Here is a 40873-nt window from a genome sequence, read left to right on the forward strand (position 1 = left end):
GGGGGGTGGTCGGCTGTGCCCCCCCCCCCCCCCCCCCCTCCCCCCCCCTCCCCCCCCCCCCCCCCCCCCCCCCCCCCCCCCCCCCCCCCCCCGCGTCCGGTCAGGCCCCGGGCGTCCACTCCGGGGCCAGGATCGACCAGATCTGCTTGTCGTGGCGGACCCCGTTGTGCGGGTACCACTCGCGCAGGGTGCCGTCCAGGGTCATGCCGACCCGCTCGGCGACGGCCCGGCTGCGGGCGTTGCCGGCGGAGCACCACCACTCGGCGCGGTGCAGGCCGCGGGTGGTGAAGGCGTAGTCGAGCAGCCGCCGGACGCCGGTGGTGATCAGTCCGCCGCCCTCGCCGGCGGGCTCGGTCCAGGCGCCGATCTCGCAGACGCCGCTCTGGGCGTTGAAGCTCACGAACATCACGCCGCCGACCAGCGTGCCGTCCCGCCAGATGCCGTAGATCCGGCCGCTGTCGGCGGCCTGCTGGTCGGCGTAGCGCTGGAGGGTGGCGCGGGCGGAGTCGAGGTCGGTGGAGCGGGTGGCCCAGGGGATCCACGGGTCGGTGTGGGCGCGGGCGCGGTCGATGTGGGCCAGGAACTCGGCCGCCTGCCACGGCTCCAGCGGGCGCAGTTCGGCGTTCTCGGCGAGCGGTACGGCAAACATGGGCTGGCCTTTCACGGGATGCACCGTTCACGGGATGCGCGGTGTGCTGGGAACCATACATAACAAACGTTTGGTATGTACGATGACCCCCATGACACCGGCCCGTGGAGACCATGACGCCCGCCGCCTGGAAGTGTCCGAGGGCGTGTGGCGGGTGCTCTCCAGTCGCGGCTTCGAAGGGCTGACCCTGCGTGCCGTGGCCACCGAACTGGGCGCCTCCACCGGCCTGTTGACGCACTACTTCCCCAACAAACGGGCCCTGCTGAGCCACGCGCTGGACGAGCTCGACCGGCGCTCCGGCTCCCGGCCCCGGCGCACCGCCCCCGCCGACGGCACCCCGCCGCCACCCCCCGGACTGGCCCGGCTGCGGGCCGCGCTGCTAGATGTCCTGCCGCTGGACGGGGCGGCGGTGGCCGGCAACCGGATCTGGGTCGGCTCCTGGGACGTCGCCCTGTCGGACCCCGCGCTCGCGGCCGCGCACGCGGGTCGCTACGCCCGCTCGCGCGAGGCCCTCGCGGTGCACGTCGCGGACGCTCAGCGGCTCGGGGAGCTCCCGGCCGGGGCCGACGCCGCCGCGCTCGCGACCGGCGCGCAGGCCTTCGCGCTCGGCCTGGTGGTGCAGGTGCTGTTCGCCCCGGCGGAGTTCCCGCCCGAGCGGCAGACCGCTCTGCTGGACGCCTACCTGGCCGGGCTCGCCACCGCCGGCTGACTCGCCACCGCCGGCAGGCTCGCCACCACCGGCCGAGCGGCTGGCTGGGTTCGCGACCGAGCGGTTCCCGGCCGGGTCGGTGGGGCGGATCGTCCCCGGGGCGTGATTCGCCCGGAATTTCGGTTGTTCGGGTCTTCTCCCGCATCCGGTCCGTAGTGGCGGTCATCCGGATCGGCCGGTTATCGCAGTGGCCATGACACGGATAGTCACGGGTTAGGTGCGGTGGGTACGGGCAATCGGGCGGCGTGCGGACGGGATTTCCGGGAGCCCGTGGCGGCCGGGCAATGCGGCCGCCGGCCTGGCGGCCTGGGGGAATGGCGAGGTGGTGCCCCCAGCAGGATTCGAACCTGCGACCTACCGCTTAGAAGGCGGGTGCTCTATCCGCTGAGCTATGGGGGCGGGACGGGCTGCGCCCGGGCGGGCGTGACCGTGGCCGGGTCGGGCGACGAGCGCTGGGCGCGCGCGTGTCCGGCCCCGTACCGTGAGGGTGGGGGTGGGGGTCGGTGGGCCCTCGCCCTGTCGGGGACAGGATAAGGGTGCCCAGTTCCTCGGCCGAGTGTGACGACACCGCCGTTGGTGTGTCGGTTCGGTGGAGCGGTCCGATAATCGCAGGTGAACGCCGTGAGTGCAGCGGTCTGGGAGTGTTCCGAGCCGGACGTTGTGCAGTCGTTACGGGGCTGCCGCCCCACCCGTTATGGATTCGGCACGGAGAATGTGTCGTCACCGGTGCGGGTGGGGGGCCGTATTCGGCTTCCTCCGGTCGGATGACGTGCGCGGACGGTCGGCCGGCGCTGTTCCGGGGCGTGTCGGTTGGGGGCGACGAGCAGTCGGTTTGTTGTCATGGCCGCGATGAGATGGGCGCGAAGGGGTGCCGAAAGGCCGAAATTCACCCCTGCGAGTGACGTCGGTTTTCCGAGGCATCGAGTTGTCCACAGGATTTCAGAACTCCCTGGCGGGGATTTCCCGCGAAGCACACTCTCAACGCGCGCCGGTCGATTCTGTACGGTGCATCGGCGAGAACGGAGAGTGCGCTGTGAACGAGATGCAGGTGACGATCGTCGGCATTGTCGCGACGGAGGTGACCTACGGCGAAACGGGCAGCGGGGTGCCGATGGCCAAGTTCCGGCTCGGCTGCACCGAGCGCCTGTATGACCGGCAGCGCGAGTGCTGGGCGGACGGCGAGACGCAGTGGCTGACGGTGACGGCCTGGCGGGGGCTCGCGGTCAACCTGATCGGTTCGCTCGCCAAGGGGGATCCGGTGCTGGTGAGTGGTCGGCTGCGGCTGCGGGAGTGGATCGACGGCGAGGTGAAGCGCACCGGGGCCGAGATCGACGCCCGATCGGTCGGACACGACCTCACCCGTGGTACCTCGGCGTTCCGTTGGGCGGCGGGGGTGCGCGGGCAGCCGCCGGGCGCCGCCGGGCCGGCCGGGGCGCAGGCCGGCGGAGGGGTGGTGCCGGGGTGGATCGCCGACGCGCTGGAGGCGCGGAAGGCCTCGGCGGTGGCCTCGGCGCCGCGCCCGCCGGAGCCCCCGCCGCCGGTGCGGCCGGTGTCGGGTGGGGCGTCGGAGGCGGAGGCGGGGGAGCGGGGGCGGGTGGCCGAGGGGGAGCGGGGAGGTGGCGAGCAGGCTGCGCTGATCTGACGGGTCGATGACCTTAACTGTCGACAAATATGTTGATCGAGACTGTTGTTGCTCCCGCACGCGCAATCTCGCCCGGATAACGAAAAGTCGCGAGGAGATTCTGGCTGATCGTCAGCTTGTGTCGAAACTGAGGGGGTTGATAACGATCCAGATACGGAATCGTCCTGATTTCGCATGGGGGTTTCGGGGCCTGCGGGGCTCAATAGGATTCGTCTGGTTCATACCCGCAGCAGCGCCACAGGGGGCGCGCGCGGCACGGCAAGTCGGCGGGCTGTCCATCGGTGCGGCCCGGCCCGGAGGGATCCCAGATGTTCCAGAGGCAGGCGCGGAGTCTCCCCCGCATAACCACTGTCATGCTCACGACCAGCCTGGTGTTGGGCGGGGGCCTGTTCGCGGCCGGTGCGGCGGCCGCGGCGGACACCCCGGGTGCGGGCGTCAAGGCCGTCCTCCAGAACACGATGTTGGGCGAGAAGATCGACGTCGAGGGCAAGGGGACCGTCGACGGCGGTCTGTTCACCCTCAAGACGTCCAACGGCGAGATCCAGACCTACTGCATCGACTTCGACAACCCGGTCTACCTGGACAGCGCCGCGAAGTACCAGGAGTCGGACTGGAAGTCGAGCTCCCTCGGCGGCAAGAACAAGGTCGAGGCGGCCTCCAAGATCCGCTGGATCCTGGAGAACTCCTACCCGCAGGTCAAGGACCTGACGGCGCTCGGCAAGACCGTCGGCGTCGACGGCCTGACCGCCGAGGACGCCGCCGCGGGCACCCAGGCCGCGATCTGGAAGTTCTCGGACAACAAGAACGCCACCCCGCGCAACGCCAAGGCCAAGAAGCTGCGCGACTACCTGCTCGGCGACGCCAACAAGGGCATCGCCGCCGAGCCCAACCCCTCGTTGACCCTCAACCCGGACTCCGTCTCCGGCAAGTCCGGCAACAAGCTCGGCCCCTTCACCCTCAAGTCCAGCGCGGCCGAGGTGAAGCTCACCGTCACCGGTGACGCCGCCGACAAGGTCAAGGTGGTGGACAAGGACGGCAAGCCGGTCGGCGCCACCCTGACCGGTCCGATCAAGGACACCCAGCTGTTCCTGGACGTGCCGGCCGGCACCCCGGACGGCTCGGTCGCCCTCGCCGCCGCCGCCGACACCGTCGTGCCCAGCGGCCGGGTCTTCCTCAGCGAGGGCTACGACCCGAAGCGGCACAGCCAGAGCATGATCCTGGCCGGTTCCAGCAAGCTCAGCGTCTCCGCCGGCGCCAAGGCCACCTGGAAGCAGGGCGCGGGCGCGCTGGTCGACAGCACCGCCCAGGTCGAGTGCGAGAACAACGGCGTGCGCGTCACCGTCACCAACGGCGGTGACGAGGCCGCCACCGTCACGGTCAAGCCGGGCAAGCAGCTGACCGTCCAGCCGGGCAAGACCGAGAACGTGCTCGTCCCGGTCGCCGAGAAGGCCGCCTACGACATCAACGTCACCGGCCCGAACGGCTTCGCCAAGGAGTTCAAGGGCGTCCTGGACTGCAAGACCGGCGTGACCCCGCCGACCTCCGGCCCGTCGACCCCGGCCGCGACCGGCACCCCGAGCACCGCCCCGAGCACCGCCCCGACCGGCACCCCGAGTGGCACCCCGAGCCAGGCCGGCACCCCGTCGGCCGGTGCCAGCACCGCCGCCGGCGCGCACCCGAGCCCGGCCGCGACCAGCTCCGCCCCGGGCACCGGTGGCCTGGCCCAGACCGGTGCCAGTGACTCGACCCCGATCCTCGCCGCCGTCGCCGGTGGCCTGGTCCTGGCCGGTGGCGCCGCGGTCTTCGTCCTGCGCCGCCGTGGCCGCCACGGTCGCACCGCCGCCTGAACCGCCCCGCAGGCCCGGAGGCGCTGACCTCCTGAGGCCCTGACGGCACCCGGCCCGGCCCCCGCACCCGCTGCGGGGGCCGGGCCTTCGCCGTTCAACCCCGCGCTGCGGATACCCCCGTGGGGCACACCGGGCGTTCGGGGCTCCCGGCCGGGTGCGGCACAATGGAAGGCTGCAAGCCGAATACTCCCGACGACGCCGGAGCGATCTCACGTGGCGGAATACATCTACACGATGCGCAAGGTGCGCAAGGCGCACGGAGACAAGGTCATCCTTGACGACGTGACGCTCAGCTTCCTCCCCGGGGCGAAGATCGGCGTCGTGGGCCCCAACGGCGCGGGCAAGTCCACCGTGCTGAAGATGATGGCCGGCCTGGAGCACCCCTCCAACGGCGACGCCTTCCTCTCGCCCGGTTTCACCGTCGGCATGCTGCTCCAGGAGCCGCCGCTCGACGAGACCAAGACCGTCCTGGAGAACGTCGAGGACGGCGTCAAGGAGATCAAGGGGAAGCTCAACCGCTTCAACGAGATCGCCGAGCTGATGGCGACCGACTACTCGGACGCCCTGCTGGACGAGATGGGCAAGCTCCAGGAGGACCTGGACCACGCCAACGCGTGGGACCTGGAGGCCCAGCTGGAGCAGGCCATGGACGCGCTGGGCTGCCCGCCCGGCGACTGGCCGGTCACCAAGCTCTCCGGTGGCGAGAAGCGCCGCGTGGCGCTCTGCAAGCTGCTGCTGGAGTCCCCCGACCTGCTGCTCCTCGACGAGCCCACCAACCACCTGGACGCCGAGTCGGTGAACTGGCTGGAGCAGCACCTGGCCAAGTACCCCGGCACCGTCGTCGCCGTCACCCACGACCGGTACTTCCTGGACAACGTGGCCGGCTGGATCCTGGAGCTCGACCGCGGCCGCGCCATCGGCTACGAGGGCAACTACTCCACCTACCTGGAGTCCAAGCAGTCCCGCCTCAAGGTCGAGGGCCAGAAGGACGCCAAGCGCGCCAAGCGGCTCCGCGAGGAGCTGGAGTGGGTCCGCTCCAACGCCAAGGGCCGCCAGGCGAAGTCCAAGGCCCGTCTGGCCCGCTACGAGGAGATGGCGGCCGAGGCGGACAAGATGCGGAAGCTGGACTTCGAGGAGATCCAGATCCCGCCGGGCCCGCGTCTGGGCAGCATCGTCATCGAGGTGGAGAACCTCTCCAAGGCCTTCGGCGAGAAGATCCTGATCGACGACCTCAGCTTCACCCTGCCGCGCAACGGCATCGTCGGCATCATCGGTCCCAACGGCGCCGGCAAGACCACGCTGTTCAAGATGCTCCAGGACATGGAGACCCCGGACTCCGGCGTGGTCAAGGTCGGCGAGACCGTCAAGATCAGTTACGTCGACCAGAGCCGTGCCAACATCGACCCGAAGAAGACCCTCTGGGAGGTCGTCTCCGACGGTCTGGACTGGATCAACGTCGGCCAGGTCGAGATGCCGTCCCGCGCCTACGTGTCGGCCTTCGGCTTCAAGGGCCCGGACCAGCAGAAGCCGGCCGGCGTGCTGTCCGGTGGTGAGCGCAACCGCCTGAACCTGGCGCTCACCCTCAAGCAGGGCGGCAACCTGCTGCTCCTCGACGAGCCCACCAACGACCTCGACGTCGAGACGCTCTCCTCGCTGGAGAACGCCCTGCTGGAGTTCCCCGGCTGCGCCGTGGTCATCTCCCACGACCGCTGGTTCCTGGACCGGGTGGCCACCCACATTCTCGCCTACGAGGGCGAGAGCAAGTGGTTCTGGTTCGAGGGCAACTTCGAGTCGTACGAGAAGAACAAGATCGAGCGGCTCGGCGCCGACGCGGCCCGCCCGCACCGGGCCACGTACAAGAAGCTGACCCGCGGCTGACACCCAGCCGTCACGGCGGCCCGGCAGACTGCCCCTCGGGGCGGCCTGCCGGCCGCCGGCCCGCCGCCACCGCACGGCGGCGGGCGACCGGACGTCGAGGAGAACACCTGTGGCCCGCCACATCTACGCCTGCCCGCTGCGCTGGTCCGACATGGACGCGTTCGGCCACGTCAACAACGTGGTCTTCCTGCGCTACCTGGAGGAGGCCCGGATCGACTTCATGTTCACCCAGGCCGCCGAGGCCGGGGCGGGGGAGTTCGCGGGCGGCTCGGTGGTGGCCCGCCACGAGATCGACTACAAGCGCCCGCTGGTGCACCGGCCGGAGCCGGTCACCGTCGAGACCAGGGTGACCCGCATCGGCGGCGCCTCGCTGACCGTGTCCTACGAGATCAAGGACGTCGCCGAGGACGGCACCGAGACGGTGTACGTCCAGGCGTCCACCGTGGTCGTGCCCTACGACCTGGCGGAGGGCCGGCCGCGCCGGATCTCGCCCGTGGAGCGGGAGTTCCTGTCCCGCTTCATGGACGAGGAGCCCGCCGTAGTCGCCGCCTGAGCACCCACCTCCGACGATTCGAGCTGACCCGCGTTGACCATCACCGCCCGCCTCGCCCTCACCGACGCCGGGGAGGCCGCCGACCTCTCCGCGTTCCTGCTGCGCCTGCTGCGCTTCGACAAGGCGGCGGCCGTCCGGTTGCAGGCGGTGGCCCCGGCCGGGGAGGACGGCGTGCTGGCGGTCTTCGGCCGGCTGCCGCTGGGCGGTTCGGGCGCGCTGGCGATCCGCACCGCCCGGCTGACCGGGCCGGCCGAGCCGACCGATCTGACGGTCTCGGCGGGCCAGCTGCTGGACGGCGTGGACGCCGGGACGGGTGCCGTCGAGCTGCCCGCCCCGGTGACCGGACCGGCCTGGGCCGGGCTGCTGCCGCCGCGCACCGGCTGGCGGCCGGTCGGGGCGCCGCCGGCGGCCGAGGTGTACCCGGAACTGATGGCCGGGGTGCGGGAGTTCCGTGAGCGCAGCGAGGCCGTCCCGGCGCACCACCGCGGCCGTGCGGTGCTGGACGCGCTGGCCGACGAGATCTGGTCCCGCCCGGTCTCCGTGCTGCCGGAGCTGCCGCTGCGGGCGGTGCACGCGGCGTACGTGATCGGCTTCCTGAAGCCCGGGGCCCCGCTCACCGTGCACCGGGCGGGCGGCTGGCTGCGGCTGAGCGCCCCGGCCGGTTCGGTGGCGGTCCGGACGGCGGCCGCGCCCGGCGCGGGGCTGGGGCTCAGCGCGCTCCGGTAACCCAGCCGGGGGCTCAGCCCGATCCGGTAACCGGGCCCGGCCCGGGGCTCAGCCCGGGGTGTTGATCATCGAGGCGGCGGCGTAGGTGAGGTATTCCCAGAGCTGCTGCTCGGCCTCGGCCGGCAGGGCCAGGTCGTCCACGGCGGCCCGCATGTTCCTGAGCCAGGCGTCGTGCGCGGCGCGGTCGACCTTGAACGGCACGTGCCGCATCCGCAGCCGGGGGTGGCCGCGCTGCTCGCTGTAGGTGCGCGGGCCGCCCCAGTACTGCATCAGGAACAGGGCCATCCGCTCCTCGGCCGGGCCGAGGTCCTCCTCGGGGTACATCGGCCGGAGCAACTCGTCCTCGGCGACGCCCTGGTAGAACCGGTGGACCAGTCGCCGGAAGGTCGGTTCGCCGCCGACCTGGTCGAAGAAGGTCTCCTCGCTGAACGTTCCTCGCCGGATCTCTTTCACCCGACCATGGTCGCAGACGCCGACGGGGTCGTACACCGGGACCAAAGGCGTACGACCCCGCAGGGCGTGTGTCGGGGCTCAGGCGACCGGGGCGGCGGTCACACGTCCTCCCACTTGAACAGCTTCCAGGCGACGCCGGTCAGCACGGCCGCGAAGAGCAGCAGCCCGCCCATGGTGGGCAGGGCGTCCATGACGCCGCCGCCGCGGGTCAGCACCGACTGGGCGGCCGTCACCAGGTAGCGCAGCGGCATGACCTTGGAGATGGTCTCCAGCCAGCCGGGCGCGCTGTCCAGCGGGATGAACGCGCCGGACAGGAAGGACATCGGCAGCACGATGATCTGCGAGATGCCGTTGGCCGCCTCCTCGGTCTTGGCGACCGAACCGGCCAGCAGGCCGATCGACATGAAGGCGAGCGTCGCGCAGGCCACCAGCGGGATGACCAGCCACCAGTTGCCGGTGAGCTTGAGCCCGAAGAAGTTGGTGGCGACCGTCAGGAAGACGGTGGTCTGGAGGAGCGAGGTCAGCAGCGAGACCAGGATCCTGGAGCTGATGACCGTGCCCGCACTCACCGGGGCCAGCCGCAGCCGGCGCAGCACCTTGCTCTTGCGCCACCCGACCAGGGTCAGCGCGGCACCGAACACCGCGCCGGTGGCGACGGCCCAGCCGAGCAGGCCGGGGGTGAGGAACTGGATCGGCTTGAGCGACTGGTCCTCGACCTGCTGGGTGTCCAGCACGTAGGCCGGCTTCTGGCCGGTGGCGGCCTGGTTGGCGCTCTGGACCACCGAGTTGACGATGCCCTGGAGCGCGCCGGCACGGACCGTGTCGGCGGCGCTGAAGCGCAGCTCGACCTTGCCGTCCGGGCCCTGCTCGATCATCGCGTCGAAGTCGCCCTTGCGGACCTTCTCCAGTGTGGCGGCCGCGTCGTCGGTCCTGGTGATGGTGAGGACCTTGTCCAGGTCGACCCGGCCCTCGCCCTGGATCGAGTCGAACAGCTTCACCGCGCCGACCTGCGCCACCTTGGCGTGCGGGCTGCCGGAGCCCTTGCCCACGGTGCCGAAGAACACCAGGAACACCAGCGGGAAGAGCAGGATGAAGAAGGTCGCGGTGCGGTCGCGCTTCATGCCGAGCAGCATCGCGCGGGACAGGCTCCAGAACGCGCTGACCCGCTCCCGCTCGGCGTTCGCGCCGCCGCTCGACCCGTCGCGCCGGGCGGGGGTCTTCGGCTCGGTGGACGTGCTGGCGGTCATGCGCGGTACTCCCGTCCGGTCAGCTGGAGGAAGACGTCCTCCAGGGTGGCGCCGCGCACTTCGAGGCCGCGCAGCGCGTTCTGCTCGGCCAGGACGCTCAGGACCGGGCCCGGGAGACGGGTGGAGACGGAGAGCGAGACGCTGTCGTCCTCCAGGGCGGCGACGTCGGCGCCGGCCGCGGTGAGCAGGTCACGGGCGCGCTCGACGGACAGCTGGCCGGACGCGACGCTGATCCGGACGGTGTCGTCGATCTCGCGGATCAGCGTCGCCGGGGCGCCGGTGTGCAGGATCTTCCCGTGGTCCATGATCGAGACCCGGTCGCAGAGCACCTCGGCCTCGTCCAGGTAGTGGGTGGTCAGGACGACCGTGCGGCCCTCGCCGTTGATGTCCCGCAGGAGGTCCCAGAGGTTGCGCCGGGCCTGCGGGTCGAGGCCGGTGGTGGGCTCGTCCAGGAAGACGATCTCCGGGTCGTGGGCCAGCGCGCAGGCGATCGACAGGCGCTGCGCCTGACCGCCCGACATCTGGTCGGTCATGACGTCGGCCTTGTCGGTCAGGCCGACCCGCTCCAGCATCGCGTCGGCCCGCTTGGGGCCGACCTCGTAGAACGACGCGAAGGTGCGGATGGTCTCCCGGGCCGTCAGTTTCCGGAAGAAGGCGGAGGCCTGGAACTGCACGCCGATGCGCGGCAGCAGTTTCGGATTGCGCGGCCAGGGCGCCAGCCCCAGCAGCTCGACCCGGCCCTCGTCCGGCTTGCGGACGCCTTCCAGGATCTCCATCGTGGTGGTCTTCCCGGCGCCGTTGGGGCCCAGGATTCCATAGAATTCGCCGGCCTCGACGGTGAGGGACACCCCGTCGACGGCCTGCACGTCCCCGTACCGCTGACGGATTCCGTCGGCGGATATAGCTGCAGTCATGTGGCCTGAGCCTAGGGCTTGCGAAGGTCCCTGTGCACGTCGGTGGCGACGAATTTGTGGATCGTTTGAGGAATCGGGAACAAGCCGGGCCGGGCGGAAGTTGAATTCCGCCCGGCCCGGCCGGAGTTATTGCCGACGGCCTTTCAGGCGCGGTGCACCGTGATCGTCGTCCAGGCTCCGATGTGGATCCGGTCGCCGTCGTTCAGCGGCACGGCGGTGTGCGGGGCGATCGGCTCCGCGCCGCCGTTCACGGTGGTGCCGTTGGTCGAGTCCTGGTCCACCAGGACCCAGCTGCCGTCCGCCTGTTCGGCGAGCATCGCGTGCTGGTGCGAGGCGCCCGGGTCCTCCGGCGGCACCGACAGGTCGATCTCCGGCACGGTGCCGCGGTGCTGGCTGCGCCGCCCGATCCGCAGCTGGCCGCGGCCGGTCAGCGGGATGCGCCGCTCGGGGCAGTACGGCGGGAAGAACAGGCCGGCCGCCTCGGGGCCGCTGCGGGCCATCATCTCGGTGAAGTACTCGCGGTCGGCCGAGACCACCGCGATCCAGTTGGCCCGGAGCGGCTTCGCGGGGGCGGCCGTCGGTTGCGGCTGCTGGGGTTGCTGCGGCTGCTGCTGATGCGGCGGGGCGAGGTGGAACGAGGTGCCGAAGTCGCCGCCGCGGTTGTTCGGTCCGGGGGGCTCGGCGTACACCGGGCCGGAGTCCTCGCGGACGGGGGCCTCGGGGAACGCGCCCTCCGGCGTGGGCCCCTCCTGCCCGTTGGCGGGCAGGGAGGGAGGGTAGCCGTAGGTGTGCGCGGGCGCGGGGGCCTGCTGCGGGTGCTGGGTGTGCTGCGGCTGCGGCTGCTGCGGGAGGGGCGGTTGGCCGTACGGCGGTTGGCCGAACGGCGGCTGTGCGGCCGGCGCGCCGCCGTACGCCGCCGGGATGTTCAGCGGCGGCTGGCGGCGCGAGGGGGTGGAGAGCTCGTAGTCGTACCCGCACTCCTCGCAGAACCGTCCGGTCTGCGGGCTGCGGCAGATCGGGCAGACCGTCAGGCCCTCGGTCAGGTTGGGGTGGCCCTGGGCCGGTGGCGGCGGCATCGCGCCGGGCTGCGGCGGGACGCTCCCCGGCGGCATCGGCGGAGGCGACAGCGGCGCGCCGTAGGGCGTGCCGCGGTGGTCCGGGTGCCTGGACTGCTCGAACGAGTCGGGTGCCTCGGGCGAGGCGGGTGCCCCGGGCACCGGGTGGGAGCCGTACGCCCCCGGATGGGCCCCGTGGGACCCGTGGGCTCCCGGGTGGGCTCCGGGCGGCGTCGGGGCCGGCGGAGTCATCGGGAAGCCGCAGAAGTCGCACCAGTCCTCGGCCTGCGACTCGTGGCCCCTCGGGCAGATCGGCATCAGTTCCCCCTCACATCGAGCCGGCTTGGGGCGGCGTCGCACCGGGTCGTCGGCCCGGTCACGTCTTCAGCGGTCACTTCTTCACACGCACCGTCTTGGTCGACCGGGTCTCAAGGGTCATCGAGTCGGCCTCGCTCACGTTCTTACGGAACCGAACCGTACCCTCCTTCGGGTCCACCACGTCCACCACCTTCTGCAGCAGTTTGTAGGTGCCCTCGTTGCCGGTCGCGTGCGCGATCCGGACGGCGGCGCCCAGCTTGGACGTGGCGGTGTCGACGTCCCCGGCCCGGTGGGCCTCCAGGCCCTCCTGGATGGAGGAGGCCAGCTCGGCCTGCCCGGTGTAGTGGGCGACCTGCGGGCTGATCCGGGTGGAGGAGGCCAGGTCGTCGGTCCACACCGCCTTGACCAGGCCCTGGGAGAGCACCTCGGGGGTGCCGCTGCCGACCTGCGGGGGCAGCACCAGGCTGATCCGGGCGGCGAGCATCTCGTTGCCGATGGAGGCGGCCGGGACCTCGACGCAGACGTGGTAGTCGCGGCTCTCGTCGCCCCAGGAGCCGGTGGGGTAGTCGCCGGCCCGGGGGCCGGCCTCGGCGCGCCGGGCGGTGAGGTCCTCGACCGCGGGGGCGACCTGCTTGACGAACTTGACCGCGGCGTTGGCCGGGGTCCAGATCCGCAGCGCGACGTCGGCGACCTGCTTGCCCATGGCGCCGGCCATCATCGAGCGGAAGTCCTCGGCCAGGCCGGAGGGTTCGGCGACGATGTCGACGGTGCCGAGCAGCGCCGAGGAGATCTTGCGCAGCTCGTCGATCCGCCAGTCGGTGCCGACGCCGCGGCAGTCGGCGGTGAAGTGTCCGGTGACCCGCTCGATGGCGCGTTCCAGGTCGACCGCCGACTCGTGCTCGTTGTTGCCGTCGGTGAGCAGGACGGCGTGCCGGATGGCGATGTCGCGGCGGGTCAGGAAGAGCTTGTCGGCCTTGGCCAGCCAGGTGCCCATCGCGGTGCCGCCGGCGGCGGTGAGGCGGCGCAGGGACTCCTTGGCGTGGCCGCGGGTGGTGGCGGAGGCGGTGGCGAGGGTGCCGTCGCCGGGGTAGATGTCGCGGGCCTCGTGGGTGCCGGCGACCACGGCGAAGGCGGTGCCGTCGCGCAGCGCGTCGATGGCGGCGGCGGTGGCCTCGCGGGCGCCGTTGATCTTGGTCTTGGGGTAGTCCATCGAGCCCGAGCAGTCCACCAGGATCACCACGGCCGCGGCGGTGTCGGCGCTCTGCGGGCCGCCCGCGTCGGCGATGCCGAGCGGGCGGCCGCCGGAGGTGCCGCCGCCGGTCGCGGTGACCGTGACGATGGCGTTGACCTCGCGGGCGCCGTCGGCAAGGTACTCGTTCTGGAAGATCTCCACGTCGAACCTGGGCAGGTTCGGCTTCGCCAGTGTTGCCATGGGCCGGTGGCTCCCGTCGGAAGGGTCGTCGGTACGGATCGGTCGGTGGGGGCCGGCCGCGTCGGGGGCGGGCCGGCGGACCGGGTGACCGCCGGGGTCGGCCCCGGGCGGGCGGCGTCCGGTCAGGCCGTCGGCGGGTGCGGCGGCTGCGGGGGGACGGTGGGTGCGGCGGGAGCGGTGGGCGGTGCGGGGGGCGCCGGCGGGGCGGCGGGGGGCAGCGGGGCGGCGGGGGAGCCGATCACCGGGAGGTCCGGCAGGGTCGGCTCGTAGTCCTCGTCCTCCTCGGCGGCGCGCCTGGCACCCGCCGCGGTGATCAGCGGCAGGTCGAGCGCGGTGGCGGTCCGGGGGTCGTCCTCGTCCTCGCCCTGGTCCTCGGCATCGACATCGGCACCGACGCCGGCAGCGGCGCCCGCGGCCGGCGGGTCGATCGGCAGGACGGCGACGGTGATGTTGTCGTGGCCGCCGGCGGCGATCGCGAACTTCACCAGGGTCTGTGCCGCCGCGAGCGGTTCGGTGCGGGCGTCCGGCCGGACGAAGTACGCCAGGTCGGTGGCGGCCTCGGCGTAGTTCCACAGCCCGTCGGTGCAGATCAGCAGCACCCCGGGGACGTGCGGCGTGAAGTCGAGGGTGTGCGGGACGACCTCCTCGGCGTCGGCGCCGAGCCACCCGGTGATCGCGTGGGCGCGCGGGTCGGCGTACGCCTCGGCCTCGCTCATCAGCCCGGCCTCGACCATCCGGGCCGCCCAGGAGTCGTCCTGGGTGAGCCGGAAGGGCTCGGCGCCGGCGCGGTCGTCCGGGATCCAGTAGGCGCGGGTGTCGCCGACCCAGCCGATGGTGATCCGGCCGCCGGAGGCTATGGCGCTGACGTAGGTGCAGGCGGGCGCGTTGAGGTCGGGCCGGGCGGGCCCGGGGCCGGCCTGGGCGAGGTCGGCGACGGCCCCGGCGGCGTCGGCGATGGCCTGGCGCATGGCGGCGGTGGGTTCGCGGCCCGCCTCCAGGGCGCTCAGCAGCGACTCGGAGGCGGCGTCGACGGCGGTCTCGGAGGCCTCGTCAGGCCGGTCGGAGGAGGAGACGCCGTCGCAGACCACGGCGACCACGACCGGCTCGCCGCCGGGCAGCGAGGTGGCGGCGATGGTGAAGGAGTCCTCGTTGCGGTGGTGGCGCACGCCGCGGTCGCTGACCCCGGCGACGCCCGCGAGGGACTTCTCCATGTGGTCGCGCGGGCGCGGCTGGGCGCCGCCGCACGCCTCGCAGTAGCCGTCCGCGGTGACCTGCGGCAGCCCGCAGTGCGCGCAGACCGGCCCGTGCTGGGGCGGGACGCCCTCGGCCCGGCCGGTGGCCCAGTTCGCGGGCATCGCGCCCGGGGCGGTCCGGCCGTCCCGGCTGGCGCCGCAGGCGCCGCAGTAGGCGTCCTCCGGCTCCAGCGGTTCGGAACAGCTCGGGCACACGGTCTGCTGCGGCATCGGCTACACCCACGTCCTGGGGCGGGCGCGGTTGGCCCGCTCCACCATCTCGATCCTGGTCTCGGCCCGGTCGGCCAACCGGGCGAGTACCCGGTAGGACTGTTCCAGGGCGAAGCGCAGTTCCCGCTCCACCGCAGGTCGTCCCAGCACCGTGGTGCCGCCGCCCTGCTGGGCGCCGGTCGAGCCCGCGGTGACCCAGCCGAGGGCGGCGCCGAGCAGTTCGACGGCCAGTTCCTCGCGGCGGCGGTCGTCCAGGCGCAGCGCGGTCAGCTGGTCGGAGCTGGCGCCGAGGTCGGCGGCGAGCGGGTCGGTGGCGGGCCGTTCGCGCAGCCGGGCGCGGACGGCCGCGATCCGGGCGGCGGTGTACTGGTTGGAGGTGGCCGGGACGGACTCCAGGACGCGGACGGCACCGGGCCGGTCGTCCTCGGCCAGCCGGACCCGGGCGAGCCCGAAGGCGGCGCTGAGGTAGGCCGGGTCGGTGGTCCAGACCAGTCGGTAGAACTCGGCGGCGTCGCCGCCGTCGCCGAGGAGCTCGGCGCAGATGGCGAGGGCCAGCTTGGGGGCGGCCTCGCCGGGGAAGGCGTCGTAGACCGCGTCGAAGGCCTCGGCGGCGGCGCGCAGCCCGGCCTCGTCGGGCGAAGCCGGGCCGTCCGGGCCGTCCGGCCCGTGCACGGCGCCGACCAGGGCGATCGAGCTGCCAGGGCCGTCCGGGCCGTCCGGCCCGTGCACGGCGCCGACCAGGGCGACCAGGCCGCGGTACCAGACGACCCGCCAGTCGTCCGGGTACTCCCGTTCCAGGGCGTCGAGGGCCTCCTCGGCGGCGGCGCGGCGGCCGAGTTCGAGGTGGGCGCGCAGTTCGCGCAGCCGCCGTTCGATGGAGAGGGCGGGCGCGCCGGACAGGGCGGCGAGCGCCTCCTCGGGGTCGGTGGCGAGCAGGGTGGCGAGGAAGCCGGCGTTGGGGTCGCCGGGGTCGACGCGCGGGACGGGCAGCGCGAGGGCGGCGGCGGCCGGGTCGAGGGCGGTCACCAGGAGCTGTCCGGGCTGCTCGGTGGGCATGACCAACTCGGTGTCCACGACGCGTAGTTCGGGGCCGAAGAGGGTGGACAGGGCGGGCCGGGCCCGGCCGTCCTGGAGGGCGAGGATCTCGCGCAGCACGCCGGTGAGCTGGTCGGCCATCTCGTCGGCGGAGGAGAACCTGCGGGCCGGGTCCGGGTCGGTGGCGCGGACCAGGAAGCGGTAGTACGACTCGTAGCGGGCGAAGACCTCGACGTCCTCGGGGCCGGGCAGGGTGTCCCGGTAGGTGGTGCTGTAGCCCTGGAAGTCGAAGGTGAGCACCGCGAGGGTGCGGGCCACGGTGTAGAGGTCGGAGGCGGGGGAGGGGCCGTGGGTGGCGATCTCCGGGGCCTGGTAGCCGACGGTGCCGTAGATCGGGCCGTCGTGGTCGAGGCGGCAGACGGCGCCCATGTCGATGATCTTGAGCGTGTCGCCGCTCTGGATCACGTTGTCGATCTTGAAGTCGCAGTAGATCAGGCCCCGGCTGTGCAGGTACCCGAGCGCGGGCAGTGCCTCCAGCGCGTACGCGATCGCCTGCTCGACGGGCAGCGGCTCGCGCCGGCCGTCCGGGGTGCGGCGGTCGTTGGCGATGTCCTTGAGCGACTTGCCGCCGACGTACTCCATCACGATGTAGCCGTCGGTGGAGCCGGAGCCGACGTCCAGGTGCTCGGCGAAGTTGATGATCCGGACGATGTTCGGGTGGTCCACCTCGGCCAGGAAGCGGCGCTCGGCGACGGCCACGGCGAGCGCGTCCTCGTCCCCGGTGTCCAGCAGGCCCTTCAGGACCACCCACTTGTCGTTGACCCGCCGGTCGATCGCCAGGTAGATCCAGCCGAGGCCGCCGTGCGCCAGGCAGCCCACCACCTCGTACTGCCCGCCGACCAGGTCGCCGCGGCGCAGTTTGGGCGTGAACGAGTACGGCGTGCCGCACTTGGTGCAGAAGCCGTCCGGGCGGCCCGGCCGGCCGTTCTTCTCCCGGCCGACCGGGGTCTCGCACTTGGAGCAGAACCGCTTGCGCTCCGGGACCTCCGGGTTCTCCAGCACCGCCAGCGACGGATCGGCCGTCTCGACGGTCGGCACCGTCACCAGGCCGGCGCCCAGCCGGTTGCGGGTGCCCGCGCTGACGCTGCCGCGGGTGCTGCGCACCGAGACCGAGCGGCTGCTGCCGGTGCGGGTCGAGCGGTGCGAGCGGGAGCGGCCGGACATCGAGCGGGCCGAGCCGGTGCGGGTCGAGCGGATCGAGCCGCTGCGCGCCGAGTCGGTGGAGAGCCGGGAGGACGGGACGTAGGGCTGGGTGACGCCGGTGTCGCCGCCGGGCGGGGTGAGGCCGCACTCGTCGCAGTAGCCGTCGGCGTCGATGGTGCCGGAGCAGTCCCTCGGGCAGGGCGCGCCGGGGCCGGCGGCCGGCGCCCCGGTGGCCTTGGAGGCCCCGGAAGCCCCGGAAGCCTTGGAGGACACCGCGGCCGGGGCGAGCCCGCACTCGTCGCAGTAGCCGTCCGCGTCGATCCTGCCGTTGCCGGAGCACTCCGGCCGTACGCACGTCCCGCCCATCAACCTCAGCCCCCCTGGACCTGTCCGTCGACCGGCGTCTGGCCGGTCGTCTCCTGTGCGGCCTCGGCCTGCGCCGGCCGCAGCGACTGCTGGAAGCGGGCCACCGCGGCGGCCGCCGCCCGCAGGTCGCAGGGCGCGCTCCACAGCAGCCAGCGCGCCTTCTCGTACCGCTCGATCACTTCCGGGTCCTCGGAGACCCGCAGCCGGGCGGCCATCGCCTTGTACGCGTCCAGCCGGCCGCGCAGTTCGGCTCGGACGGCCAGCGGCTGGGTCACCTCGGTGAGCGACTGCCGGGCCCGGGCCAGCTCCTTGGCGGCGGCGTCCTCCAGCGTGTCCAGCAGCGGCGCCAACCGGCCCCACTGGCCGCCCTGGCGCAACTCCAGTGCCGTCACGATCCGTTCGCGCAGCGCCGAGGCAGGCCCGGGCACCGCCGGGACGTCGCTGGAGGCTATCTTCGCCAGCACCTCGCCGCGCGCCCGGCGGGCCTCGGCCAGGGTGGCGTCGGCCCGCTGGAGCAGGTCGCCGACGCCCTGGAGGCGCTCCTCGGCGTCGTCGCGCAGCCGCAGCAGGTTCTCCAGTTCCAGCCGGACGCCGTCCAGCGCCCGCCCGGCCCGGTCGAACCGCTCGGTGTCCACCACCCCGGCGGGGGTGGCGAAGGCGCCGCCCTCCGGCACGGTGCCGCGCTGGGCGGGCACCCGGGCCGGGCGCCACAGCGCCAGCGGGTCCTCGCGCACCTCGGCGCGCAGCCCGGTGAGGTCGGCGTCCAGCCCGGCCAGGTCGTCGGCGAGCGGGTGGCCGCCGGCCCGCACGCCGAGCGAGGCGGCGAGGTTGCCCACCCGGTGGAGTTCGGCCAGCAGCAGGTCGATCCGGGCCGGCAGCGCCGACCAGACCGCGTCGGCGGCGCTGACCACCTCCAGCACGGTGGCGTACCAGGAGTTCATCCGGGTCATCAGCGTGTCCAGGCTGATCCGCTCGACCAGCCGGGCGGGCGCGCCGAGCAGCTGCGGGCCGTCCGGCAGCGCGCCGCCGGGGACGGTCACCGCGTCGCCGGTGAGCAGTTCGCTCAGCTCGGCGAGTTCGGGCGCGCCGGGCTTGGCCTTGCGGGCCCGTACCGCGCGCGCCGAGGCCAGTGCCTCCGCGTAGCGGTCGAACAGCGCCCAGAGCAGCGGCAGGCCCTTCCCGGCGACGGACCAGCGCTCCAGCGTGCGCCCGGCCAGTTCGGCGCCGTCGAGCAGCCGCAGGCCCGGATGGTCCTGGAGGGCGAGCAGCGCCGACTCGACCGCGTCCCGCTCCGCGCCGAGGCGCGCCAGCGCGCGGTCCACCTCCTCCCGGCTCAGTACCGGGCCAGCCGAAGCCGCCAACGCCGTGTCCTTCCTTCCTCGCGTGCGATCCCGACGTACCTGACGTGCGATCCCACGACATCCCCCGTGCCCACCACCGGTCTCCCCGTGGTGATCGTCCCGAACCCTAGCCGGTGGCCGTTCGGGCGGAGCGGGCGGTGGGCGTCAAGACCGCGTCAACGGCCTGCTGACGCCCGTGCGCCGCCCGGTGCGTCAGCGGGCCGGCCAGTACAGGCCGGGGTCCTTGGAGTTCTCGGGCAGGTAGGGCTGGACCCACTGCTCGAACGACTTCTGCCAGCCCTTGTCCTTGTCCGCGTAGTAGTCGGAGATCACCTGGTTGACCCGGGCGGTGAGGTCGGTGCTGTTCTGGCGCATCGCGACACCGATCGTCTCCGGCTGTTCGAAGCCGTCCACCACCTTCACCGTCTGGTCCTGCGCGGCCTGGCCGACCGCCAGTTCGTCGTCGGTCATGGTGGCGTCGACCTTGCCGAGCTGCATGCGGACCAGGCAGTCGAGCTGGTTGGTCACCAGGACGAGCTGCTTGGCGCTCTTCTTCGCGTTCAGCACGTCCTTGGCCACCGAGCCGTCCGCGGCGCAGACCGTCCTGCCGTTGATCGCCTCGTCGAGGTTCCTGGCCGTGGACGACCGGGGCACCAGGACCCGCTGCTTGATGTTGAAGTACGACCGGGAGAAGGCGACCTTCTTCAGGTTGGCGCAGCTGATCGTCATGGTGCGGACGATCAGGTCGACCTGGTTGCCCGTGAGGGCGTCGACCCGGCCGGCGGTCGACACCGGCTTGAGCACCACCTTGGCCGGGTCGCCCATGACGGCCGCGCCGATCGCCCTCGCGAGGTCGATGTCGAAGCCTTCGAGCTCACCGGTGTTCGGGTTGCGGGCGCCCCAGCGGTAGCTGTTCTGGTCCACGCCGATGATCAGGGTGCCCTTGGCCTTGATGGCCTTCACCGCCGGGCCGTCCACGGTGCTCGGCGGCACGGTGCTGGTCAGGTCGCAGGACTCGGCCTGGTCCTGCCCGGCCTGGTCCTGCCCGGTCGACCGGACGGCCTGCGGTGCGCCCGTGGCGGACGCGGGCGCGGCGCCGGACGGCCCGCCCCCGCCGAGCACGGCCGCGCCGGCGGCCAGCAGCGCCAGCACGGCGGCCGACCTGGTGCCTGCGGTTCTCCTGCGCATGTGTCCGTTCCCCCCTCTACCGGTACTCGGCCAGTCGGCGGCCCAGGCCGCGCAGTGCGGCGGCTGCGGCCACCACGCCGAGCAGCGCGGCCGCGAGGGCGGCGAGCCGGAGGTCGCCCTCGGTGCCCTTGGCGGAGCGCTCGAAGTGGTCCTGCTCGGTGGTGGCGGCCTGGTCGAGCGCCTTGTCGGTGGCCTTGAAGGCGCCGTCCGCGGTGTTCGCCTCGGCGGCCGGGTCCGCCGTCACGGTCGCCTGCAACGCGCCCTGGTAGTCGGCCTGCTGGGTCTCCAGGGTGTGCGCCGCGTCGTGCCGGGTGCGCCACGTCCCGTACTGCCGGTCGGCCTCGCCGATCTGCTGCCGGGCGTCCGCGGGGGCCAGGTCGAGGGCCTGGCGCAGCGAGCCGGAGTGCTGCTCCATCGGGACGTTCGCGGGCTCGCCCCCGGCGAGCTGCCGGGTGATCGTCGTCCACTGGTCCGCGTACGCGGTGGTGGAGCCGCGGGCGACGAGGTTCAGGTTCTCCGCCAGCCGGGCGGAAAGCACCTGCACCCGGGCGGTGTTGAGGGCCCGCAGCGGCTGCGCGCCCTGCTTCCAGCTCTGCTGGAGCGCGGCGTTGGTGGTCAGGCCGGTGACGGCCAGCCAGAGCGCCCCGGCCAGGACGGCGGCGGTGGCCCCGAGCAGGCCGGGGTTGAACACCCGGTTGGTGCGGCGGAACAGCGTCAGCTGCACCCAGACCAGCGCGCCGAGGGTGAGCACCCCCAGGCCGTACGCGGCCCACGGGCTGGACTTCGCCTCGGCGTAGTCCTTGTCCAGCTCGTCGTTCTCGATGGCGGTCAGCTCGGCGGCGCGCGGCAGCAGGGTGCCCTGCATCTGCTCGGAGGCGTACCGCAGGTAGGCGCCGCCGAGCGGCAGGCCCAGCCGGTTGTTCGCCCGCGCGGTCTCCACCAGGCCGGCGTAGACGGGGAGTTGCTCGCTCAGCTCGGTGAGCTTCTGGTACGCGGGGGAGCCGATGGTGGTCTGCGCGGCGGCCTTGGTGATCAGGTCGGTGGCCGAGGCCAGATCGCCCTCGTAGTCGCCGCGCACGGTCTTCGTCTCCGTCCCGGCGAGCAGGAAGCCGGTGGCCGCCGTGGTGTCGGCGCGGGCCAGTAGGCGGTGGATGTCGGCCGCGTCCTTGCTCAGCGGCTGGCTGTGCTGGACCACCCGGTCGGCGGCCTCCGCCTTGGTCTCCAACTGCCAGGCGGTCAGCGCGCCGAAGGCCACGGTCAGCACCGCGAGCACCGCCCCGGCCAGTCGCAGCCGGCCCGGCGCCGTCCGGGTGGCGTTCGCCAGCCGGGCCCGCAGGCCGGACAGGCCGCGCGGCGCGGGCCCGGCCGACGGCCGCCGGGCCGGCGCGGCGCCGGGTCCGGACACCGGGACGCCCCGGACGCCCGGCACGGCCGGTGCCGTGCCCGGCGGGCCGCTCGGCCGTGCCGGGACCACGGCGCCCGGTGCGCCGTTACCTACTGGTGTTGCCACCCGCCTCATCCTCCCCAGGGGTCGGGCCCGCTGTCCGGGGCCCGGCCGATGCCAGCAGTATGGCCGTGACTCCCCGTGGCCACACCCGAATTGCGCCGATCTTGAGCTTGCCCCGCGCGTGCCGCGCATGGGTCCCGCACGCCTTCGGGGCCCCCGCCGCCCGGCGGCCGGCGGTGAACCGTCCGACGCGGGATGCACCCTATGCGGTTCCTCGGACAGGCCGGAGCGGCGAGGTCCGGTTGCCGCGTCGGCGCGCGGGGAGCCGAGGACGGACCCCAGGACCGGCGGCGGGGGCGGTCCCGCGGTGACGCCACCGGCCCCGGCTCGGTCGGTGCACCCGGTTTCGGCGGGCACCCTCCGTACGATGGGCGGCATGCGCCTGCTTGGAACGATCACGCCCGACCGCCCGCTGCTCGTCGTCGCCGTGCGCGAGGAAGCCGCCCACCTCGACGACCGGCTGCCCGTCCTGCTCACCGGAATAGGGAAGATCAACGCCACCGCCGCGCTGGCCACCGTCCTCGCCCAGGGCGAGAAGCCGTCCGAGGTGATCAACCTCGGCACGGCCGGCGCGCTGCGCCCCGGCTGGGAGGGCACCCACCACGTCGTCCAGGTCATCCAGCACGACCTCGACACCCCGGCCCTGCTGGCGCTCACCGGCCGCAGTTACGGCGCCCCGCTGGTGGTCGGCAAGGGCGACGGGCCGGTGCTGGCCACCGGCGACCTCTTCGTCTCCGACCCGGCGGCCCGCGACCGGCTCGCCGAGCACGCCGACCTGGTCGACATGGAGGGCTACGCCGTCGCCGCCGTCGCCCACCGCTTCGGGGTGCCGGTGCGCCTGGTCAAGCACGTCAGCGACGAGGCCGGCGAGGGCGCGAGCCACACCTGGCGCGAGTCGGTCGACGCCTGCGCCCGCCACCTCGCCGACTGGATCGTCGCGCAGGGCTGGTGACGGCGCGTCCCGGGGACGCGCGGCGCCGACCGGCGCGGGCGGGTGAGAGGGCGGTCGGCCTCCCTCTCGCCCGCCGCGTTCAGTCGCGGAACCTCGCCCGCCAGGTTCAGCCGCGGACCGTCGCCCGCCGCGTTCAGCCGCGGAACGCCGAGAGGTCCAGCGCCGCCAGCCGCTCCGGATCGGTGAGCACCTCGATCGCCGCGATCGCGCCGTCCACCACGGTGAACGCCATGACCGACAGCGGCCGCCCGCCCTCGCCGATCGCCACCGCGCCCGCGGCGCCGTTGACCAGCGCCGGGCGGGCGAACGGCGACAGCCCGCCCCACAGCACCGGCTGGTCGGCCACGGCGGTCGCGCCCGCCAGCACCACCGGGTGCCCGGCCCGCACCGCGCCGCCGTCCGAGCGCAGCACCACGCCCGGGGCGAGCACAGCCACCAGCGCGCCCAGGTCGCCGGCGCGGGCGGCCGCGAAGAAGCCGTCCACGGCGGCCCGCTGACGGCCCGGGTCCGGGTCGGGCGCCGGCGCCTGGTCCTGAACCCGGCGGCGGGCCCGGTCGGCCAGCTGGCGGGTCGCGGCCGCCGTCCGCTCGATCAGCGGGGCGATCTCGGCGAACGGCACCGCGAACAGGTCGTGCAGCACGAAGGCGACCCGCTCGGCCGGGGCCAGCGACTCCAGCACCACCATCAGTGCCAGGCCCACCGAGTCCCCGAGCAGCACCTCCTGCCCGGGGTCGGCCACCCCCTCGCGCCGCAGCAGCGGGTCCGGGATGCGCGTCGGGCCCGGCTCACCCGCCTCGGCCTCCGGCGGCTCCTCGCGGCGCAGCTCCCGGCCGCGCAGCAGGTTGAGGCAGACCCGCGAGACCACCGTGGTCAGCCAGCCGGGGAGGTTCTGCACGTCGGAGGCGTCGGTGCGGTCGTAGCGCAGCCAGGCCTCGTGGACGGCCTCCTCGGCCTCGCTCACCGAGCCGAGCATCCGGTACGCCACGGCCCGCAGCCGGGGCCGCTGCGCCTCGAACAGTGCGGCCCGCTCGTCCGGAGGTAATTTCTCGTCCACCGTGTCACATTCCTTCGCCGCTGGGGGTCAGAGCAACAGGAGCCACCCAACAACGGCTGCGCCGTGGAGATCAACTCCCCACCCGGGGCGAGTCGGAGACGAGGGCTGGCGAACACCCCCGATCGGCCGCCGTCGTGAGTGTCACCGCCGAGTTCTAGGCTGGCCGCCATGCCGACGACCCCGCTGCTCGACGTGATCCGCGCCAACCCCGCCGCCCTCGACTACCTGGCCTGGCCGGGCGACCTCAGCCTCGACCACTACCCGCACGTCGAGGAGGTGGTGCTCGCCTCCGGCGAGGCCCTGGAGCCGGTGGCCAAGGACGGTGCGGGCGGCACCTTCTTCCTGTGCGGGGAGGGCGGCGAGGAGCGTCCCGTCCTGTACGCCGACTCGGAGGGCGGCGCGGCGGTGCTGGCCGTCGGGCTGCCGGAGCTGGTCCGGCTGCTGCTGGCCGTGCCGTGGTGGCGGGACTGCCCGCGGCTGACGGTGGAGGAGAGCGCGGAGGCCGCGGAGGAGTACCTGGAGGACGAGCCCGGCCTGTACGCGGAGCGGGACGCGGCCGCCGCCGCGCTCGGCCTCGAAGTCCCGGGCGTGGCAGCGGCGTTGGCCCGGCTGCGGGAGGTCGCGGTCGGACTCGGGCCCGCGTACGTCCTGCTCAACGCCGAGGAGGGCGGCGCGTACGAGCCGTTGTTCCGGGCCTGAGCGGGTGGTCGTGCGGGTGGTCGTGCGGGCGGGTGGCATCAGCTATCCGGCCCCGGGCATACATGAAGGGTTGTCCGGCATCGGGTCGTGACGGCGGGAGACCGGCCCCGGATCCGACCGGGGGCGGCACGAGGAAAGAGGCGATCGTGGGCGAACTGGACGGCAGGACGGCACTGGTGACGGGCGGCTCGCGCGGGATCGGGCGGGCGGTGGCACAGCGGCTCGCCGCCGACGGGGCGCTGGTCGCGGTCCACTACGGCGGCAACGAGGCGGCCGCCGCGGAGACCGTGGAGCTGATCGCCAAGGCAGGCGGCCGGGCGTTCGCGGTGCGGGCCCGGTTCGGCGAGAACGGCGCGCTGGACCAGCTGTTCGAGGGCCTCGCCTCCGGGCTGGCGGAGCACGGCGAGCCCGGTGGGGACGGCGGGGCAGGCCTGGACATCCTGGTCAACAACGCGGGCATCCACCTGGCCGGGTCGATCGGGCAGCTCACGGAGGAGGAGTTCGACCGGTTGATGGCGATCAACGTGCGCACGCCGATCTTCGTGATCCAGCGGGCGATTCCGCTGCTGCGGGACGGCGGGCGGATCGTCAACGTGGCCTCGGCGGCCACCCGGATCGGCTCCCCGGTGCAGATCGGCTACACCGTCAGCAAGACGGCGCTGGTGGCCCTCGCCGCACCGCTCGCCAACGAGCTCGGCCGGCGCGGGATCACCGTGAACACCGTCAACCCCGGCGTGATCCTCACCGACATGACGTCCCAGTGGACGGGCGTCCCCGAGGCGATGGCCGGGCTCGAATCGATCACCGCACTCGGCCGGATCGGCCAGCCGGAGGACGTCGCGGACGTGGTGGGCTTCCTGGCGGGCCCGCAGGGCCGCTGGGTGACCGGCCAGACCATCGACGCCTCCGGCGGCACCTTCCTCGGTCCGATCCCGCCCGCGTAATCCCTTGGGGTGTCGAAAGGTCGGCGGGGTGGCAGCCCTCAGCGCCGCCACCCCGTTCGCTTCTCGGCACGGAAGGTGGGGTTCATTGAGCCAAACCCCACCTTGGGGTGATGTGTTGAGGCAGGGTCAGAACGCCGACGGGGGCTGAAGGAGCAGATCGAGGACGGACGCCCAGTGCTCGTCGGGTGCGGTGACGATCACGTAGCCCTCCTGACCGGGGAGGCGGGGGATCAGGGCGCTGCGGCAGCCGTGGCTGTGGTGGATCTCGACGGGGACGGGCTCGCCGTCCAGGCGGATCTCGCCGGCGCTGATGGATTCGGGGTCGAGCGGGCCCAGGTGGTGGCGCGGGTCGATGCGGCCGGAGTTGCCGAGGAAGTTGAAGAGCTGTGATCCGGGGGTGGTCAGGGACTTCACCCGGAAGTCGTCGGGGACGGGCCGGGAGGTCTGGACGATCGCGATGAGCTCGCGTTTCAGGTGGTAGTTCAGATCGACGTGGCAGAGGTAGCCGTCGCTGCCCATCCGCCCGAGGAGGACGAACCACTCGGGCGGCGCGTCGCGCAGGACGGCGATCCGCCCGCCCCACTCCTCGGCGGTCTCGCGGTCGGTGGGGATGTGGAACTTGCGCGGCTCGCTGCTGCGGAACACAGGGATCCCCCAACTGATCGGTGAAAAAAGGTTCTTGGGTCACCAGTAGACCCCGACATGCCCGCGCGCGAGTGAGTTCCCGCCCGGCGCCCGCCCGGGGTGGTCGTCCCATCCATCATGTTCCTCCGATCCCGTTGTCGACCTTCACGTAGGGTGCGATCAAGCGGTCCCCAAGCCGGGCTTCAGAAGCGGATCTTGGAGGCCGTGGCCACATCCGCACACCCGAAGTCCCGGCCCGTCGCCCGAAAGAGCTCGGCCGCGTGGTGACCGAACGGAGCCCAAGCGCCATGTCGGATACAACCTCCGCCGGCCCCGGCCCTCGTGAGGTCCTGGCCCGCTACCAGCGGGCGATGCTCGACAAGTCCGCAGACGACCTGGCCGATCTCTACACGGTCGACGCCGTCCACGAGTTCCCGTTCCTCTCTCCCGGTATGCCGGCGCGCTACGAGGGACGCGAAGCGGTCCGCGCGGGCTACCGGGCGGCCTGGGGCGCCAGCCCGGCGCAACCGCAGGAGATCCGCGAAGTCGCCGTACACGAGAGCACCGACCCCGAGGTGATCACCGTCGAGCAGGTCGTCACCGGGACCGTGACCACGACCGGCCAGGCCTTCAGCATTCCCGGCCTCCTGGTGATCCGGGTCCGCAACGGCCGGATCGTGCACGTCCGCGACTACATGGACGGGCTCGGTGTGGCCCACGCGATGGACCGACTGGCCGCCTTGGTCACCAGCCTCAGCGACCGCCACTGAAACCCAGCGGCCAGGTGGCCAGCACCTTCGTCAGCGACGCCACGTCGTACACCGTGTCCGGGCCCGGTCGGGCGTCGCCGCACTCGGGGGCGACGACGCCGGAGGCCAGGTAGCCGGGCTCGGTGTCGTGGGTGCCGTGGGCGATGACGCCGCCGGGGACGGTGGTGTCGGCGGTCATCAGGTCCAGGCAATCGCGCAACTCGGCGAGCGCGGTCGGGTTCCACGGCACGGTGAGGGTCATGGCTGCTCCTGGTGGACAGTCAGCTGGTCTCCGGGAGCGGCCAACTTCGGCAGTGGACTGCTGCATCCGTGCCGCAGGTGGTACGTGCCTCGGATCGTAGAGGCGCCGTCGGCCGCCAGGCGCCGGCTGATCGGCGTGGCGGGCTGGTCAGCGTGCTGCTGGGGCCGGGTTCAGATCGGCAGGTCCCAGCCCGGCCCGGTCTCGCTGCCGATCCAGACGCGCTGCCCGGAGGGGGAGACGGTGATGCCGAACTCCTCCTGGTGGGGTTCGCCGGCTGCCCGCCAGGTCTCGACGGCCTGTTCGACCCGGTCCCAGAGGGGCAGTGGGCCGCGTTGGATCACGGTCCATCCGCCGCCGTCGGGGTCCGGCGTGGTCCGGGCCTGGGAGCCGGTGGCTACGTCGGAGAGGATCTGGTGGCCGTCCGCGCCCATGCGTTCGGCGGAGGGGGCGGCGAGTTGGGCGATCCAGCTGCCGGTCCAGGTGCCGATGACCGCGGGGTCGATGCGGGTCGGCCGCTCGGCGCCGGGCAGCAGGGCCAGGCTCGGGCGGGGCGGCCGGTCGTGCGGGCGGGCGATCATGAAGCTGGTGTGGCCGGGCAGGAACCGGCCGGTGGCGCTGCCGGGGCCGGTGACGGTGAGCAGGGCGAGGCCGGAGGCGTAGCTCCAGCCGGAGAGCGTGACGAGGATCTTGCCGCCGGGCTTCACCTGGTGCAGCCAGGGCAGGGGGAGGTAGCGGACCGCGCAGGTGGCGATGAGCCGGTCGTAGTCGCCGCCGTCGGGGTCCCCCCGAAGGCCGTCGCCGACGATCAGCCGGGGGGCGTAGCCGGTGGCCTTGAGCGCGGATGCGGCGGCCTCGGCCACCACCGGGTCGTATTCGATGCTGGTGAGGTGGGTGTCCCCGAGGCGGTGCGCGCCGAGGGCGGTCGAATAGCCGGTGCCGGTGCCGACCTCCAGGACACGGTGCCCGGCCCTGGTGTCGAGCTGGTGCCACATGCGCAGGACGAGGGAGGGGAGGGTGGACGAGGAGGTGGGCGAGCCGGGGACCGGGGCGCCGTCGACGTCGCGGGGGCGGGTCCGGCCGTCCAGCTGGGTGATCAACGTCCGGTCGGTGTAGATCCCGGCGAGCCACCCGGGCGAGGTGTCGAGCACCGCCCGGTAGCCGGTCGGTGAACTGCCCGGTACGGCCTCGAAGTAGGCGCCCGCGAAGGCCTCGCGCGGGACGGCCTCGGCGGCCTCGCGCCACGCCGGGTCGGTGAGCGCACCGTCCGAGGCGAGCCGGTCGACGAGGGCTGCGCGCAACTCGGTGGACTGGTTCACGGGTTGGGTCCCTTCTCTAGCTGGTTGGCGATGGCCTGGGCGATGGCGTCCGTCACCTGCTCGGGTTGCCAGGCCCATTGGCCGTTCGGGTTGCACTCCAGGAACTGCCAGGAGCCGTCGGGTGTCACGGCGAAGTCGAATGCGCCGTACACGAGGCGGAAGTCGGCGAGGTAGCCGGCGATGGACCGCGCGACGGGCGGGGGGACCGTGACCGGCGTGCAGGACATCAGGTTCTGCCGGCGCCGCCAGTCGAGGTCCGGGCTGGCGATCCGGAGCCCGAACAGCCGGTCGCCGACGGCCGTCACCCGGGCGTCGAACGCCTTCACCACCGTGGCCTGGAACAGGTGGGGGCAGACGGCGACCGCGTCGGTGATCTCGCGGGGTTCCACCTCCCGCACCCACACCGTCCGGGGCGTTCCGTTCACGGTGTACGACGTGTTCCACAGCGGTTTGTAGACGACCCCGCCGGTGTGCTGGGCAGCAAAGGCGCGCGCCTCCGCCGGGTCGTTCGTGATCAGGGTGTCCGGGAGCGTGAACCCGAGCCGCTGCGCGCTGGCCAGTTGCGCCGGTTTGTACTCCGCGGCCCGATTGTGCCAGGGGTGGTTGACGTAGTGCGCCCCCGGAAGGGAGGCGAGGATGCCCCCGGCACCCCACAGGGACTGCGTGGCGGCGAAGCGCCGGTCCTGGCCGTGCAGTTCGGGCGGTCCCTCGTAAGGGGAGGGACGTCGGACCCAGACCGAGCGCACGTGGGTCAGGTCGAGTTCCCGGCTCGGGGTGCGCAGGGTGCCCCGTCGGCCGCCCGTGCGGTACGCGGCGGTCAGCGAGGCACCCGTGTGCAGGTCGGTGCCGGGGTCGAGGCGAAGCACGCGAACGCGGCGCTGCGCGAGGATGCGCAGGACCACGTCGGTGGTCACGTCGTGAGGGTTGGTCAGCACCAGCACCGACCCGCGTTGGTGGGTCATCAGCCGGCGCTCTGGTCCTGGTCGTAGGACTCGGTGGTGTCCGAGTCGGTGGACCCGCCCGGTCCGGCCCCGTCACCGGGCCTGGTCGTGGTGGGCGTGAGGCCGCTGGTGCTGGTGCCGTGAGCGCCGAACTCGACCGTGCGGCCGCTGCCGTCCACGATCACGGCGATCTGCGTGTCGGGGTCGATGACGGGGGTGCCCGAGGGGACCGTGGTGGTCTCCGGGAAGGGGCGCATCCTGGTCGTGCCCCACGGCGGGGCGAGGGTGTGTGCCATCTGGCGTCTCCGTTTCGGTGTGTCGGTGTGTCCGGTGTGTCCGGTGTGTTGCGGGGCCGCGCCGGGACGGACGGCGGAGATCGGCCTGTTCGACGCCCGATGCTCCTGTAACGCGCTGGCGGGTCGAGGGTGTTGGGGCGGCGCGTCAGCATGGCGTGGCGGCCTTGGCGCGGGTGCGGCAGTGGGTGAGGGCGGGTTTAAGGCGGGGGTCGGGGTTGGGGGTGGTGGTGAGGAGTTCGCCGGCGGTGGTGAGGGTGGTCCAGTAGTGGGTGGGGTCGCCGGTGGTGGGGTGGGGTTGGGTGGCGGTGAGGGAGAGGTAGGCGGTGGTGAGGTTGCCGGTGGTGAACCAGCGGGTGAGGCCGTGTTGGTGGCCGGCGCGGATGCTGCCGTGGGCGTCGATGGCGGTGAGGAAGAGGTCGATGACGGCGAGGTCGCGGTCGTCGGGGGTTTTGGGGATGTCGAAGACGCCGAGGGCTTCGAGGAGTTCGCCGGTGTCGTTCTCTGTGCCGGGGCGGGGGTTGGCGAGGAGGGCGTCGTAGCAGTCGTCGAGGCGGCGTTGGGTTTCGGCGGCGGGGATGCCGAGGGCGGTGCAGACGGCGCGGGCTGATCGCAGGGGCTCGCGGGTGCGGCGGGCGAGGGTGGCGTAGGTGTCGGCGGGGGTGGAGCCGGTGTCGAACAGGTGGCGGGCGGTGAGGGGGAGTCGCATGGTGGGCACCTGTTCAGACGGTGAGGAGGGTGGACGTGGGGGAGGACGTGGGGGCGATCAGGGCCCAGACGAACTTGCCGACGCCGCCGGCGCGGGGGCAGCAGCCCCACTTCTCGGCGAGTTCGTTGATGAGGAGGACGCCGCGTCCGTGTTCGTCCTCGGGCGTGGGGGTGTGGAGGGAGGGGCGGCCGGTGCCGGCGTCGTGGACTTCGAGGCGCAGGCGGTCGGCGGTGAGGGAGAAGCGGATCTCGATGAGGCGGTCGGTGGGGGCGTCGGTGTGCTGGACGGCGTTGGCGAAGAGTTCGCCGAGGAGGAGTTCGGCGACGTCCGAGTAGCGGTCGCCGGTGGGGAGCGCGGCGAGGTAGGCGCGGAGCAACTGCCGGGCGACGGGGGTGGATTCCGTGCGGGAGTCCAGGCGCGCGGCGAACGTGCGGGGGCGGGACGCGGTACGGATTTTGAGCATGGCGGGGCACCTCAGGGGGCGGATGGGGGCGTGCGAAGGGAGTGTGACGTAACGCTATGCACGCAAAAGATCGCTCTCAGGTATCAATCATCGGGGTGTCGGAGTTACGGTGGCGACCAAATCGACGTGTGGGGAACCGCAGCACCTGAGGGGGATGGGGATGGCACATCGGCGACTGGAGAGCGGGCTCACGTCGAGCCCGGCGGTGATGTTCGGCGAAGCGCTCCGTTTCGCACGCGAGCAGGCTGGCTACACGCAGGAAGACTTGGGCAGGCTCCTGCACTGCCACCGGACGGTGATCACTCGGTGGGAGGGCGGCAAGAGGCCGATGGATCGGGGCACCGTGGAGCGAGCTGACGCCGTGCTCGCCATGGGTGGCCTGCTGGTTCGGCTGTGGGAGCGGGTGGACTGGCACGCGGACATCGAGCACCCGGACTGGTTCCAGAAGTACGTGGAGCTGGAAGAGGAGGTCGCAGCGATCCGGGCGATCCAGTACAACCGGATCAACGGTCTGCTTCAGTGTGAGGACTATGCTCGCGCGATCTTGAGCCTCGGGGACGCGCGCAACATCCCGGAGCGGCTAGCCGAGAAGGTTGCAACTCGGCTGGGCAGGCAGGAACGCTTCCTGGCTAGCGATGGGCCGATGCTGCTGGTGGTTCTCCACGAGAGTGCCATTCGCACCGTAATCGGTGGACCGGGCGTGATGAGGAGGCAGATGGAACACCTTCTCTCCGTGAGTGAGCGGTCGAACATCTTCATCGAGGTGGCACCATTCGCTCGCCCGGTGAGGAAGATGCCAGCCACTTCCTTGTTCCTGCTGTTGATGCCGGACGGGAAGGAGTGGGTGTACTCGGAGAGTCTGTATCGCGGACACTTCAGTGATGCGCCGTCAATCGTCACTGAGGCTCGACGCGACTTTGACCTCCTGCGTGGCGATGTACTCTCGGTGGGTGACTCACGTGCGCTGATCGTAGATGCGATGGAGGAGTATCGGCATGAAGAACGTCGAGCTGGGGACAGCTTCTTGGCGCAAGAGCAGCTACAGCGGGGACGATGGGGGCGAGTGCATCGAGGTGGCCCTCGGATCCCTCCCCGGCGCCGTCCCGGTGCGTGACTCCAAGGACCCGCACGGCCCGGCCCTTGTTTTCCCTGCCTCTGCCTGGGAAGCCTTTGTGTCGGCCGTCCGTGAGGGCGACTTTCCGGCGTAAGTCTCCGAGGAGGCGGCTGTGTTGACCTGGCGCAAGAGCAGCTACAGCGGCAACAACGGGGGCAACTGCATCGAGGTGGCCCCCGGGTTCCTTCCCGACGTGATCCCCGTCCGTGACTCCAAGGATCCCGACGGCCCGGCCCTCGTCTTCCCCGCCGCCTCCTGGGACTCCTTCATCGCCGCCGTCCGGGCCGGGGACTTCCCTGCCTGACCGGTCAGTTCCGATCGCCTGGCAACCCCTCTCGAACAACTTCGACCACTCTGCGTGTTCTGTCGATGCGGTGCGTAACTGTGCAGTTACAGTCACCCGCAGTGCACGAGTGGTCCCTGTTCGACCCAACAGAGGCGGTAGCAGTCATGGCACCAGAACCCCGTATCGACGTAGCGCCGACGGCCCTCAGTGAAGGTCAGGCGGAGCCCAGCAAGGCCGAGTTGGCGGAGATCGCCAACTCGCTCACGCCCGGCGTCTGGTTCACCAGCGCGTTGTCGGGCGAGGTCGCCGGTCGCGCCGCCGACGTGACGTGGGAGCTGACCGGCTCGCCCTACGAGGGGCAGACGGCGACCGGGCAGGCGGCGGTCTACTACGCCAACCCGAAGTTCGGCCTCCGCAAGCCGTTCCTCTTCGCGGACGGCTTCAACTACGGCCCGAGCGACCTCCCTGGCCTCTTCGCCTACTTCAACACCGTCGCCGACGGCGGGCCGGGCCTCTTCGACCAACTGCTCAGTGCGGGCTACGACATCGTCCTGGTCGGTTTCACGGAGCGCCACACCCACATCCAGGCCAACGCCGAGGTCGCGATCGCGGCCATCCTCCGGGCCATCGCCGAGCGCAAGGGCGACGAGCGGCTGACCGTCGGTGGGGTGAGCATGGGCGGCATCATCACCCGCTACGCGCTCGCCAAGCTGGAGACGGCGACCGTGGACCACGAGACGGCGACGTACCTCTCCTTCGACTCCCCGCACAACGGCGCCTGGATCCCGCTGATCCTCCAGCAGATGGCCTACTTCTTCGAGGGCTTCACCCCGGCCGGCCCGGACGGCGTCAAGCAGGCCGACCTGATCCGCAGCCCCGCCGCCCAGCAGCTGCTCTGGGCGTGGGTCGAGAACTCGAAGTACGAGGGCCCGGTGGCCACCTCCAGCCGGCTGCGCAAGGAGTTCCTCGCCGATCTCGACCGGGTCGGCAACTTCCCGCAGATCCCGCGCAAGCTCGGTGTCTCCAACGGTCGGCGCGACGGCGTCGGCCTCCCGCTGCCGGCGGGCGAGGTGGCGTTCGACTGGCAGGCCCTGTTCGCCAGTGCCACGGCCCGCTTCCAGCCGAACAAGGGGGAGAAGCAGCCGGTCGGCGGCATGCACCTCGCCCTCACAGTGCGCCGCAGCACCACCACCGAGGTCCCGGCGCTGGACGCCGTCCCCGGCGGCACCCTGGACTCCTTCGGCAAGGTCGCGACCGCCCTCAAGGCGAAGATCTCCGAGGAGTACCGCAGCGGCACCTTCGTCCCGGCCGTCAGCGCGGTGGCGCTGGACTTCGACCCGGTGAAGTGGGACGTCGACCCGGCCGCCGCGATCACCGACGCCGCCCTGGAGAACGCACACCTGGACGCCGTGAAGTTCGACGACGCCAACACCGAGCACAGCCACGTCTCCCGCGTGCTGGTCGACTGGATCGTCGAGCAGCTCGCCCGCTGACGCCTCCCACCTGGTTCGGAGCACCCCCGCGGATGGGCTAAGCTATTCCACATCACCCAGATGCGCGGGTGGCGGAATAGGCAGACGCGCTGGATTCAGGTTCCAGTGCCCGAAAGGGCGTGGGGGTTCAACTCCCCCCTCGCGCACATAGGTCAACCGACCCAATGCGGCCGGTCAACCCGACAGTATGTCGGGTTGACCGGCCGTTTTGCTGTCGATGCATGCGTTCGGCCCCTCGCTTGGTTGCGAGGGGCCGTTGGTGCTTTGGCTGGTCAGGTGGGGTTTGTGGGGTGGGGTGGGTTAGGTGGTGGTGTGGTGAAGCACGCGCGAAATCACCGAACACCCGTGTGACCTCGGACCGGTTGAGCAACTCGACAGTCACGGACATCACCGGGTCGCGACCGGCGACCCATCGTCCGAGAACCGGCCGGCTGCCTCCTGTCGCGGCATTGAGGACAGTCGACGTCGAGGCAGGCCAGTCCGGGGCGCGTCGGCTCCCGCGTGAGCCTGCTCCAGGACGGCGGCCACCGCCCCGGACAGCGCGCTCCGCGCGGCCTGGGGCGTGGTGAAGCGGCTGTGGTTCATCGCACCGTGGCGCAGGATCAGCAGCGTGTCGGCCGCGCCCTCCGGGTCCGGGTGGCCGACGGCGGTGAGGAGTTCCAGCAGCCGCGCGCGGAACCAGTCCATGTGTTCCTGGATGGCCTGGCTGACGGGATGGTGCGGGTCGGGGTAGTCGGCGGCGGCGTTGATGAGCGGGCAGCCACGGAAACCCGGTGCGCAGAACTGCTCCGCGATCCCCGCGAACAGGGCCTCGACCGTCTCCCGCGGGGAGCGCCCGGTCGCCGCGGCGGCTTCGCGGAACGCCCGGTCGTGCTCGCGGACGTAGGCGAGGACCACCTCGTCCTTGGACGGGAAGTGCCGGTAGAAGGTCGCGTTGGCGACCGCCGACTCGCGGATCAGCCGGTCGATGCCCACCCCGCGCACGCCCTGCGCGTAGAAGAGCCGCATCGCCGCGGCCAGGATGCGCTCCCGGGGCGGACTGGAGTCCTTCGTCGTCATGACTTGACGCTAACAGAAGGAACGTTCTACCTTGAGTTGGCAGAGAGAACGCTTCTTCTACTTCACTGGCTGGACCGCCGTGCCCCGGCCGGCCACCACCCCAGACCCCCGAACCCCCCTTCGCCAGGAGAGACCCCGCCATGCCCAGCAACCGCACCCCGGTCATGTTCATCCACGGCCTCTGGCTGCACTCCACGAGCTGGCAGGGCTGGGCCGACCGGTTCCGCGACGCCGGCTACGAACCGATCCTCCCCGAATGGCCCGGCGTCCCCGCCACCGTCGCCCAGGCCCGTAGGAACCCCGACCCCCAGGGCGGAATCGGCCTCGCCGAGATCTCCGCCCACCACGCCCGGATCATCCGCGACCTCGACACCCCGCCCGTCCTCGTCGGCCACTCCGTCGGCGGCTTCATCGCCCAACACCTCCTCGGCCAGAACCTCGCCCAGGCCGCCGTCGCGATCTGCCCCGGCCAGATCAAGGGCGTCAAGGCCGTCGGCCCCGCCCAGGCCAAGTCCGCCTTCGCGTTCCTGCGCAACCCCGGCAACACCAAGCGCGCCGTCTCGCTCGACCCCGCCCAGTTCCGCTACGCGTTCGCCAACGCCGTCTCCCAGCAGGAATCCGACCAGCTCTTCGACGAATGGACCATCCCCAGCCCCGCCCGCCCGCTCTTCCAGCTCGCCCTGAGCAACTTCGCCCCGCACTCCCCCGCCAAGGTCGACACCCGCAACGAGAGCCGCGGACCGCTCCTCCTCCTGTCCGGCAAGCTCGACCACACCGTGCCCGACGTCCTCACCCGCTCCACCCACAAGCAGTACCGCAAGTCCCCCGCCGTCACCGACTACCACCGCTTCGACGACCGCGGCCACTCCCTCACCGTCGACCACGGCTGGACCGAACTCGCCGACCACACCCTCACCTGGCTCGACCGCCACCACATCGGCTGAGCAGGCGGCACCGCCCCCAGGTGCGGCGCCCTGCCCCGCGTGCCACGGGCAACGGCATCAAGGTGATGCCACGCGTCGAACCGCCGGACCGCCTCCCGGGGTCGGTCGAGCGGACCCACGCCTGCCGCCCGCACTCCAAGCCGGCCCACGGCAACATCCCGGCCCCTCCGGCCGTCGCGTAGCCGCTTCCGTTGACCGACGGCGGTGCGCGCCACGCTGCGCACCCGCCGTTTTCCCCCTACGCCCGGCCGCCTTCCCGGCCGGGTCATCTCCTCCCTAAGGAACATCATGCGTAATCGCCGTGTCCGTGTACGTACCGTGGCCCTCGCGGCAGTCGGGGCAGCCCTTCTCGGGGCCACCCTGACCCCCCTCGCGTCGGCCGACTCCGGCCCGGCCAAGGCGAAGCCGACCGTCGTGCTGGAGCACGGAGCGTTCGCGGACGCCTCCGGCTGGAACGGCGTGGCCAAGCGCCTCCAGCACGACGGCTACACCGTCATCGCTCCCGCCAACCCGCTGCGCGGACTGCCCGAGGACTCCGCTTACCTCACCAGCGTCCTCAAGAGCGTCCAGGGACCGGTCGTGCTCGTCGGCCACTCCTACGGGGGCGCCGTCATCACCCAGGCCGCCGCCGGCAACCCCCAGGTCAAGGCACTGGTCTACATCGCCGCGCTGATGCCCGAGAAGGGAGAGGTCCTCGGCGCGCTGACCGCGAGGTCCACTCAGGCGCAGTTGCAGCCCGCGCTCAAGCCCGTCCCGTACGCCAACGCCGACGGCACCGGCGGGACCGATCTGTACATCGATCCCGCCCGGTTCCACGACGTCTTCGCAGCCGACGTCCCCACTTCCGAGACCAACCTCATGGCGGCCGAGCAGCGGCCCGTCACCGCCGCCACCTTCGCCTCCACCGCCAGCGCCGCCGCCTGGCACACGATCCCCTCGTGGGCCATGATCGCCACCCAGGACAAGACCCTGGGCGCGGACGTGGAGCGCTTCGAGGCCAAGCGCGCCGGCTCCCACACCGTGGAGGTCGACAGCTCACACGTCGCGATGATCTCCCACCCCGCGGCCGTCACCCACCTCATCGAGGACGCCGCCCGCTCCACCTCCCACTAGCCTCACACTTCGTGACGGTCCGCCGAATTCACCTCATCCGGCGGGCCGTTCGGCTTGTCGAGGTCATAGCGGGCGGGCGGCCCGGCCGTCGCGCCGAGTGGGCGCTCAGGAGTGGGGCGGCGGTGTAACGGGCGTGGGCCCCGGCCCACGTGTTCTCGGCCACGAGCGCCGGGGCAGCGGGCAGGTCGAGGCAGTCGCCGCAGGCAGAGCTGCGAGGTGTTCCCTTGCTGGTCCCTCTATCCCATGTAGAGGGACCAGCAAGGGAGTAGCGGTGAGCGAGGGGGACATGGCGGACGCGGCCCTGCCCGTGAGGCTGCGTGTCGTGCCGATGCTCTGCGCATCGAGTCGGAGATGTGGTGTCGGCCGGCCTGGCGGGCGTGCGGTCACCGTGGCTGCCGCCGGGCGTGGCTGCGCTGGTCGTGGGTCAGGTGGTCTTGGTGCGCTGGTCGCGCTGGTGGCGCCAGGTGGCCATCTGGCCGTAGATGCGGATGCGGGCGCGGGCGACGGCGCCGATCGGCCGGTGGTCCTGGAGTGCGTGGGCGATGCTGAAGGTGAGTTCCTCGGCGAGCTGGTTGCGGGCGGCGGTGCGGAACTCCTGCCGGGGGATGGTGACGGTGGCGACCTTCACCAGCGGGGCCTGGTCCGTGCCCCATGCGACGGCGATGTCCTCGACGGGCATGGTGTCGGGGTCGGTGCGCAGTTGGACCATGAAGTCGAAGGTGGCGTCAGTCTGGGTGAGGTGCTCCTGGAGGTGGTCGCCGAGGTAGTGGTCCTGGTGCTTCTCGCGCCCCGGGCTGGTGTACGTCGAGGTCGGCACGAGGACGTACTTGACGACCTGGTCGGGGCCGAGCAGCGAGGCGGTGTTGCTCCAGTAGTGGATGTCGGCGGGTGAGGTGGGGGTGATGACCGCCTTGGCCAGGCCGGCGAGGACGTGCGGGTGGCTGGTGAGCATCTTGGCGGCGAACTTGGCCGGTTCGAGGGTGATGACGTCGTGGAACAGCTTGACGGTGCCGAGCGGGATGGCGGGGGTGTTGAGCAGGATGAAGTCCTGGGTGGTGGGCTCGTCGCTCTCGGGGATGCGTTCGCCGGGCACGTCGTGCAGTTTGATGGCGGCGCCGCGCAGGTCCTTGACGTCGTCGGACTGCGGTTTGCCGTTGCCGCTGGAGAAGCGCAGCCACCCCTCGTAGGTGTGCGGCCGGGCGAACACGCCGACGCGCAGGTTGGCCGGCAGGTCGGGCTCGACCGCGAAGGTGATCTTCACGAGCCCGGTGTGCTTGGCGTGGGCGGCCCGGCCTGTGGCGCCGGGCGGGTAGTCCTTCTCCTGCTGCCGGTTCATGGCCTCGATCATCTCGGCCACGAGTGCGTCCTCGTTCGGTTCGGGCGTCTCGAACCTGGTCAGTGCGCTCATGCGGGAGTCCTTCCGGAAGGTGGCGCGGGGGCTGCCTTGGCGCTATCAGGCTGCGGGCCGCCGGAGCACGGGCGCCACGCGAGGGGGCCGCGACGGGGCCAGGTGGCCGACATCAGGCCGCCGCCGACTGGTTCGGGTGCGGATCGCCCGCGCGAGCCGACCCATGCCACGCCACTTGGAGTGTTCATGTGGGTACTCAGTGTCATTGGAATGCTGTGGCGTGGGCCCTCCAGTGATCACGCCCGACTGGAACGGAGGCGGTATGGCAGGGATCAGACGCGGCCCATCGCGCGGCGCTCTCGCCGCGGCGATCGGGCTGGCGGTCATCGGCATGACGGCGGGCTGGGGAGGAGGCGCGGCACTGGCCTCCTCCCCGACACGGGACACGGCGTCCGTCAGGCCCGCCGCCGCCTCGCCCGCGAACGGCGCGGGCGAGAGGTTCGGGGCCCGGGCGCTGACCTGTCCGCCGACGCCTCTGCCCAGATCGCACTGACCAACGTGACGGTGACCGACCTGACGCCCGGCGTCACCGTCTCGGGCTGCGGAACCAACCAGCTCGCGCCCGGCCAGTCCACCACCTGCCAGGCCACGTACGTCACCACCGCCGCCGACGTCGCCGCCCAGAACGTGCCCGACCAGGGCCAGGTCACCGGCACCACCCCCAGTGGCCAGAACATCACCTCCACCAGCAACAAGGTGACCGTGCCCTTCGCCGGGCTGAAGATCGTCAAGGCCGTCCAGGAGACCTCGTTCTCCGCCGCCGGACAGGCCCTGCACTACACCTTCACCGTCACCAACACCGGTGACACGACGATCAGTTCGCTCGCCGTGACGGACTCCGGCCCAGGCACGCCGGCCGTCTCGTGCCCGGTGACCACCCTGGCCCCGGGCGCGTCCACGACCTGCACCGCGACGTACTCCACCGCCGAGTCCGACGTGCAGGCCGGGAAGATCACCGACACCTCTACCGTCACCGGCACCACCCCCGACGGCACCCCGGTGACGGCGACCAGCAACACCGTCACCATCGTCGCCTGCACCCCCTGCGAGGACCAGGACCACGGCGGCTGCGACGGCCACAACCCGGGCGGCCACGGCGGCTGGGGCGACCACCCCAACGGCGGGATCGCCCTCGCCCACGCCGGCACCCAGGTGCGGACCGCCGGCATCGCCGGAGGCTGGCTCCTGGCCGTGGGGGCACTGCTGACCTGGTTCGTCCAGACCCGCAAGCGCCGGAGCAACGGCACCAGGTAAGCCCGGAACACGGCACCGGCCAGGACGACCCACGGCCGAACACCGGATGCCGGATGCCGGATGCCGACGGAACACGCGGCCCGGGAACCCCAGGTTCCCGGGCCGCACCACCACCCGCGACGAACACCGGACCACGCCGCCACAGCCACCCCGCACCACCCCTGTCAGGGCGCAGCGGCTCCCGGAGCGGCCTGCTCCAGCACGTGGGCCACCGCCGCGGACAGTGCGCTACGCACGGCCTGGGGCGCGGTGAAACGGCTGCGGTTCGTCGCGCCGTGGTGCAGGATCATCAGCGTGGCGGCCCCGAGGTGCGTGTCGGGGTGGCCGGCGGTGGCCGGCAGGCTGCGCGACCTCTCAGCTTCAACGCCCAGGGGATCAAGGCCGAATGGAGCAGTTCGGCGGGCAGCTGTGTCTGGCCGAGTCCTAGCGTGAGACTCCAGGAAGCATGCACAGAGATGGAGATCACTATGGGATCGCTGAAGACTGCCACTGGTTTGATGGCTGGCGCCCTCGCTTTCGCGGGACTCTGCGCTCCCACGGCTCAGGCCGCGGCCGCGACCCCGTTCCCGGTCACCATCGATATCTTTCCCCTCGTCACTTATGTGGGGAACGCTGCCGGCGTGGGGTTCACCTACAACTGCTCGGTGTCGGTGGGGAAGCTGCGCATCGTGGCCTCGTTGACGCAGCCGAGCGGCGCAACTGGTTCCAACTTCGCCACCAAGTACACCTGCACCGGTCAGCCGAAGACGGTGGTCATCTCCGTGAACCCGAACGGGGGCACCGGTAGCTGGGTGGTCGGGGCGGGAACCGCCTCAGTCAAGATCCAGGGAGCCGGTTACACCCCCACCACGGTCACCAGCCCTGTTGAGCTCCTCTGACGAGACCGGCTCGATCACGCGTCGTCAGCAGGGGTCTTTCGACCGCACGACCCGGGAACGGCACTGCCGCGGCCAGGGCACCGTGCACGCACAACCCGCGTCAAGCCGTAGTGGCCTCGCAGGTCACGCTGCCGACGGACGTGGATACCACCCCCGTGAGTGTCGTCCCGTACCGCTCGCCACCAGGGTGTCCCAGAGCGGGTCGGGCTGGCCGGGCACCGTCCTGTCCATCGCCCGCCACGCGGCGGCCAGCTCCGCGTAGATCGGTTCGCAGGACGGGGCCAGGGCCGTTTCGGCCGCAGGCTGTGCGCCGGCGGTGATCGACTTCCCGGTCGCGTCGTACCGGCCGGGTGCCGGCGCGGGGCGGTGACGGCCCGCTGGCGGCAGTGCTGTGCTCACCTGCGTTTCAACGAGCCGGCCGGGGCGCGGGTACGCGCCCCCGGCCATACAGGGGACGCGGGTCATGGGGTTTGGGCCGTTGGTGGCACGAGCGGATGCCTGCCGTCCCGGTGCGCCTGCCCCCACGCTCTGCGGCGTGGCCGAGTTCGTGAGTGAGCGACAGCGCGGGCTGGCGGACGCGTCCTCGGGAGCGGGTTGTGCGCGAAAGGTTCCGTGTGCGGGCCGAGGGTTGCTGAATTGAAAGACATCTCCCGCCCGGGGGCCTGGTGCGCGGGTGTGGGGGGGGGGGGGGGGGGGGGGAGAGCAAGAACCCAGACGAAAGAGAAAAGACCGGGACATCGCAGAGCGTTACCAGTTTGGAGCGAGGGGGGAATAATGAGGTTCCAATTTCCCA

39 protein-coding genes and 2 tRNA genes are annotated in these 40873 nt (G+C 72.3%); 19 read left to right on the forward strand and 22 right to left on the reverse strand.

The window, feature by feature from the left end:
- Window positions 1-100: 100 nt before the first annotated feature.
- Complete coding sequence (locus tag AC07BF_RS26515) at window positions 101-649, reverse strand: GNAT family N-acetyltransferase (protein ID WP_478334003.1); 549 nt, start codon at window positions 647-649, stop codon at window positions 101-103.
- 91 nt (window positions 650-740) lie between these two features.
- Between AC07BF_RS26515 and AC07BF_RS26520 the strand changes: the two genes are divergently transcribed.
- Window positions 741-1358, forward strand: coding sequence for a TetR/AcrR family transcriptional regulator (locus AC07BF_RS26520; RefSeq protein WP_363376299.1), 618 nt, complete (start codon window positions 741-743; stop codon window positions 1356-1358).
- Between the two features lie 323 nt (window positions 1359-1681).
- Here the strand turns inward: AC07BF_RS26520 and AC07BF_RS26525 are convergent.
- Window positions 1682-1757: transfer RNA gene (locus AC07BF_RS26525), tRNA-Arg, on the reverse strand.
- A 643-nt stretch (window positions 1758-2400) separates the two neighbouring features.
- Here AC07BF_RS26525 and AC07BF_RS26530 point away from each other — a divergent pair.
- The 5 genes from AC07BF_RS26530 to AC07BF_RS26550 all read left to right on the forward strand — a co-directional run bounded on the left by AC07BF_RS26530 (window position 2401) and on the right by AC07BF_RS26550 (window position 8004).
- The gene (locus AC07BF_RS26530) at window positions 2401-3000 is read left to right on the forward strand and encodes a single-stranded DNA-binding protein (protein WP_478334023.1); all 600 of its coding nucleotides are present in this window, start codon (window positions 2401-2403) and stop codon (window positions 2998-3000) included.
- 353 nt (window positions 3001-3353) lie between these two features.
- Entirely contained in the window at window positions 3354-4847 is a 1494-nt protein-coding gene (locus AC07BF_RS26535) for a Cys-Gln thioester bond-forming surface protein (protein WP_363632518.1), read from the forward strand.
- A gap of 213 nt (window positions 4848-5060) precedes the next feature.
- Entirely contained in the window at window positions 5061-6725 is a 1665-nt protein-coding gene (ettA, locus tag AC07BF_RS26540) for an energy-dependent translational throttle protein EttA (RefSeq protein WP_079135893.1), read from the forward strand.
- Between the two features lie 109 nt (window positions 6726-6834).
- Window positions 6835-7278 carry an acyl-CoA thioesterase gene (locus tag AC07BF_RS26545; protein ID WP_063349408.1) on the forward strand — a complete coding sequence of 148 codons (444 nt, stop codon included), beginning with the start codon at window positions 6835-6837 and terminating at the stop codon, window positions 7276-7278.
- Window positions 7279-7311: 33 nt separating this feature from the next.
- Window positions 7312-8004, forward strand: a complete 693-nt coding sequence (locus tag AC07BF_RS26550; RefSeq protein ID WP_363588613.1) for a DUF8185 domain-containing protein — start codon at window positions 7312-7314, stop codon at window positions 8002-8004.
- Between the two features lie 48 nt (window positions 8005-8052).
- Here AC07BF_RS26550 and AC07BF_RS26555 read toward each other — a convergent pair whose 3' ends face one another.
- From AC07BF_RS26555 to AC07BF_RS26600, 10 genes are all read right to left on the reverse strand, one after another.
- A complete protein-coding gene (locus AC07BF_RS26555) occupies window positions 8053-8457 on the reverse strand; it encodes a globin (RefSeq protein WP_363588615.1) in 405 nt (134 codons plus the stop codon).
- 98 nt (window positions 8458-8555) lie between these two features.
- Window positions 8556-9704 carry an ABC transporter permease gene (locus AC07BF_RS26560; RefSeq protein WP_478334004.1) on the reverse strand — a complete coding sequence of 383 codons (1149 nt, stop codon included), beginning with the start codon at window positions 9702-9704 and terminating at the stop codon, window positions 8556-8558.
- Window positions 9701-10618 (reverse strand): ABC transporter ATP-binding protein, encoded by a 918-nt coding sequence (locus tag AC07BF_RS26565; protein ID WP_478334005.1) that lies wholly within the window; start codon window positions 10616-10618, stop codon window positions 9701-9703. The genes AC07BF_RS26560 and AC07BF_RS26565 overlap by 4 nt, the downstream gene beginning before the upstream one ends.
- 143 nt (window positions 10619-10761) lie before the next feature.
- Entirely contained in the window at window positions 10762-11730 is a 969-nt protein-coding gene (locus AC07BF_RS26570; protein WP_363588619.1) for an FHA domain-containing protein, read from the reverse strand.
- A 334-nt stretch (window positions 11731-12064) separates the two neighbouring features.
- Window positions 12065-13423, reverse strand: coding sequence for a vWA domain-containing protein (locus AC07BF_RS26575; protein WP_063349411.1), 1359 nt, complete (start codon window positions 13421-13423; stop codon window positions 12065-12067).
- Window positions 13424-13545: 122 nt separating this feature from the next.
- Entirely contained in the window at window positions 13546-14886 is a 1341-nt protein-coding gene (locus tag AC07BF_RS26580; RefSeq protein ID WP_363588620.1) for a protein phosphatase 2C domain-containing protein, read from the reverse strand.
- Between the two features lie 3 nt (window positions 14887-14889).
- The gene (locus AC07BF_RS26585) at window positions 14890-17490 is read right to left on the reverse strand and encodes a serine/threonine-protein kinase (protein ID WP_478334006.1); all 2601 of its coding nucleotides are present in this window, start codon (window positions 17488-17490) and stop codon (window positions 14890-14892) included.
- Window positions 17491-17495: 5 nt separating this feature from the next.
- Window positions 17496-18851: a hypothetical protein gene (locus tag AC07BF_RS26590; protein ID WP_371519113.1), complete on the reverse strand. Its 1356-nt coding sequence runs from the start codon at window positions 18849-18851 to the stop codon at window positions 17496-17498.
- A gap of 192 nt (window positions 18852-19043) precedes the next feature.
- The gene (locus AC07BF_RS26595; RefSeq protein WP_478334007.1) at window positions 19044-20018 is read right to left on the reverse strand and encodes a transporter substrate-binding domain-containing protein; all 975 of its coding nucleotides are present in this window, start codon (window positions 20016-20018) and stop codon (window positions 19044-19046) included.
- A gap of 16 nt (window positions 20019-20034) precedes the next feature.
- Complete coding sequence (locus tag AC07BF_RS26600; RefSeq protein WP_478334008.1) at window positions 20035-21528, reverse strand: hypothetical protein; 1494 nt, start codon at window positions 21526-21528, stop codon at window positions 20035-20037.
- Window positions 21529-21901: 373 nt separating this feature from the next.
- On the opposite strand from AC07BF_RS26600, the gene AC07BF_RS26605 reads away from it, so the two are divergent.
- A complete protein-coding gene (locus tag AC07BF_RS26605) occupies window positions 21902-22477 on the forward strand; it encodes a nucleosidase (RefSeq protein WP_371519119.1) in 576 nt (191 codons plus the stop codon).
- Window positions 22478-22610: 133 nt separating this feature from the next.
- Here AC07BF_RS26605 and AC07BF_RS26610 read toward each other — a convergent pair whose 3' ends face one another.
- A complete protein-coding gene (locus AC07BF_RS26610; protein WP_478334009.1) occupies window positions 22611-23531 on the reverse strand; it encodes a sigma-70 family RNA polymerase sigma factor in 921 nt (306 codons plus the stop codon).
- 168 nt (window positions 23532-23699) lie between these two features.
- On the opposite strand from AC07BF_RS26610, the gene AC07BF_RS26615 reads away from it, so the two are divergent.
- Entirely contained in the window at window positions 23700-24230 is a 531-nt protein-coding gene (locus tag AC07BF_RS26615) for a hypothetical protein (protein WP_363588629.1), read from the forward strand.
- A gap of 146 nt (window positions 24231-24376) precedes the next feature.
- Complete coding sequence (locus AC07BF_RS26620; RefSeq protein WP_371519123.1) at window positions 24377-25174, forward strand: SDR family oxidoreductase; 798 nt, start codon at window positions 24377-24379, stop codon at window positions 25172-25174.
- A 126-nt stretch (window positions 25175-25300) separates the two neighbouring features.
- Here the strand turns inward: AC07BF_RS26620 and AC07BF_RS26625 are convergent, their stop codons facing one another.
- Window positions 25301-25819, reverse strand: a complete 519-nt coding sequence (locus tag AC07BF_RS26625) for a hypothetical protein (RefSeq protein ID WP_478334010.1) — start codon at window positions 25817-25819, stop codon at window positions 25301-25303.
- Window positions 25820-26106: 287 nt separating this feature from the next.
- On the opposite strand from AC07BF_RS26625, the gene AC07BF_RS26630 reads away from it, so the two are divergent.
- Window positions 26107-26568, forward strand: a complete 462-nt coding sequence (locus AC07BF_RS26630) for a nuclear transport factor 2 family protein (RefSeq protein ID WP_478334011.1) — start codon at window positions 26107-26109, stop codon at window positions 26566-26568.
- Here AC07BF_RS26630 and AC07BF_RS26635 read toward each other — a convergent pair.
- The 6 genes from AC07BF_RS26635 to AC07BF_RS26660 form a co-directional block, all read right to left on the reverse strand.
- On the reverse strand, window positions 26552-26809 hold the full coding sequence (locus tag AC07BF_RS26635) for a hypothetical protein (protein ID WP_363588636.1): 258 nt from the start codon (window positions 26807-26809) through the stop codon (window positions 26552-26554). The two genes, AC07BF_RS26630 and AC07BF_RS26635, sit on opposite strands and share 17 nt — an antisense overlap.
- A 170-nt stretch (window positions 26810-26979) precedes the next feature.
- A complete protein-coding gene (gene tgmC / locus AC07BF_RS26640; protein ID WP_363632536.1) occupies window positions 26980-28125 on the reverse strand; it encodes an ATP-grasp peptide maturase system methyltransferase in 1146 nt (381 codons plus the stop codon).
- Window positions 28122-29087: an ATP-grasp ribosomal peptide maturase gene (tgmB, locus tag AC07BF_RS26645; protein ID WP_363632537.1), complete on the reverse strand. Its 966-nt coding sequence runs from the start codon at window positions 29085-29087 to the stop codon at window positions 28122-28124. Before tgmB ends, tgmC begins: the two co-directional genes overlap by 4 nt.
- Window positions 29087-29362, reverse strand: a complete 276-nt coding sequence (gene tgmA, locus AC07BF_RS26650; protein WP_363588642.1) for a putative ATP-grasp-modified RiPP — start codon at window positions 29360-29362, stop codon at window positions 29087-29089. The genes tgmB and tgmA overlap by 1 nt, the downstream gene beginning before the upstream one ends.
- A gap of 145 nt (window positions 29363-29507) precedes the next feature.
- Complete coding sequence (locus tag AC07BF_RS26655; protein ID WP_363588644.1) at window positions 29508-30068, reverse strand: hypothetical protein; 561 nt, start codon at window positions 30066-30068, stop codon at window positions 29508-29510.
- Window positions 30069-30081: 13 nt separating this feature from the next.
- Complete coding sequence (locus AC07BF_RS26660; RefSeq protein WP_363588646.1) at window positions 30082-30531, reverse strand: ATP-binding protein; 450 nt, start codon at window positions 30529-30531, stop codon at window positions 30082-30084.
- Between the two features lie 109 nt (window positions 30532-30640).
- On the opposite strand from AC07BF_RS26660, the gene AC07BF_RS26665 reads away from it, so the two are divergent.
- The 5 genes from AC07BF_RS26665 (at window position 30641) to AC07BF_RS26685 (ending at window position 33570) form a co-directional block, all read left to right on the forward strand.
- Window positions 30641-31645 carry a Scr1 family TA system antitoxin-like transcriptional regulator gene (locus tag AC07BF_RS26665; RefSeq protein ID WP_478318808.1) on the forward strand — a complete coding sequence of 335 codons (1005 nt, stop codon included), beginning with the start codon at window positions 30641-30643 and terminating at the stop codon, window positions 31643-31645.
- Entirely contained in the window at window positions 31605-31739 is a 135-nt protein-coding gene (locus AC07BF_RS26670; RefSeq protein ID WP_478318809.1) for a DUF397 domain-containing protein, read from the forward strand. Before AC07BF_RS26665 ends, AC07BF_RS26670 begins: the two co-directional genes overlap by 41 nt.
- 18 nt (window positions 31740-31757) lie before the next feature.
- On the forward strand, window positions 31758-31949 hold the full coding sequence (locus AC07BF_RS26675; RefSeq protein WP_363589137.1) for a DUF397 domain-containing protein: 192 nt from the start codon (window positions 31758-31760) through the stop codon (window positions 31947-31949).
- A 146-nt stretch (window positions 31950-32095) separates the two neighbouring features.
- Window positions 32096-33424, forward strand: coding sequence for an alpha/beta hydrolase (locus tag AC07BF_RS26680; RefSeq protein ID WP_363627995.1), 1329 nt, complete (start codon window positions 32096-32098; stop codon window positions 33422-33424).
- Between the two features lie 62 nt (window positions 33425-33486).
- Window positions 33487-33570, forward strand: a tRNA-Leu gene (locus tag AC07BF_RS26685).
- A 241-nt stretch (window positions 33571-33811) separates the two neighbouring features.
- On the opposite strand, the gene AC07BF_RS26690 is transcribed toward AC07BF_RS26685, so the two are convergent.
- Complete coding sequence (locus tag AC07BF_RS26690) at window positions 33812-34483, reverse strand: TetR/AcrR family transcriptional regulator (RefSeq protein ID WP_478334012.1); 672 nt, start codon at window positions 34481-34483, stop codon at window positions 33812-33814.
- A gap of 140 nt (window positions 34484-34623) precedes the next feature.
- Here AC07BF_RS26690 and AC07BF_RS26695 point away from each other — a divergent pair, with 140 nt between their 5' ends.
- On the forward strand, window positions 34624-35427 hold the full coding sequence (locus tag AC07BF_RS26695; protein WP_478334013.1) for an alpha/beta hydrolase: 804 nt from the start codon (window positions 34624-34626) through the stop codon (window positions 35425-35427).
- A 288-nt stretch (window positions 35428-35715) separates the two neighbouring features.
- Entirely contained in the window at window positions 35716-36540 is an 825-nt protein-coding gene (locus tag AC07BF_RS26700) for an alpha/beta fold hydrolase (RefSeq protein ID WP_363589144.1), read from the forward strand.
- Window positions 36541-36964: 424 nt separating this feature from the next.
- Here the strand turns inward: AC07BF_RS26700 and AC07BF_RS26705 are convergent, their stop codons facing one another.
- A complete protein-coding gene (locus AC07BF_RS26705) occupies window positions 36965-37948 on the reverse strand; it encodes a catalase family protein (protein WP_363589146.1) in 984 nt (327 codons plus the stop codon).
- Window positions 37949-38158: 210 nt separating this feature from the next.
- On the opposite strand from AC07BF_RS26705, the gene AC07BF_RS26710 reads away from it, so the two are divergent.
- Together AC07BF_RS26710 and AC07BF_RS26715 are read left to right on the forward strand one after the other, a co-directional pair.
- Window positions 38159-39202, forward strand: a complete 1044-nt coding sequence (locus tag AC07BF_RS26710) for a DUF7507 domain-containing protein (RefSeq protein WP_478334014.1) — start codon at window positions 38159-38161, stop codon at window positions 39200-39202.
- A gap of 455 nt (window positions 39203-39657) precedes the next feature.
- Window positions 39658-40080 carry a hypothetical protein gene (locus AC07BF_RS26715; RefSeq protein WP_400807360.1) on the forward strand — a complete coding sequence of 141 codons (423 nt, stop codon included), beginning with the start codon at window positions 39658-39660 and terminating at the stop codon, window positions 40078-40080.
- The last annotated feature ends 793 nt before the right edge of the window (window positions 40081-40873 follow it).

Source organism: Kitasatospora sp. NPDC043950 (genome assembly GCF_056435345.1).

What these genes read in the sequence shown, in the direction of transcription:
- AC07BF_RS26515 (WP_478334003.1), bottom strand. Translation starts at nt 649, where the DNA reads ATGTTTGCCGTACCGCTCGCCGAGAACGCCGAACTGCGCCCGCTGGAG.
- AC07BF_RS26520 (WP_363376299.1), top strand. Translation starts at nt 741, where the DNA reads ATGACACCGGCCCGTGGAGACCATGACGCCCGCCGCCTGGAAGTGTCC.
- AC07BF_RS26530 (WP_478334023.1), top strand. Translation starts at nt 2,401, where the DNA reads ATGCAGGTGACGATCGTCGGCATTGTCGCGACGGAGGTGACCTACGGC.
- AC07BF_RS26535 (WP_363632518.1), top strand. Translation starts at nt 3,354, where the DNA reads ATGCTCACGACCAGCCTGGTGTTGGGCGGGGGCCTGTTCGCGGCCGGT.
- AC07BF_RS26560 (WP_478334004.1), bottom strand. Translation starts at nt 9,704, where the DNA reads ATGACCGCCAGCACGTCCACCGAGCCGAAGACCCCCGCCCGGCGCGAC.
- AC07BF_RS26565 (WP_478334005.1), bottom strand. Translation starts at nt 10,618, where the DNA reads ATGACTGCAGCTATATCCGCCGACGGAATCCGTCAGCGGTACGGGGAC.
- AC07BF_RS26570 (WP_363588619.1), bottom strand. Translation starts at nt 11,730, where the DNA reads ATGCCGCCGGGGAGCGTCCCGCCGCAGCCCGGCGCGATGCCGCCGCCA.
- AC07BF_RS26575 (WP_063349411.1), bottom strand. Translation starts at nt 13,423, where the DNA reads ATGGCAACACTGGCGAAGCCGAACCTGCCCAGGTTCGACGTGGAGATC.
- AC07BF_RS26580 (WP_363588620.1), bottom strand. Translation starts at nt 14,886, where the DNA reads ATGCCGCAGCAGACCGTGTGCCCGAGCTGTTCCGAACCGCTGGAGCCG.
- AC07BF_RS26585 (WP_478334006.1), bottom strand. Translation starts at nt 17,490, where the DNA reads ATGGGCGGGACGTGCGTACGGCCGGAGTGCTCCGGCAACGGCAGGATC.
- AC07BF_RS26595 (WP_478334007.1), bottom strand. Translation starts at nt 20,018, where the DNA reads ATGCGCAGGAGAACCGCAGGCACCAGGTCGGCCGCCGTGCTGGCGCTG.
- AC07BF_RS26605 (WP_371519119.1), top strand. Translation starts at nt 21,902, where the DNA reads ATGCGCCTGCTTGGAACGATCACGCCCGACCGCCCGCTGCTCGTCGTC.
- AC07BF_RS26615 (WP_363588629.1), top strand. Translation starts at nt 23,700, where the DNA reads ATGCCGACGACCCCGCTGCTCGACGTGATCCGCGCCAACCCCGCCGCC.
- AC07BF_RS26630 (WP_478334011.1), top strand. Translation starts at nt 26,107, where the DNA reads ATGTCGGATACAACCTCCGCCGGCCCCGGCCCTCGTGAGGTCCTGGCC.
- AC07BF_RS26635 (WP_363588636.1), bottom strand. Translation starts at nt 26,809, where the DNA reads ATGACCCTCACCGTGCCGTGGAACCCGACCGCGCTCGCCGAGTTGCGC.
- tgmB (WP_363632537.1), bottom strand. Translation starts at nt 29,087, where the DNA reads ATGACCCACCAACGCGGGTCGGTGCTGGTGCTGACCAACCCTCACGAC.
- tgmA (WP_363588642.1), bottom strand. Translation starts at nt 29,362, where the DNA reads ATGGCACACACCCTCGCCCCGCCGTGGGGCACGACCAGGATGCGCCCC.
- AC07BF_RS26655 (WP_363588644.1), bottom strand. Translation starts at nt 30,068, where the DNA reads ATGCGACTCCCCCTCACCGCCCGCCACCTGTTCGACACCGGCTCCACC.
- AC07BF_RS26660 (WP_363588646.1), bottom strand. Translation starts at nt 30,531, where the DNA reads ATGCTCAAAATCCGTACCGCGTCCCGCCCCCGCACGTTCGCCGCGCGC.
- AC07BF_RS26680 (WP_363627995.1), top strand. Translation starts at nt 32,096, where the DNA reads ATGGCACCAGAACCCCGTATCGACGTAGCGCCGACGGCCCTCAGTGAA.
- AC07BF_RS26690 (WP_478334012.1), bottom strand. Translation starts at nt 34,483, where the DNA reads ATGACGACGAAGGACTCCAGTCCGCCCCGGGAGCGCATCCTGGCCGCG.
- AC07BF_RS26695 (WP_478334013.1), top strand. Translation starts at nt 34,624, where the DNA reads ATGCCCAGCAACCGCACCCCGGTCATGTTCATCCACGGCCTCTGGCTG.
- AC07BF_RS26700 (WP_363589144.1), top strand. Translation starts at nt 35,716, where the DNA reads ATGCGTAATCGCCGTGTCCGTGTACGTACCGTGGCCCTCGCGGCAGTC.
- AC07BF_RS26705 (WP_363589146.1), bottom strand. Translation starts at nt 37,948, where the DNA reads ATGAGCGCACTGACCAGGTTCGAGACGCCCGAACCGAACGAGGACGCA.
- AC07BF_RS26710 (WP_478334014.1), top strand. Translation starts at nt 38,159, where the DNA reads ATGCTGTGGCGTGGGCCCTCCAGTGATCACGCCCGACTGGAACGGAGG.
- AC07BF_RS26715 (WP_400807360.1), top strand. Translation starts at nt 39,658, where the DNA reads ATGGAGATCACTATGGGATCGCTGAAGACTGCCACTGGTTTGATGGCT.